This window comes from Actibacterium naphthalenivorans (assembly GCF_014196965.1).
Classification (GTDB): domain Bacteria; phylum Pseudomonadota; class Alphaproteobacteria; order Rhodobacterales; family Rhodobacteraceae; genus Actibacterium_A; species Actibacterium_A naphthalenivorans.
This window is the reverse complement of sequence record NZ_JACIEQ010000001.1, coordinates 1-56974: the sequence shown is the minus strand read 5'-3', so window position 1 is coordinate 56974 and position 56974 is coordinate 1. Positions and strand designations below refer to the sequence as shown.

Sequence of the window (56974 nt, the reverse complement as noted above, 5' to 3'; positions counted from 1 at the left end):
AGTCGACGGCCCGGTTCTGGCACGGAGGACACGAGCGCCTGCGTGTAAGGATGCCGGGGATTGGCGAAAAGATGTTCGGACGGGCCTTCCTCGACGATCCGCCCCAGATACATCACCGCGACCCGGTCACAAAGGTTGCGGACCACTTTCAGGTCATGGCTGATGAACACCATGCTCAGGCCGGTCTGTTTTTGAAGCATGCGCAAGAGGTTCACCACTTGCGCTTGAATTGACACGTCAAGTGCCGAGACTGGTTCGTCGCACACCAGCATGTCGGCCTTGGTGGCCAGCGCCCGGGCAATCACCACGCGCTGGCGCTGACCGCCGGAGAGCTCATGCGGGAAACGCTTCGCCTGATCGGGGCGCAAGCCGACCGCATGCATCAGTTCGGTCACACGCGTGGCGCGGCTCGCCTCGGTGCCGATCCTGTGAATGTCCAGCGGTTCGCGGATCTGCGCGGCGATGGTCAGCCGCCGATCGAGCGCGGCCAGAGGATCCTGAAATACCATTTGCATCCGCGCCCGCAGTGCGCGCCATTCAGTCGTGTTGCGGGCCGGCATCGGGCGTCCGTCGAACCGCACAGTGCCGCCCTGTGCCGGGTCCACGCCCAGAAGCATCCGTCCGAGGGTCGATTTCCCCGACCCGCTTTCTCCCACGATGCCCAAGGTTTCGCCGCGCCCGAGCCGCAGGCTCACACCATCGACTGCCCGCACGGGCTGGGCCTTGCCCAAAAGGCCGCCGCGTCCGGTGTAAACCCGGACCAGATCATCCGCTTCGAGAAGAAAACTCATGATGTTACTTTTTCCATCGTGGTCTTGTGTGCCCCGGCCTCGGGCAACGGATAGGCACAGGCCAGCGCCCGCCCGTCACGCTGCCGCAAAAGCTCGGGGCGTTCCTTGTGGCAAAAATCCTGCGCGTGGCTGCAGCGTGGGGAAAAGGCGCAGCCCATCGGCAGATTGTACGGATCGGGTACAGTGCCGGGAATCGGTGCGAGTAGCGTGCGCGGCCCGTCGAGACGCGGGATCGCATCGAAAAGGCCCCGCGTGTAGGGATGGCGCGGTCGGTCGAAAAGCTGCGCTACCGGTCCCTGTTCCACGATCCTCCCGGCATACATGACGCTGACCCGTTCGCAAACCTGTGCGACCGCACCAAGATCGTGGCTGATGAAAACCAGTCCCATCCGCATTTCTTCGCGCAGTCGTGCGAGCAGATCGAGGATTTGCGCCTGAATCGTCGCATCGAGCGCCGTCGTTGGTTCATCGGCGATCAAAAGATCCGGCTCGCCGGCCAAGGCCATGGCGATCATGATCCGCTGACATTGCCCCCCCGAAAACTCATGCGGGTAAAGGTTGAAACGGCCTTTCGCGTCGGGAATTCCGACGAGATCCATCAGCCGAAGCGCCTCTGTGCGGGCCGCGTTACCGCGCAGCCCGCGATGCAGTTTTAGTGCTTCCGTCATCTGACGTCCGACCTGGATCACGGGGTTCAGCGCGCTGGATGGGTCCTGAAAGATCATCGCGATCCGTCCGCCGCGCACGTTTTCCAGTGCCGGGCGGGGCGCATTAACCAACTCCGTCTGTCCCAGTGTCACAGACCCGGTGATCGTGGCTTTGGACGGCAAAAGCCCGAGGGCGGCCAGCCAAGTCACCGATTTCCCGCAGCCGCTTTCCCCGACAAGCCCCAGCGCCTCACCCTGGGCGACCTGCAAATCGACACTGTGCAACACCGGCACACCATCGAAGGAGACGCTCAGGTTTCGGATTTCGACGAGATTTCCCATTGATCATCCTTTGGTTGCCGATCTGCCGCGTTCCCGGCGATCGAACGCCACCTCCCCGCAGTTCTGCACAAGTCAACGCCCCGGCGGGCCATGGTGCGCCGGGGCGTTCACTTTTCTTCGGCTTAACCGTTCGACGGCCAGTTCGAGGCGCGGAAGTCCATCGCAAAGGCAGGAGCGGCTTTCCAGCCCAGATCCGAGCGCATGCCGGTGAAGACCGCGTTCTGATGCAGGAGCTGATAGGCCGGGTCTTCGCGTTCGGCGATTTCCAGCATCCGGGCAATGGCCTTTTTGCGCAGGCCGCGGTCAGTTGAGGTTTCCATGACCACCGAGAGATCATTGAGCTCTGCGTTGGACCAGTCTTTTTTCTGCTGGACCTCACCGTTCGGACCGAACTGTACCACCATCGGCGTGATCGGATCGTTGATAGTGTTCGACGCGGACCAGTCGCGCACGCCCTTGATGCCTGCCGGATCGTGGATCTGGCCCCAGTTCTCTTTCATTTCGATCTCGACGTTCAGGCCAACCTGTTTCCACATCTCAACCATGATCTGACCATTCGCAGTCTGGTTGGTGTAGTAGTTGTTGAGCAGGCGGTAGGGGATCGCGTCTCCCTTGTAGCCGGCCTGCTTCAGCAGATCCCGCGCCAGCGTCGGATTGTATTCAGGAACCTTCCAGCCCTCGATGAACATGTCCGAGCTCCGAAAACTCTCGAACTGAAGACCGGCGGGGACGTTGGTCATGCCACCCCAAAGCGCCTGAACGATTGCCTCGCGGTCAATCGCATGTGTCATCGCGCGACGCACCAACGGATCGGCCAGAATTTCGTTTTCAGTGTTAAAAACCGAAATGCGGTGGTTCCAGATGGTCGAGTTTTGGACCTCAAAGCCATCGACGTTCATCACGGTGCCAATCTGATCCGGGGGCAGGTCACAGGCAAAATCGTATTCGCCGGACAAAAGCCCGTTCACACGGCTGGCCACTTCGGGCACCTCTACGAAGGTGATGCTTTCAAGCGGCGGACGCCCGCCCCAGTAATCATCGAAAGCCACAAGCGTCAGGGAAACGTCGGGGCGATACTCGCCAACCATGTAGGGGCCGGTGGTGATCGGCTTGGCGGCCCAATCGGAATAGGTGGCGGCTTCGTCCCAGGCGCGCCGGTTCAGAATCTGGCTGCCGCCAGCATAAAGGCGGCCTTCGAGGGTGACGTCCGGCGTGGCGTTGTGAAACCGGACGGTGTATTTGTCGATCACTTCGACACCGGCCAGCGAGGGCCATTTGCGGCGGCCAATGCCGGGTACGTTCGCCGGGATATCCTTGGCTGTTTCGGGTTTGAAATTCTCGGCAAAGATCGTTTTCCCACCGGCCGGCTCGGTATCGCCGAACACCCGTTCCTTCGAGAACGAGAACGCCACGTCTTCGGCCGTCATCTCGTCACCGTTGTGAAACTTGACGCCCGGGCGGAGCTTCAGCTCGAGCGTCTGTTCATCAATACGTTTCCACTCGGTGGCGAGGCCCGGCACCGGCCCCTGGTCACCCATCCAGTCGCGCAAGATCAGGCCTTCCCAGAGGTTCGGATAGAGCACGCGCTCCCCGACGTTGGACTGTTCGTTCCACGGATCGAGCGTGTTGTTGTTGGTGATTTTCTGCACCGCGATCGTCACAGAGGGGCGGGTGCCCTGCGCGCGAAGATAGCCGGGCAGCAGGAGGCTGCCGGCGGTGGCGCCCATCAGGCCAAGCGCATGGCGTCGATTAAGTCTGATCATTTTTCTGTCCTTGGAATGCTGGACATCCGGGGGATGTGCCGGGGGTGAACTGCGAGTGTCGGCTTTGCGTCGCCGCCGTCAGTACCTCTTTGAAACCCGTTGGATGTGACAGTTCCGAGAAGCTTTGATTACCGTTCCAAGAAATGCGGAGTAATACTCCATTTTGATCTATAAAAATGGAGCACTGCAATCAAATCGTCATACAGCCGCCGTAGTTAAGTGGCGCCGGAAGCATCTATCTGAACCTTCCATGCGCAATCCCCCGTCGGCTTGGGTCGGCGATTCCCGAAGATACGGAGCTTTCTATGGCGTCACTTCCCTTGCTCGGAGCGGCCATGCCGCTCGATGTTCTTGAGGCCCATCGCGATTGGATTATTGCCGATCAGCGCGATCTCGAACTTCAAGACTTCATTACCGCCGACGTTCTCAATGGTGACTGGATGCCGCTCGTTCACCGTGCCCGCACATTGCTTGACGGCTACGCGGGCCGACTTGGCATTCACGGGCCATTCTGGGGTCTTTCTCTGGCCAATCCCGACCCTGACCTGCGGGCATTGGTCACCAGACGTATGGAGCAGGGGCTGGAGATTTGCGAAGCCGTCGGCGCGACGCAAATGGTCATTCACAGCCCTTATTCCACTTGGATGCACCACAATCTCGACGGTCTTCCGAACGCCAGGCAGAACGTGGTGGACCTTGTGCATGCCACGCTCGACCCGATAATCTCCCGCGCCGAGGGAGCCAACGTGACGATGGTCCTCGAAAATATCGAGGACAAGGACCCCGATGCCCGTTGCGACCTCGCCCGCAGTTTCGACAGCTCGGCGGTCAAGGTCTCGATCGACACCGGCCATGCGCATTACGCGCATGGTTCGACCGGCGCCCCGCCTGTTGACTATTTTGTCCACCGGGCGGGAGATCTGTTGGAACACATCCATATTCAGGATGCCGATGGCTATGCCGACCGTCATTGGGCGGTGGGCAAGGGCACCGTGAACTGGCACGCGATCTTCACCGCAATCGCCAAGCTGGAAAGCGAACCCCGCCTGATCATGGAGATCCGTGACAAGGCGGGCATCCTGCCGTCGGCGGAGTATCTCAGCAGCCTTCAACTCGCTCGTTGAAATCGTGGCGAGCGTGCTGCACCATGCGAAGGGAAATCAGAGGGCCGATCTGATCTGCTTCGATTGTGACGGAGTTCTCGTGGACAGCGAACTGCTGGCCGCCCAGAACACGGCCGAATGTCTTTCGGAACTCGGGATCAACTTGACGCTGCCCGAAGCCTCGGCGCTTTTCACCGGTAAAAGCGCCGCGGCTGGGCAACAGATCATACGCGATACTTACGGGGTCGATTTGCCCGCGGCCTACTTTGCACGTTTCGATCTGTTGCTGTTCCAGCGGTTCCGTCAACAGTTGAAACCCGTGCCCGGCATCGCGGATGTCCTGGCCGGGTTGCGTCTTCCTTCTTGCGTGACGTCGAATAGTGGCAAGGTGCGCCTTGCTCTGACGCTCGGCCTCACCGGGCTGGCCGGGCATTTCGGCTACCGCGTTTTCAGTGCCGAGGATGTTTCGCGGGGCAAGCCAGCCCCCGACCTGTTCTTTCTTGCCGCCAATCGCCTCGGCGCGGATGTTCGGCGCTGTCTCGTGATCGATGATAGCGTAACCGGCGTCACCGGTGCGGTGGCCGCCGGGGCGCGGGCTGTCGGGTTTACCGGCGCCGGCCATGTCGAACAGGACCATGCCGCCCGACTGAAGGATGCCGGGGCCTCATGCGTCGTGAATTCGGCGCAGGAACTGGCGGCGTTTCTGCACGCGGAGACTGCGTGAGCGCCGAAGAGCTACGACGGCGTGATGACAGCCCCTGTTTAAGTGGTAGTGTGCCGGAACGGAGCAGGGCTCGACGCTGAAGGAATACTCTTACCATGTCCGACAAGCCCATACTGATGCGTCACGTTCTTGGGGTGATCGAGGCTAGTCGGGATGACATGCCCGACGCGCTGGCACGGATCGCTGATTTCATCGTGAGGGAACCCGAGGTGGCGGTGCGCGCCTCGATGTCGGACCTGGCGGTTCTGTCGGGCAGTGGCGAGGCCAGCATCGCCCGGTTCTGTCGCAAGCTGGGGTACGACGGATTCTCGGCCTTCAAGATATCCCTGGCGTCGGATATCGCCTATCGCAGCGGTGCCGAACCCCGCGAAACAGACTTCGGCACACGGATCACCGATGCGGTGCGCGCCACTGTGGACGGAAACCCGGCAGCGGATCTGCGCGAGGTCGCAGACCGGCTTATCTCCGCCCGGCATATTGATATCTTCGGCGCGGGTGTCTCGGGCATGGTGGCTCAGCTCTACGCCTATCGGCTCTCCCGTATCGGGCTGGTGGCGCGCAGCCTTCAGGACCCGGTGGTGGCAGAAGAGATTGTCGGCGCGCTCGACGAAAGCTCGGTCTACATGACCATTTCGGAAACAGGACTCACCGCGCAGACCGAACACATGCTGTCTGCCGCGGGCGAGCAGGGGGCTTACCGGGTCGCGATCTCGGGACGCCGGATTGCCGATCTTAACCGGCTTTGCGAAAAGATGCTGATCGCAACCCCGCTGTCTCCTCTGCCGGAACGCGGCGAGATTGGCCCGACCGTCGCCAAAGTCGTGCTGTGCGAGCTGCTTGCCGAGCAAATCAAGCGCCGCAGATAGGTTGTCAATGGATGCCGTCTTTGATCGCGTGGCAACGGAACGCTTGTGGGATGTCCGTCGTCGGATGATTGGGGACACGAGCGCTTGATCTGGAACGGAGGGTCTGGCTGGTTGGGGTTTCAGTCTACGCTGCGTTCTGGCGCTGCAGTTTCGGCGTTGTGCGCGAAGTCAGGTCTTCGCCTCCGGTTTCGGCGGCTCGATCCGCGCCGCGGCGCTCGCCAGGGGCAGCGGAAGGACTCGCCGTCATCCTCGCGCGAAGGCATCACGTCCACAATCCGGCGCAGTCTGCGCCGCTGATCGGCGGTATGGGGCTGATCGCCTGGGCCTGGACGGAAGGAGCGCAGGTTCCGATCGTTGCGGGCGCCATGCTCGTCGCGGCGCCTGCTGCTCTCATTCTATAACGCGCACAGGCTTGGTGGTGAGGATCTTCCGAGGGCGTCCACCTGATGGGGGCCCTGGCGTGCCGGGCCGGTTCGCCGAGTGACCGGAACTCTACTTCATGCCCAGCCGCCTGCCCAACGCATTCGCAGTCGGTGCGCCGGAGGAGCGCGCGGTCTGCATCGCCGACGGCCTGCTGCTGTGGCTCGACCAGCAGGAATTGCAGGGCGTGCTTGCGCACGAGGTCGCGCACACCGTCCATCGCGACCTCTGAAACATGGGGCCGGCCGACGCGATGTCGCGGGCAGTGTTCGGCGTTTTCTGGCTCGGCGAGATGCTTCTGCTGCTGAACCCGCCGCTGTTTCTGGCCGGGCGTCCCGAAGTTCCGGGATTTGAGCATTATTGGTAAGCTGGAAATGGACTTGAAACCTGGAGAGGACTTTCTAATTGAAACCCTCGCAGGGGTTTCCTGCTATCTGACATCGCTGTTTTGCGCAGGAGGTTTTGCCGGGCAAGGCCATCTCGCGTTCCGGAACCATGGTCCGGCGGTTGGCAGTGATCTTGTGTCACGCTTGTCCCTGAAGATCGCCGCCAAGATCGGTGATGCGGACCGCAAGAATTGGGAGGAGATCATCGCGCCGATGATCGACGCCCATGGGGGGTGCGGACCGTTCGCGGCCTGACTGGAACTCTTCTCTACCGGGCGATGCGGTGGCTCGGATCTGGAAGCCAGCGAAATCAGCCACGACCGAGGGGAAGGCGCGCGCACAGGCATGGAAGATGAGCTTCCCGCGCCGGACCGATGCCTGGCTGGAGCCTTTGATGGATAGGGTGATTTGTATTCTAAATCAAGTACTTGATGACTTCTTTGTGCAGTATTTGCACACGAGTTTTCGTGCTTTGTTTCCTTCTTATTCGCGCGATGCGTCGCGATTCAGCCGCCGTAGCCTCGATCTTCATGCGACCTGCGCAAGCTCAATGAACTTCGTCCGAATGAGGTGTCCGTCCCGCCGTGAGACTGGACCGATCGTCATTGTCGATATGGCTTGCTGATCCATGATCCCCAACTGGGGCTGGTCTGGAAATTCCCGACCTCGGTCGCCCGGTCACCCGACCAGAACGGCCGTCATTGTCCGGACATGGGCGTCGATGCGCTCCAGGACCGCGCCGGGTACGACGGCGCGTTCGGGCAGATCCCACCAATGCGCATCGACCGCCTGAACGGTTTCGGCAACCGCCTTCAAAACGGCGGGTTCGGGGAGCTTGGCGCGGTTGGCGAAAGCCTTCCAGCGCGCTGAGGTCAGTGCTTTGAAGGCGCGCTCGCCGCCGAGCGATAGGGCCAGGTCGTCCGCAGGAAGATAAGGGATGGTCGAGAGCAGGTCGTAGACGGGCGCGAGGGCAGGGGTGTTGCCGTCTCCGGGGTAGATCAGCGACCAGTTTTTCAGGTGCATGTCGCCGTTGCCCATGATCACCGAGAGCGCGAGACGCCGGACGAACTCCAGCGCCGCCAACGGAGAAATGGCTATGCTGAGCGCTGATGCTATGTCGTGATAGGCTGCGCCCTCGTATTTGCGCGCGGGGGGAATGCCGAACACTTGGGCGAAATCCTTGATATGGATGCGCTGGCCGCCCGGCCCGCGATCGAAGCGGCGCAGCAGCAGGACCCGCCCCTCGGTCATGGTCTCGAATTCTTCCGGGATGCCGTCGAACTGGTCACGGGTAACCAGCTCGCGCTCGGGCACCTCCATGCCGATCGCTTCGGCCAGTGCGAGGTTGGCAAATTCGTTCTCCGACACCGCCGGAAAAGCCGTGGAGGGGAACTTGGCGATATATTCTCCGTCGCCGTCGCCGAGTGGCACGGTCAGCCCGCCACCTTTGCCGGTGTTCTTCATCACCGAGAGCTTCATCTGGACGCCGGCCAGCGAGAAGCGGGCTTTCGGTGCCGTCTGCGTGGGCTTCGCCGGGGCCAGGGCAGGGCCGTCTCCCGGCAGAGCGCGCACCGCGCCAGGCAGATCGGCCCCGAGCGCTGCGAGCAGGTCGAAGTCATTGCCGGGACGGACGCGCCCGGCGTGATGCTTTTCCATCGCGTCGCGCAGCTTGTCCTCGGGAAGCAGGTTGGCGAAGAAGGCCGGCAGGGCACCTGCGATTGGCCGCGGATCCTTGCGCAGCCCGCCATTCGCCGCCCGGAAGGATAGACTGAGGATGGGGTATCCACCTGTCGCGCGATAGGCCGGATCAAAGCTGAAGGCGTTGAAATCGCCCGGGGTTCGGATGATGGTACCGACCCTGTGCTCGTTCAGGAAGATATCCAGCGCCTGAACGTTGGTGGCGGTGCGTTCAGCGCTCATCGTCAGGCTCCGGCTGGGGGACGAAGGCCGGGGCATCCTCCCCGGATTCGGGGCTGAGCAGTGTGTCGACCGCCGGCACCAGGAATTGCGGGATCAACATCATCTCGAGCCCGAGCGCACGCGCGACATTCATCAGCGTGGTGGCGCGCGCGGCGGCGGCGCCTGTCTCGATGTCGCGGTAGCGCGGGCGGGAAATGCCGGCCAACTCGGCGACCTGTTCCTGGGTCAACCCGGCGGCCAGTCGCGCCCGGCGAAGCTGCGCGCCGATCGTGTGAAGAGAGGCTGTTTCGGGCACGAAGGATACCTTTGCGATTCATGTGATCGATATTGATCCGAAAACATATCATTGTTTCGCTTGAATGGCAAGAACATGATCTGTATACATATCTTTGTTTGACCTGAAGATATGTATAGATATCATTGGTGTGGGGCCAGGGAACGAGGGCAAGATGCGCAATCCGGTCGCATAGCAACAGTATCTGATGGGGGCGGCCTTCAGGCGTGGGCGACGATCTGTTGCACGACGGGATGCATCCAGGCGGGCACATCTTTGCTCTGCTTCAAGAGCAAGTTCCGGTCATTGCCATGCAGTGCTGTTGCGAGCTTGGCGATGACGTGATCGTCGATGCGATCCTTGCCCATGTAGCGCAGGGCTTGGAACACGGCACCAGTCTTCTGGCCCGCACCGACGAGAGTCTTGGCGGACGCCTTCCTGAGCTGGATCACCTGCTTGCCGATGGCCTTCGTGTGGGTCGGGCCGTCGGTCCTGTAGGTCGGCTTCGAGGGTATCTTTTTCGTCTCCCATATCCATCTTTCTATTAGTAAGCATCCGGCGTAGGCCGCGGTCAGGCGGCTTGGTGGACTTCCGAGGGCTTCCAGTTCCACGGTAGCAGTGTCGGCACCTGCGAGGCTGTCATGTCGGGCAGCCGGGCGAGGACATCGGCCAGCCAGGCCTGCGGATCGATGTCGTTCATCTTGGCCGTGACGATCAGGGAATACATGAAGGCGGCTCGGTCGCCGCCCCGCTCCGAGCCCGCGAAGAGCCATGACTTCCGGCCGAGGGCCACGCCGCGGAGCGCCCGTTCGGCGGCATTGTTCGTGATGCAGATCCGGCCATCCTCGAGGAAGCGCGTGAAGGCCTCCCAGCGGTCCGCCTTGAACACGTAAGCGATCGCCTTTGCGACGGGGTTGTGCTTCGACATCGTGTCGCGCTCGGCGCGCATCCAGTCGTGCAACTCTTCGACCAGCGGACGGGACAGTCGTTGCCGGGCCGCGAGCCGTGATGTGTCATCCAGACCGTTGATCTGACGTTCGACGTCGAAGAGGGCATCGATCCGCGTCACCGCTTCGAGTGCCACGGGCGAGATGTCATGGGCGGGCTTGCCCTTCCGGACATTTCCCTTGATGTCGGCCAGTTCGAAGAACTTGCGCCGGGCATGGCTCCAGCAGAGCGCGCTCTCCACCGGGCCGGGATCACGGTCGTCGCGGTAGAGGTCGTTGTAACCGCCATAGGCATCGGCCTGGAGAACCCCTTGCCAGTCCGCGAGATGCCGGTTGGGGTGGGCCATTTCGCGATCGCGTGAGAAGTGGAACAGCGCCGCCGGCGGCGCGCCACCCGCGAACGGGCGATCGTCACGGACATAGGTCCACAGACGAGCCGTCTTGGTCCCGCCTTTCGCCAGCAGCGGCACCGTCGTGTCGTCCCCATGTAGCCGGTCGGCTTTCAGGACATGTTCGCGGATCAGCGCATGAACGGGCGCGAGCGTGGCGGCACAGGCGCCGACCTGGTCGGCCAGGGTGGACAGGCTGAGTTCGACGCCTTCCCGCGTATAACGCTCGGCCTGCCGGTTCAGGGGCTGATGCTGGCCAAACTTCTCGAAGAGGATCGTCGCCAAAAGGTTCGGCCCGGCCCAGCCGCGTGGAGTGGGATGGAACGGTGCCGGAGCCTGCGAGATCTTCTCGCAGTGGCGGCAGGTAAACTTCTCGCGCACCGTCTGGACCACCTTCCACTGCCGCGGAATGACCTCCAGCGTATCGGTGACGTCCTCGCCCATCTTCACGATGCGGTCGGAGCCACAGCAGGTGCAAGTCGTCGGCGCCTCGATCACCACCCGTTCTCTTGGGAGATGCTCCGGGAAAGGCTTGCGGGCCGGGCGACGACGCTGGCCCCCCGCGACGGGCGTGGTCCTTGCCACCATCTCGGCGACGAGTTCGTCCTCGGTGGCGGCGGCCTCGAGTTCCTCGAGTTGCAGCTCCATCTGATCGATCAGACGCGCGCGGCGTTCAGAGCTGCGTCCGTATTGTTCGCGCCGGAGCTTGGCGATCTCGAGCCGGAGGTGCTTGATCATCGCTTCCGAGGTCGAGACCACCGCGCGGGCCTGCGCCAACTCGCTCTCGGCGGCCTCGGCACGGGCCTCCGAGGCCGCGAGCGCGGCACGCAATCCGGCGATCTCGGAGGCGGTCTCTGACATGGCGGAAACCTATCACACCGACATCGGAAAGCCCATGCAAATAGGACCGACCAGACCAATTTATCCCGCCTTTGCAGGACGTTGGGTCCAGCGCGGGTTGCGCCAGTCGATGCCTTCCAGAAGGTAGCCCAGCTGGGCCGCGGAGATCTGCACCGCCTCGCCACTTCCGCTCGCCGGCCAGATGAACTTCCCGGCCTCGAGGCGCTTTGTATAGAGCGACATGCCGACCCCGTCGTGCCAGAGCAGTTTGACCAGGTCGCCTTTGCGCCCGCGAAAGCAGAAAATCTCCCCCGCATGCGGATCGCGCCCGAGACCCTGCTGCACCGTCAGCGCCAAGGTGTTCATGCCGCGCCGCATGTCCGTCACACCGCCCGCAATCCAGACCTTCACGCCCGCCGGAAACGCGATCATGCGCGCTCCACGAGCTGGATAAGCCGGACCAACGCCTCCGAGGCCAGCTCGGCCGGCACGACAAGCCGACGGCCATTTCGTAGCGCGATCTCGACTTGGGCATCTCGCGCAGGCTCAAACGGATCAACCGGACCTGGCCGCGAGACTGGGCTGTCCTGCGTTACGCTGACCGGCGAAAAGGCTGCAGATCGGGATGCGCCAAGTTCGCCGTTCCGGTACTCACGGCGCCAGATCGTCAGCAACGAGCGGCAAACGCCATGCCGCCGTGCCGTGGCAGCACATTGCCGATGGCCGACAAAGCTCTCCTCGACAATCCGGAGCTTGTCCTCGTCCGACCAGTGCCGGCGGCGGCCACCGTCAGCGGCGGCAAGAACTTCGATCTGCGGGCGGTTATTGAAGTCGGACATAACGTCGGACTTATCATCGGATCGTAGCCGCGATCAGGAGCCGGAAACGGAGACAAAATTTGGTCTTCCCCAATGCCGGCCGAAACTCAATCCCGCACGAAGCGGGGAGTGTGTCGTCTCAGTCGGAACAGGAATCAAACTTCGATATCGATACCGGTCTGAAGCAAGGCCGCGACTTCGGACTGGATGGGCGTCATCAGATAGACATCGACCTCCGGGGTCTCGATGCCGACAACCAGCGCATAGCGGGCCTTGCTGTTCGCTCGCCCCAGGGCTCGCCTTTCGCGCCACCAGCCCGAGATCGGGTAGACATAGAGGAGATCGCGCTCCACGAGCTCGACGGCGCTGCCCTCCCAGATATCCATGTGAATGGAGCCGGCTGAGATCGACTTCGGCCCGAAGAACCAGCCGTCGTTGTCTTCGTTGATCGGGCGAGGGTCGTTTTCGCCACGGTCATCCTTGTTCACCCGGCGCAGGAAATTCCCGTCGGTTTCGCGTGCCCGCTTGAGGTCGAAGCGCAGCCCAAAAGACTGATATCGGGCAGGATCGATCGCGCTTGCAAAGCTTGGGTTCGGCTCGACAAAATACGAAAGCGTCACCTTGAGGCGCACAGGCTGGTCGCCCAAATCTTCAAGGACTTGTCGGGGCCAGGGCAAGCGATAGACATGAGCATCCGAGAAGCGCACGCTGCCATTCTCGACCCGGAACGGTTGGATATAATGCTCGGCAACCAACGCAAGATCATCGCGGGCCGAAGCAAGGGCGCGCCGAAGATCCGGTACGCCGTATCCGTATTTTCTCGCGAGCGCTTTTCTGTCCGACTTTGACGCGGTCGCGTTGAATTCCGCAAGCATATGCGGCGTCCACCGGGCGCTGTGCACGGTCAGGGCGCGGATGGTTTCAGGCCAATACTCCGGGTGCTCAGCCATGATCCGCGTCGTAAGCCGTGCCGCTTGCGCTGTCGCTGCACTGGTTGCCCAGAACGGTGTCACCGGATGCGGAGCGACCGATTTCGCTGTGGTGAGCACCGAGAGGGAAGGGAGGCCCGACAGTGCTTCGAGCCCCGATCTGCTCAGCGCGCGGTTTCCAGCTTCAAAGACGATCTCCGGCTTGATCGGCGACTGCCCCGCGCGCCAAAGCGCGCTCGTCCGACTGTAGGGGCTGCGGTCCCCGGGAGGTGATCATCCGCGCCAGTCTCGGTAACCGGCTTCTGCGATTTCTGATTTCAGAGTTGTGCCGCCGACTGTCAGGACATTCAATGCCTGTGCAGGATCTTCTCCCGGAAACGCGTCGCCATCGGCGATGTCCTGGGCGCGCGAGCTGTCCGCGATGTTGCAGATTGCCTGGACGAAAAGGCGCCGAATATGGTCCGGGCCCTCCTCGATTGCGTCCACACCCGCCGAGATCTGGTCGAGAGCAGAGCTCCAGGCCGTCGGCTCCGCTCCCGACCGGTTTTCATTCGTTACGGCCATGCAAAAGACCCTCGGCCGCTCGGCAGCCGATATCTCCGGAAGCGAGCTGGCGGAGGTTGTGATCGCACCATAGGAGCCGGGATCATTCTGCTCGAAGCCGTCCGGCGGAAGGATTTTGACGGACTCGAGGCGATGTGCAAGCATTGGACGCGACGCATCTCCCAACGGCATTGTCAGGTCGCCGTGGAGCGCCAGCCCGGCCATTCCGGATCCATGCCCGCTGGGACTATCATCATCCACACCCCAATCTGCATGCACAGCGTGCATGTCACCCGGAGCCAGGGCAGGTTCAATCAGCGGATGGCCGCGGTTCACACCCGTATCAAGGAGGCAAACCGCGGGCACGTCGCGGCCTGGCCAGGTGATCCTTTCGGCCAGATCATCCACGAACGCGTTCGCCATCTCCTCGAGTTCATCCGTGAACACCGTCGGCGTATCGCTCGCTCGCCGGATTTCGGAAATGCCTCCCGTTGAAAACAGCAGCATCTCGATCGCTGCTCTGCGCCCATGCACCGGAAGAACCACGACTTCGGGGAAGTGCAGCCAGCTGTCTTCACCCCCGACGGTCAGGCCGAGCCGCTGAGCGCTGGTCTCGACACGTTCGAGGCGGTCGGCAAAACACCATAAGGCCCACCACATTTCCGCCTGCGGATCATCGGGCAGAGCCAGAGGATCGTCGCGCCAGAACGTTCGCAAGCGCGCGGCGCGGATATGCTCGACAGGCTCGACGCGGGACTTCTTCGGGGCCTCGGCACCTTCGTCAACTTCCGTAAAGGCGTAATCCCGGAAAACCGCCTCAAAGACATCTCTGGTCTCGTCGGGGACGAAGAGGGCGATGCGACGCGCACCGGTTTCGGAAAGTGTGACAGCGCCCTGGCGTGTCCCCTCGCGTTTCTTCTCCAGCGTGGTCGGTCCCACAGAGGGTGCGAGCTCCACCTCAAGGTAGACGCCGTCGGATGGTGGAGCTCCCTCTGGTGTCCCCAAATCCGCTCGTCCGAGATCAGAAGCCTCGAAGGCGGCTTCCAGTTTGCCGACAATGCGCTGGCCATGTTCCTCGCGGATGCGCTGGAGCGGCCGTTGTCGGGCGTTACTGCCTGGGGACTTGTAGTCACGGGTTGTCGAAAGACCGCTCAGGTCGATATGTCGGTGCTCGTACTCAGCCAATGTGTCCCTGTTCTTCAGAGAACACCGTTCTCATGGCCTGGCGTTTGCGAAGTTCGCGCGTCAGATCGGCGGTGGAAATCTGATTTCGTTCTGAAAGGATCGCCGCTTTCACGGCCTCTTCTGCCGCATGGACAATCTCCGCCTGACTGAGGCAGGTGGCCGCGGCAACAATGGTTTTCCAATTGATCTTGGGATATTTCATCGGCGACAGATGTGCCTTGATAATGGCGCGCACTTCATCTGCTGATGGCATCTCGAACTGCAGAACTTCATCGAAGCGTCGTAATAGCGCGCGGTCGAGAAGAGAGGGATGGTTCGTGGCGGCCACCAGAACACTGTCGGTCGCAGAGGGCTCTTCCATGAACTGCAGGAAGCTGTTCAGTACCCGCCGCATTTCTGCGACATCATTCGTCGCCAACCTGTTGCTGCCCACGGCATCGAATTCATCAAAGAGATAAACACCTCTGCGCTTCTGCGCTTCGTCGAAAACAAGACGCAGTTTGGCGGCCGTTTCTCCCATAAAGCGCGTGATCAGGGTTTCGAGACGGATCACGAACAGAGGCAGATGGAGTTCGCCCGCGAGTGCCTCGGCGGTCATCGTCTTCCCCGATCCGGGAGGTCCGGCAAAGAGGAGGCGACGGCTCGGTGTCTTTCCATGTGCCCGGAGCCAATCCCGACGCTGTTGCTGAAGCACAACCGCTTCGAGATGACCTTTCACGTCTGCATTCAGCACCACATCGGCAAGATGGATCTGCGGGTCCCGCAGATCGAGAAGGCTGTCGAGGTCTCCACGCGGCCGAGAAAAGGCGATCGGGACAGACGCCCGCGTCCCGCGCTGTGAACGTGCGGCATCCACTGCCGCGCGGATATCCTCTGCGGTCGCACGGTGTCCTTGGCGGGCCTCGCCAGCCGCAACCTGAAGCGCGATGGAGAAGAACTGTTCTTCATCGCCTTCCGCCTGGCTTCTGAGCATCGCCAGTATCTGCTTCGCATTCGACACTGCGCCGCCCCAGTCATCTATCTTTTCGTCGAATCCTAATTGACTCTCGCGGTTTTGGAAAGCTCAGCGTGATCAAAACAAGCCGCACATGGGCGTATTTGTTCTGCCCGCAGGTGCGCGTTGCGGGGCTTTTCCCGGCGGATTGCCCTGTATTCACATCATTCGAGCGCTGTGACTTGGCCTCCCTAACCACTGTCGCACCACCGCCCATCAAGCGGTCAGGCCGCATGACCGTCATGCCGTGTGCAGACGTCGGAGGGTCATGGAGCGGCTCCAGTTCCAACTTCACCATGTCCCCATCATCCCATCAAGGCACGTGCCATGGGTTGGTTCCGTCTCCGGCCTGTAACGCGGTTCCTCTGTTGATGCCGCGGCAGGGTGGGCACGGCAAAACATCTGCAAGGGGGGATCCGGCGCCTGTCAGATGCAAGACACCACCCCCGCTTCCATTCGCTAACCTTGGTCTGATCCGTCTCTTTGACAATTAACCCATGAAGGGTCGGCTTACGCATGCGTGCCGCCCTCGGGACTTCGGAGCCAGTCCGAACGCCCGAGGGTGAGTGCAGATCCGGTCAGACACGTCGGCTGGCTTGCCATCGTGCTGGACGGAGGCGATCCCTATGCCTGATATTATCGAAACCACCGTCTATCGCCTCAACGAGTTGTCCGGGGACGCGAAGGACAAGGCCCGCGCCTGGTATCGTGAGGGCGACTTCGACCATGACTGGTACGATGCCGTCTATGAGGATTTCCAGCGTATTGCCGAAATCCTAGGGCTGAACCTCAAGACCCGAACCGTCCGGTTAAGGGGCGGCGGCACACGGCAGGAACCCTGCATCTGGTTCCGGGGCTTCTGGAGCCAGGGGGACGGCGCGTGCTTCGAAACCTTCTATGCCTACCGCAAGGACACGCCGCGGCGGATCAGGGAATACGCGCCGCAGGATACCGAGGTGCACCGCATCGCCGATGCCCTGCAGGCGGTCCAGCGGCGCAATTTCTACCAGCTTCGCGCCGAAGCCACCCATCGCGGCCATTATTACCATGAGTATTGCATGGCGATCTCGGTAGAGCGTGACAGTCCGAGTTGGCAGGACTTGACCGCCGACGCCGAGGAGGTGGTTATCGAGGCGTTGCGCGATCTGGCTCGCTGGCTCTATCGCCAGCTCGAGCGCGAGTTTGGCTATCTGTCGTCGGCCGACGTCGTCGATGAGACCATCATCGCCAACGGCTACACCTTCACCGAGGCCGGACGCAGGTTCGGTTGATCAGGTGGGTTCAGAGGTCCTTCTGCAACTGCGCATAGATGGCCTCGATCCGGCCTGTCTCCTCTTCGGTCAAAGCCCCAAACTCCCTGGCTCTGGCCCGTTCGGACAGCCTCCCGTCATTCTGGTGCAGAAAGCGGAAGAGCAGGTCGAGGGTTCGGTCGGGCATATCGATCAGGCCCGAGACGCGGGACTTGAACCCGTCATAGACGCGCAGGAACCGGGTCTCTGCTGGAAGGTCGCTGTCGATGGTCTGTGCCACGCAGGCGAAGAGGAATTCGGCATGGGGCGTGGCATCGAAGAAGCGGTAGAAATCGCCGGTGTCGTTCAGCACCTCGACGTTTCCGCGATCGGTTGGGCGCCAGCTGACATGGGGCAGCAGTCGACGCGAATAGCTCTCGAGCACCTGCCGATAGGCCTCGATCCGTTCGAGGATCACCGCCGACACCGGGAAGACCAGCCCGGGCGGATTGAAGCCGCGTGCAGCAAGCACGTGGTGGATCAGGTAGCGATGAAGGCGCCCATTGCCGTCCTCGAACGGGTGGATATAGACGAAGCCGAAGGCGAGGCCGGCAGCCGCCAGAACAGGGTCGAGCCCCGGGGCGACGTCGCGGTCGAACGCTTCGAGCCCGGCGATCAGCGCAGGCAGGTCTTCATGCCGGGCGCTGACGTGATCGGGCAGGGGGGCGCCGGTCGTGCGGTCATGCTCGCCAATGAAGCCGCCCTCCTGCCGCAGGCCCAGATGGACGAAGCGGGCATCGCCGATGACGATGCGTTGCAGGCGTTCGAGTTCTGCCCGGTCGATTGGATGCCGTCCGGCTTCGCCGATGATCTGGCCCCAGCGCCGGATGCGATCCTGGGGCGGGTTCTCGCCTTCGATCTGGAAACTCGACCGTGAATCCTTGAGCAGCAGGAAGGCCGCAGTGCGCGCGAGCAGATCGGCGGGCACCTCGGCCAGCACCGCGCGGGCCTCGGCTGCCAGATCGCGGGCGATGAAGGCCTCGATTGCCGGAGTGCGGAAGATCATCGGGCAGAAATCCGGGGTGCCGGGCAGGTTGTTGCGGACCCGGTGGCGCGGCGAGGGGGCGCCCTCTGCATCCCATTGGAGCTTGGCATCGACCACGGGCGCGTAATTTCCGCGCGTTGCGTCGGGCAGATCCAATTCTGCGCCGAGGAGCCACTCATAGAGGAACCAGATCCTGCGCGCGTAGCTGCCCGTCGGGGCGGCCTCGACAATGGCCTGGATCGGCTCCGGGCCGGTTGCCTTGAACAGCCGCTTGAGAACTGCCAGATCCAGCCCCTCGTAACGCAGCGCGAAGGTCAGATGGCCGATGAGGCTCGCCTCGGGTTCATGGCGGGGCGTGTAGAGGCGCCAGCCGTCGGCCGCGTAGACCTTGTGACGTGGGCCGATGGCGGAAAGTGTCCGGGGCAGGGGCGCTGCGAGCGCGTAGGCATCGATCAGCGCAGCATAGCCCGCAGGTGTGGCCTTCTCGGGAAGCCAGCGTTCGTGAAAAACAGTTACGGCACCTGAAAATGGATTCCTTCGCGCGTGCTCCATGAATTTCAGTTCTCGGCTCCGATGATTGATTTCAAATCGATGTATCTCATGAATATCGATTACAATCAATGATATTCTGCGAAATCGGATGGCGGGCGCGCTGTCGCCCTCGAGCGGGCGGGGCGATGGGGCCTGTGGTGCAGAGGCAGAGAGGTGCAGGGACGGGGTGAGTCCGGGTGGTCGAGAGAGAGCGCCGTCCGGGTCTTCTCGTTCCTGCTCTCCGAGGTTCCCCGATATGAACATTTCGTCTCCCGTGACAGATCCGGTCACGCCGCTCGGCGCCGCACCCGCGATCCTGGCCGCCGCCAATCTCCTCCTTCCCCATCTCGAACGCGGCCAGCGCGTCGATACCGCGGCCCTGCGAAGCGCCATGGAGACCGCTTTCGGCGCGTCCGATGCCAACGGCGCCTGGGACTGGAAGCTCGCCTATGAGGCCTGCGAGGTCGCCACGGTGCTGTTCCTGCGCAAATACGGAAAGGCGCTGTTCCGCAAAGCCGCCTCTCCGGCGTCCCGGCTCGGTCCTCTGGCGAAGATCGCGGGGTTACTACCGACGCAGACCCGCCGCTCCGAAGAAAGTCAGAGCTTCCAGCAGTTCAGCACGCCTCTGCCACTCGGCCTTGCCGCGTTGGCGGCGGCCGCGATCACGCCGGACGATGTGGTACTGGAGCCCTCGGCCGGCACCGGCCTGATGGCGATCCTGGCACAGGCTGCCGGCGGCTCGCTGATCCTCAACGAGCTTGCCGAGACCCGCGCAGATCTTCTCTCGTCCCTCTTTCCGGCCTTTCCCGTCACCCGGTTCGACGCCACCCAGATCGACGACTATCTGACCACGGACGCCATGCCGTCCGTGGTTCTGATGAACCCACCTTTCTCGGTCATGGCCAATGTCGAGGGACGGATGGCGGATGCTGCATATCGTCATGTCGTCTCGGCGCTGGCCCGTCTCACCCCCGGTGGACGGCTGGTCACGATCACCGGCGCGAATTTCGGACCGGAAGCCAAGGCTTGGCGCGACGCCTTCATACGCCTGCAGGACCGCGGCCGCGTGGTCTTCACCGCGGCCATCGATGGCGCGGTCTTTGCGAAGCATGGCACCAGCATCGACACGCGGCTGACAGTGATCGACAAGTTGCCTGCCGACGATCCGTCGGTCTTCCAGGCCTCGCCGGGGATCGCACCCGACGTCGCCACGCTGCTCGGCTGGATCGAAAGCCAGCTTCCGCCGCGCTTGCCGGTCTCGCAGCTGAAGGTCGTTTCTCCTGTTCGGACGGCCGCCCCGAAGACCGTGCGCGGTTCTCTCGCCCGCGCTGCCTCTTCTCGGCCGGCTGTTGCTCCTGCTTTCGATCCCGAGGGTGTGGAACTGACCTATGAGACCGTGGACTGGACGCCGCCCGAGGGCGCGCGCCTGTCGGACGCGATCTATGAGGAATATGCGCTGCAATCGCTGCGCATTCCCGGTGCCGAGCCGCATCCGACCAGGCTGGTGCAATCGGCGGCCATGGCCTCGGTTGCACCGCCAAAACCGTCCTACCGGCCGATGTTGCCCGCCGACATCCGTACTCGGCTCTCCAACGCCCAGCTTGAAACGGTGATCTATGCGGGGGAAGCTCATGCCGATCATCTCGCCGGTGTCTGGACCGTGGTCGCCTATTCTCCGCACCCCGGAGTAGAGTGGCAGCTTTCATGGCAGGAGACCAGTAAGCGCTCCCTTGATAGGGCGTTCGGCGAAGTGATCCGCAAGCTTGAAGGCTCGGTCGAAGAATTGAAGGCTCTCATGGACGCGGCCGATGACGAGGCTGCCCGGAAGAAAAGGGAACAGGAGCTTCAATGGGAGCGGTGGCGGAGGGAAGAGGATAAGCGCAGTGAGGCGAAGGCCCGCTCCGAGAGCCTTCAACAGCTTTCGGATATCATGGCGGATTGGACCAAGGCGCTCTCCGTCGAGATGTTCTTCGTCGAGGCCGAAAAGCGTATGCAGATGGTGGACGGAGAGCGGCGCGTGCATCTGGAGTCCCGGCTGCGTTTGGCGCGTTCGATGCTGGGCGATCTCGATCCGCTATCATTCATCGAGCAGTGGGTTTCGCCAGAGGAACGCTACCAGCGAAAGTTCATGGATGAATAGGGTGCCAATAGGATGGACGGCATATCGCTAACTTGCCTCTATCTCAGCATTCAGCGGCTATGAAAGTTGATGTCTGTACTTGGCAAAACCTAGGGTGATGCGCGGGTCCTTTCGATGAGATTGACGTACTGGCGCATCACGTGTTGCCGATCGCGAACTGCATTCCACGCCAGTTTGCATATTTGTCGCCTGTTTCCCGGATGTGCGTATAGCGTTTCAGGCTAACCCAAGACCTGTGTCCGCTGACGGCCGCGACATGGGGAATGTTCCAACCCATCTCGAACAGCCGAGAAATGCCTTCGTGGCGCAGATCGTGGAAGTGCAGATCTTCGATCCCGAGCAGCTTGCAAGCGCGGGTGAAGTTGGCCGTGATTGCGTCCGGTGAGTAGGGGAAGATCTCAGCTTTATGCTCGGGCATGCTGTCGATGATCCGAATGGCCTCGTCGGGTAGATCGACCCAGGTATCGTTTCCGCGCTTTTCGCCGGGATGCTTCATGTCACGGACCAGAATGCGCTTGTGCTCCTTCTGGAAGTCATCCCAGGTGAGGCGGGTGATCTCTGCCTGGCGGCGCGTCGAGAAGAGAGCGAAAATGATCACCTTGTGCATGGGCATGGCCTGAGGTGTTCTCTGGCGCCGATCAATGAAATGGGTCAGCAGCCGGTCGAGTTCATCGAGGGTGGGCCTGCGGTTCCGCTGCGCGGAACGGGAGATGATCCCCATGCGGCGCGCGACGGTGATCGCGTCTCTCATCTCCCGGTCATCCAGCCGGAAGTCCCACATCGGTCGAGCTATCGCGAATATGGAGGCGAGATGGCTCGCGTAGTTCCCGACTGTTTGCGGTTGTCCGGGCAGAGACTGAAGGAACTCGATGATATCCTTCGACTTGATGGTGGAGCAGGGCAGATCGGCGATCGGGTAGGTGGCGATGGTCCTGAGGACCTGCGCCTTTGTGCGACCGATGTCCTGCACCGTTTCTTCGGTGTAGCGCTCGATCGCTTTCGAGAGCGGAGGGTCAGATACGTTCAGCTCCTCCAAGGCACCAGGTTTTGCTAGCTCTTTCTCGCGCTTCTTTATCCAGGCGGTTGCGGCAGGGCGTCTGTCAAAGGTCTTCGTCTCATGATAGGAGGTTCCTTCTCGCGTCACTCGCACGCGCGCAAGGTAGCTACTGCTGCCATCCTTTCGTTTGCGTGTACTGATCGAGCCCATGATGACCTCCTGACTTGGTACATGGGAATCTTGTTTGGTACATTGTGCCAAGTCCAGCGTCGAAATCGGCGTATTTGGTACAGAACGGGCTGGAACGAGACGAAGGCGAGGAGAGCATAAGTGGATGATAATAATATAAAAAAAGACTTGTCAACGGCCTCCCGCCTGTCCGTTGCACCCATGATGGACTGGACAGACAATTCGAAAAGTCTGTGATTTTTCAATTTTCTAAGGTCGTGTTGTAACCCGTGTTGTACATCATGTTGTAAGTCCGTCCCGGTCGTGCGCACAAAAAAGTAGGCAGAAAATCTGATAGGCCATCGTCGAGCGGCCCCGTTTTCGAATTTAATTTCAGAGGGTTGGGGTCGGTCTGGAAAGTTTTTGCCCAGTTTTTCACCGACGAAGCTTTGGCCAGCTGGATTGGACGGATCGAGGTGGTCACAAAACCCCTCGGCGGGTTGCTCCCAGCGGGTGCTCTGAGCCACAAGACGAGCCTTCTCTGAAGAGCCAAAGATGATGCTGTCCCGTGGAGTGGTGTAGCTGGCGCTGATCGTCACCGTGATGCTCGGCGCGGGCCTGCTTGATCAGGATGCCGCGGCGGGCAGGCTGATGACGGCATCATCGCCCATCGGTGCGATGGTTTCCAGCGTCATGTATCTGGCGCGCTGGACGGCCCATTCGTCATTCTGTTCCAGCAGCAAGGCCCCGACCAGGCGGATGATGGCCTCGTCGTTGGGGAAGATGCCGACGACATCCGTGCGACGCTTGATCTCGCCGTTCAGACGCTCGATCGGGTTCGTCGAGTGTAGCTTGGCCCTGTGCTCCTTGGGGAAGGACATGTAGGCCAGCACGTCGTGCTCGGCGTCATCCATCAGCGTGGCCAGCTTCGGCACTTTGGGCCGGATCTGATCGGCCACGGTGCGCCACTGGGTACTGGCGGCCTCGGCGGTGTCTTGGGCGAAGGCTGTGGCGATGAAGGCAGACACGACCCGCCGCCCGCTTTTCCCGGCATGGGCAAGGGCGTTGCGCTGGAAGTGAACCCGGCACCGCTGCCAGGTGGCGCAGAGAACCTTCGAGACGGCAGCCTTGATGCCCTCGTGCGCATCGCTGATGACCAGCTTCACGCCCCGAAGGCCGCGGCGGGTCAGCTTACGCAGGAACTCGGTCCAGATCGGCTCGGCCTCGGAAGTGCCGATGTCCAAACCCAAAACCTCGCGCCTGCCATCGGTGTTAACCCCGATGGCGATGATGACGGCGACCGACACGATCCGCCCGCCGCGCCGGACCTTGAGGTAGGTGGCGTCAATCCAGAGGTAGGGCCAGTCGTCTTCGATCGGCCGGTTCAGAAAGGCCTTCACCTTTCCGTCAATCTCTTCGCAGAGCCGCGAGACCTGGCTCTTGCTGATCCCCGACATGCCCATCGCCTTGACGAGGTCATCGACGGACCGCGTCGAGATGCCTTGAACATAGGCCTCCTGGATCACCGCCGTCAGGGCCTTCTCGGCCATGCGCCGCGGTTCGAGAAAACCCGGAAAGTAGCTGCCTTTCCGCAGCTTCGGGATCCGCAGCTCGACCGTCCCGGCACGCGTCTCCCAGTCACGGTCGCGATACCCGTTGCGCTGCGCACGCCGCGTGGGGTCCTTCTCGCCATAGGCCGCGCCCGTCACAGCGCCTACCTCCAGCTCCATCAGCCGCTCGGCGGCAAAGCCGATCATCTCGCGCAGCAGATCAGCGTCGGGGGCCTTCTCCACGAGGTCGCGGAAATTCATCATGTCGGTGGTCATCGGTGGTCATCGGTGGTCCTCTTGGTCTTGGGGTGGCGTTAGCAACCAGACCCTAACCGAACATCGCCGGTGACCACCTCAGCCAGAACCTACACCACGCCCCGGGACAGCATCCCAAAGATCACTACTTGAAGGCGTCCCGCTCGTACAGCGCGACCTCGCGACGCTTGTCGAGATAGGTGGCGAGATCCGAGAGGTGGACGCCCTTCGCGCTTTTCTGACTGCGCTCCGATCGCACCAGCGGCAGATCGATTTCGCCGGAACTGACCTTCCTGAGGAACTTGGGCAAGGTCAGATGGGAAAAGTAGTCTTTGCAGACCGCATCGACCGGTACGACCGCGCGGCCATCATACTGAGCCATAAGGAGAAAAAGCGTGTTCATCGGTCAGTCTCGGTGGTTTCTCTGCTCCGCATCCTGACCTCAACCAAGTTGTCCATCAATGCGAGCGGGGGGCGGCGTTTGGCGGGATCAGGGTCCTTGATCGTGCAAAGGGCGGCAAGCGGCGGCGAAAAGTGGCGAACAAATGGGACAGAATGCGATCAAATCGGCGGACTTCCTGCGGACGTTCACCCGGTTTCAGAGAGCAAGAGGCGGGCAGGGGAGCCGTGACGGGTTAGTGGCTGGAGGAGAGGCCTCCGGCGCCCGTCGCGGGAGAAAACCCATGAATACCGAGATTATCGATGCCGGGCGTGACATGAGCGGCGGCTACAAGGTGGATGTGTCGCGCGGCACGAACGTGGACCGTGTGTCGTCCGAGTGGTTCTCGCGGCCGGATGACGAGCGGTATCTGTCGCTCGACGATCTTTTCGCATCGGTCAAGGGCCGGGTGGAGCGGAGCCGGACGCGCACTGTGGAGAGTGCGGCGATCCGGGTCGAGGCGCATCGCGACAACCCGGAGAAGCTGGGCCTTGTCCTGCCGGGCACCGATGAACCCATCGCGCCGACGCATTGGTCCTTCGGCCAGCTCTCGAGCCTCGTCGGTGCGCCCGCGGCCTATCTGCGGCAACTTCCCGCGCCGCTGGCCGGGATCAACCTGCAATACGGGCTGACCAACCACCGGGCCGAGCAGATCAAGACCATGGAGGTCGCAAACGGCCGCACCGAACTGCGCGCCGTGACCGGCCCCGACTATGGCCGCATCTACGACCACGAACTGGTCTCCGCCGTCCAGCGCATCGCGGGCAACGGCACGGGCGACACGCGCTGGAAGGTGCCGGGCGTACTCGACTGGTCGACCGGCATGTACAACCCGCGCGTGGACGTGACGAAGGACACGACGACGCTCTACGCCTCCGACCGCGACGTGTTCCTGTTCCTCGTCGATGACCTGAATCCCATCGAGGCGGGGCTGCTGCCCGATGGCTCGCCCGACCTCTATTTCCGAGGGTTCTACTGCTGGAATTCCGAAGTGGGGGCCAAAACGTTGGGCATCGCCAGCTTCTACCTGCGCGCGGTCTGCCAGAACCGCAACCTCTGGGGCGTCGAGGACTTCCAGGAGATCACGATCCGGCATTCTAAACACGCCGCCTCCCGTTTCGCGCATGAGGCCGCCCCGGCGCTCAGCCGCTTCGCCGAGTCCTCGCCCGCACCTTTCATCGACGGCATCCGCGCGGCGCGCGAGAAGATCGTCGCGCGGTCCGACGAGGACCGTCAGGACTTCCTGCGCAAACGCGGGTTCTCGAAGGCGGAGACGGGGCGGATCGTCGAGACGGTGCTGACCGAGGAAGGCCGCCCGCCCGAGAGCGTGTTCGATTTTGTGCAAGGGATCACGGCGGTCGCGCGGTCGAAGCCGCAGCAGGATGCGCGACTTGTGATGGAGGGGAAGGCGAAGGTGTTGTTGGAGAAGGTCGTTTAAGAACATTCGGGTGGCGGCTTTCGAACAGCGTCGCCGCCCGTTAAGGACACGATAGATCGCCGCCTTGCACGAAAGCCTCAATCTCGCCAAGTTGTTGATGAAGGTAAGTTTGAATTGCGACCGCGTCACCGCAGGCCTCTTTGGTCAATGTAAGGCGTTCGGTCGAAATAGGGGCCAGTTCACTCGGGAGAGCTAGTTGTCTTACATTATTGCGCATGTGGCATTCGATAAGTCAGGGAAGACCTATCCAGTTAATTGCCTCCGAACCGACATCGAAGTTGGAGACGAGGTTGTCGTGAAAATGAACAATCGCCCGCTTAAATGGGCGCGAGTTGATGATATCAACTACCTAAACTGGGATTGCCAAAATACTATCGAATGCCTCGCGAGCGAAGCCAAGTTTACTGCAGAAGGAATAGCTCTTCCACCTGGAGAATCCCTGAGCATTAAGGGTTTAGCACGCCCATACGAACTAGCCGTCCAGCTATTCAAGATGGGATGGCTACCCCGCAGAGCCGCCAGTAAGATGTACCGAAAAGCCTATTCTGCTGTAAACCAAACACAAACTGCCCTCATCTTGATTCGAAAAAATGGCATTGATGTTCAGATAATTGATGGTTTCCCTTCTGAAGAGGTGAAGCCGAATTCCGTGTTATCGATCAGCCGTACGGACGGTCCGTTTATTGGACAACCGTTTCATGGGAGCCGCCATAACATCTTAAAGCGCACTGCTTCATTTGCAGAAGCTTTCTTACGCGACGCCACGGGTCTAGAAGAGATGATAACTCCCTTGAAGACAACAAAAGTCCTGCCATCGCCGCCCCCTCGAACCCGCTCAGGAGAAGACGATCTCTATTCTGCCCTTGGTGGTTCAGGGGAGCCAATCTACTTGTCGGATGGTGTATGGCTAACATCGGGTGGAGGCGCACACGACTGGGGAAGGTAGCACTTGGCGCGCACATTCAACACATCAGAACATTAACACGACGGAGTCTATCCATGGCAATCATTACGAAATCAGACAAACTTGAAACGACCGGCGAGTTTAACCAGACAAAGATGGTGTCTGAGCAATATGTCTTGCTTCGCATTATCCACGAAACGAACAGCTACACGTTGATGACGGCCACGGCAAAGGAAGACGACGGCTCTTACATTGCATTTCCTGACCTAAACAAATTGGTTGCCGCCGCAGAAAATGTGCTGGGTCGAGGTGAGCGTTGCACCGACAATTGGGGTCGCCCGTATTTCATCTGCAAAGAAATTGATCACCCGAGAGGGATCCGGGATCTCGCTAATAGGATCGCTGAGTTACTCGATCTTCCCCCAGTCAATGCACCTTGGGCTGACGAAGAAATGCGAGATATATATGACGAATTCTCAGTTAGCGAAGACGGTGAGCCTGCTTATCTTTCGGATGGCGTTTACGTTAGCTCGCGTGGCCGACTGGAGGACTAGTACTGACCAATCTAGCAGAGATGTCCAGCCGACAGGTTTTTCCCCAATGCGCCTAGAGTAAGAGGGGTGCCGGGTTTTCCGTGACGGGTTTGGAGGTCGGGAGAGAGGCTCCCGGCTGGCCCGTCGCGGAGATATCCCGATGACCAAGCAACAGAAAATCACCCTCAGCGCCTCGCGCGACATTCCCTTCAACAGGCTGATGCTCAGCCAGTCGAACGTGCGCCACGTCAAGGCGGGCGTGTCGATCGAGGAACTGGCCGAGGACATCGCACGGCGGACGCTGCTCAGTTCCATCACCGTGCGGCCCGTGCTGGACGACAACGGTGCCGAGACCGGCATGTTCACGATCCCCGCCGGCGGGCGGCGGTTCAGGGCGCTGGAACTGCTGGTGAAGCAAAAACGCATGAACAAGACCGCGCTGGTGCCCTGCATCGTGCGCACGGACGGGCTCGCCGAGGAGGACAGCCTGGCCGAGAACGTCCAGCGGGCACCCCTGCACCCGCTCGACCAGTTCCGCGCCTTCCAGGCGATGCGCGAGAAGGGCCGCACCGAGGAAGAGATCGCCGCGGCCTTCTTCGTCTCGGCCAGCGTGGTCAAGCAGCGGCTGAAGCTTGCCGCCGTGGCACCCTCGCTGCTCGACACCTATGCCGAGGAGGAGATGACGCTCGACCAGCTCATGGCCTTCACGGTCAACCCCGATCATGCGCGGCAGGAGCAGGTCTGGGAGGCCCTGCAGCGGCACTATTCCCGGCAGCCCTACGAAATCCGCCGCATGCTGACCGAGGGTGCGGTGCGCGCCTCGGACAAGCGGGCGCAGTTCGTCGGGCTCGACGATTACGTCGAGGCAGGGGGCGAGATCCTGCGCGACCTGTTCCAACAGGACGACGGCGGATGGCTGCAGGATGCCGCCCTGCTCGACGTCATGGTGCGCGAGAAGCTCGCCGAGGAGGCCGAGGCGGCCCGCGCTGAGGGCTGGAAATGGGTCGAAGTCGATACCGAATTCCCCTATGGCCACAGTTTCGGGATGCGCCGGGTCCATGGCGAGGCGGTGCCCATGAGCGACGAGGAGGAGGCCCGCTACCAGGCGCTGAAGGCCGAGTACGATGCGCTCGAGGCCGAGCACGCAGAAGCCGACGAGTTGCCCGACGACATCGATACCCGGTTGGGCGAGATCGAGGAGGCGATGGAGGCACTCGAGGCGCGTCCGATCCAGTACGAGGCCGACGATCTCGCTCTGGCCGGGGCCTTCGTCAGCATCGACAGCTCCGGGCGACTGCGGGTCGAGCGCGGCTACGTGCGGCCCGAGGATGAACCGGTCGAGGAGGTGGAGGACACCGGCGAGGTCGCACCGCACGCGGCACCGGACGAGGATATCGATGACACCGTCGCGTCTACCATGGACGAGGAGGAAGAGGACGACGGCCTCAAGCCGCTTTCCGACCGCCTCGTCATGGAACTGACGGCCCATCGGACCCTGGCACTGCGCAATGCGCTGGCCCAGGACCCGCAGGTCGCCTTCCTCGCGGCCCTGCACGCGATGGTCCTGCGGCTCTTCTACCGCTACGCCGTCGACAGCTGCGTCGAGATCGAACCACGCAACGCCGCCTTCGGATCGCAGGTGCCGGGCCTCGGCGACACGGCCTATGCGCAGGCCATCGAGCAGCGCCACGAGACCTGGGCGCGGAACCTGCCGAAGGCATCCGAGGACCTCTGGGATGTGCTCACCGAGTTCGACAGCTGCAGCCGCGAGGCGCTTTTCGCCCATTGCGTCGCGATGAGCGTGAATGCCGTCCACGATCCCTACCAGCGCCGGCCGCGCGCCATCGCGCATGCGGATGTGCTGGCCGGAACCGTCGGGCTCGACATGGCCAAGGCGGGCTGGACGGTGACAGGCGACAGCTACCTTGGCCGCGTGACCAAGGCGCGCATCATCGAGGCCGTATCCGAGGCGAAGGGTGAGGACGCCGCTGACCGCATCGCGGGGCTGAAGAAGGCCGAGATGGTGACCGCCGCCGAGGACCTGCTCGTGGGCACGGGCTGGCTGCCCGACCCGCTGCGCACGCCGCTGCTGCCGGAAGAGGACGCGCCTGAGATCGAATTGATCGACGACGCCGACACCGGCGAAGCGCAATCGGCGGAAGACGGCGGCGAACCGGCTATCGGAGATTCCGACCCCTCGGGAGAAGATGATCCCGTCGCCGGTGACGCCTTTGTCCGGACCGCCGCTGAGTGACCTTCGAGCAGCACGGGACCTTCCACCTAGGTTCCTAACACAGGGGTCCGTCAGTCATGGCGGGCCCCTGATTTCGTCCAAGCCTGATGGAGGTCGACATGACAAGCTCCGCCGCCGATCTCTCGCGCCAGCTTGCCGAAAATGCCGAGGCGGTGTGCCGGCATTATCTCTCGAACGGACGGAAGCAGGGCCATTACTGGCTGGTTGGTGATGTTCAGAACACCACTGGGCGGTCCATGTTCGTTCGCTTGTCCGGGCCAGCCACCGGCACCCGTGCTGCCGGAAAATGGACAGATGCGGCCACGGGGCAGCATGGCGACTTGCTCGATGTCATCCGCGAAACCTGCGGCTTGGTCGACTTCAAGGACGTTGCCGTTGAGGCCCGACGTTTCTTGAGCCTGCCTTTGCCCGACCCGGATCGACAGCATTCTCCACGGTCACAGACACCGGCTGCCACAGGATCTCAGGAAGCGGCGCGGCGTCTGTTCGCAATGGGTGCGCCGATCCGCGAAACTCCAGTGGAAACCTATCTCCGCGGGCGTGGCATCGGAGCGATTGACCAAACGCCAGGCCTGCGGTTCCATCCCGCCTGCTACTACCGGCCGGAGGGCGGCGGGCCAGTTGCGCGGCTTCCGGCCATGCTCGCTGCCATCACCGATCTTGAAGGCCGGCAGACCGGGACCCACCGCACCTGGCTACGCCCGGACGGGAGCGCAAAGGCAGATGTCGACACGCCGCGGCGCGCGATGGGCGCCTTGCTCGGAAACGGAGTGCGGTTCGGCGCGCCCGGTGACGTGCTCGTCGCGGGTGAGGGGATCGAGACGGCTCTTTCCGTGCGCTCGGCCTTGCCAGACATGCCGGCCCTCGCGGCTCTGTCATCGGGGCACCTGGCCGCCATCCAGTTTCCCGCTGGCTTGCGGCGGCTCTACGTGTTGCGCGACCGTGATCCCGCAGGCGCGGCGGCGAGGGATCGACTTGAGGCACGCGCAGCCGAGGCCGGAATCGAAGCTCTGACCCTCACGCCGCGATTGGCCGACTTCAACGATGATCTCCGGCGCTATGGTCTGGTAGCCTTGCAATCGCGGCTGCGGCTTCAACTGCACGCCGAGGACGCCGCGCGGTTCGTGCCGGTGTGACAGGTCGGCAATCTCTCTGGCGCTGGACGGCTCACGGCGTCGCTTTCGGAGGGTTTTCCCGCGCCGGGTCCCGTCAACGGGAAACGCCGGCGCGCACGGCCTTCTCAGAGGGCAGGAGGCCCACAATCGGGACGGCCCGGCAATGGCCGCGCTCCGGCTATTTTCCGCCACGCCCCGGCGGGGCGCTTTGCATCGCGAGGCAAAATAGCCGGGTTTGGCCATCAAGGCCCTCGCGAAAGGCTCGGGCTGCCAGGCCGTCCCGCCCGTGGGCGCGTTCCTGCCACGAAGGCCGCGTGTGGCGCGCGGCTCCCCCGAGGAAGGAACCCGCAGATGACCCTTGATCCCGAAACCGATGCCCATGAGCCGCAGCACAGCACGTCCTCGACCGCCCATGTCCTGACCGAACTCCAGCTCTACGGCTGGCGCCCCTACGAGGATGAACCCGATCCGCGCCCCTTGCCCGAGGGCGACCAGATCGCCGGTGCCGTCGCCGATATCCTCGACGCCCTTGTCGCGACGCTTGGTGACACGCGGCTCGAGCCCGATCTCGACGAACTGCTCTGGGGCGCCGTCAACCTCTTTCACCGCGCGCTGGTCCGCGCCGAGCGGCAGCTCGACGACAACGAACAGGCGCAGCGGCGGCTGCAGCGGGAGCAGGACGGCTCCGAGGTGAAATCCCTCGAACTCGAACGCCTCGTGGCCGAGGGGCAGAGCATGGTCGAACGGCGCACAGCGCTGGAACTCTTCCGTGACCTCGCCGCCGAAGGCTTCGAACATCACCTCGGCAAGCCCTGGCACCCCCGGACCGGCTCGCGCGTCAGCCATCGCAACCTGACCGCCGCGATGATCGATAGCAGGGATTTCATCGCCGCCCGTCGCCGGGCCGAGACGCAACTGCTTCTGCCCGAAGGTCCCAAGGTGGCCGTGACCGGCGGGGCGGATTTCAACGATCACCGGTTGATCTGGGCGCGGCTGGACCGCGTCCATGCCAAGCACCCGGATATGGTGCTGCTGCACGGCGGGTCACCCAAGGGCGCGGAACTCATCGCCTCCCGATGGGCCGATCACCGCAAGGTGCCGCAGGTTGCCTTCCGGCCCGACTGGACCAAGCACGGCCGCTCGGCCCCATTCAAGCGCAACGACGCGATGTTGGACGTCCTGCCAATTGGGGTCCTGGTCTTCCCGGGCACAGGGATCCAGGAGAACCTCGCCGACAAGGCGCGCAAGCTGGGCATTCCGGTCCTGAAGCATGAGGGCGGCGCGTGAGCGCTGCTTTCTTCTCGACATGCACATCATGCGGCTACCGCGTCAGACCGGACGTTCATGCCCATCGCAGCAAACTGCCGGTTCGAGCCCAAACCTACTGAATGCTGCAGGATGCACGGATGTCTGCAATCACGGAGAAACCAAAGACATTAGACCGTTTCGTGGGGTTTGAACTGGGTTTGTTTTTTGAGCTCTAGCACTGGACTATTCACAAGGACTTTTAGCCTCAATACTTCACATCGATGGTTCCAACCAGATCATAAAGAGCTGTTAAGCTTGCGTCTGAAAGCGGGGTGTCGTTCGCACGCATCATGTCGATTTCCGTTTTCTGGTTGCGGATATCGAGCTTCTTAAGTGATCGCATCCGAGAGATGTCAGGCGTGACATGAGTCAGCCTATTTCCGCTCAGGTCGATCGCATTTACATCCGCGAGCCTATGAATTCCATCTTCCACCCGGCTGATTTGATTGTCCTCAAGGTCAAGCCTCTGCAGCGATACGCAATGGTATAGTTCGGTCGGAATGGCGGTAATCTTGTTGTTTGTGATGCAGATGCCTTGGAGCAAGGGAAGTTTTGCAATTTCGGCCGGGATCTCCGTGATCCCATGGCCTTCGGTCACCAACAAGAAACGCAAATTGTTGAGATCACGAACATTCCGGGGCACTCCAGCCTGCTTGTAGAAAGTTGCATCAAAGCGCTGAAGTTGAGGCAGGTTGTGGTCATTTGCCCACTCAATGATGCGGCTGAAGTTGCGAGACGTATCTACGGCACGTTCGTTGAGGGCGCTGCTGCTACGATGCAGCTTGTTATTGATTGCTGTATAGTCGCCGCTCTTGGCAGCATCGACAAGCGCCGATGAACTCACCCCCGCCATAGAGGTGATCGTATATGACAGGTTGATGGCTTCTTGGACTTCGAATGCGACATCAAGGGGAAGCCCCATATTCCAACCGCCAGCTACATTTTCAAACCACTCCAGACATTTGGCATTCTCCATTAGTGCGCTGAACTGTTTGATCAGGGGATGTATTTCACTGTTGGATTTCGTTTTTGAAAAGGGCCACATACTTTTTTCTCACAGTAATTTTTTGAACGGGCCGAGTGGCCTGTCTCTTTTGGTTACACTTGCACAGCTGAACCCAAGGGATCGATCCGTTTGCGCTAGCTCTCTTGGCTCAAAAAATCCGCTGCCGATTGAACGACCTCTGGCTGCGGATTTGTCATCGACCAAAGTTGGTCACCGTAATCACGGCGCAAAAGGTATTCATGGATGTCGTAAAGCATCAAGCGCCGCAGCTGGCGCATGTCAGGTTCGTCGTAGGAACATAGAAACATGTTGAGCAAGGCTTCCGAGTGGGAGTATGCTGCGAAATCAACAGGGCCATTCACCTTTTGAGCGATGAATCTCGCAGGGTAGAGCGCAAGAAACTCTTTGGCTTCCGGGTAGACATCGGGGTCTTCAAATCGCGCGACATTGTCCAATTCGTTGAAGAAATGGTATTCTGAAAGTGGGTGGCGATATGGCTCATACTCGCTTCCAGCGCCCCTGAAAGTTACCCCCCAAATGCGTTGTGCGACATACCGCAAGTCGGAGAATGATTCATTGTGGGCACGGAAATCTTCAACCAGTTTTTCCCTTGTCCCGTTCCGATAGTTTTCCACGTAGGGGGATACTTCTTTGATATCGGCCTCTATCTCGCTGATCATCTCTTGATTTTGTTCTTGATCTAAGCGCAGCGCCTGCCAGAGATCGTCAAGCGCTTCTTTGTGGCGAATCTTTTTTACCAAAACTCTTGCGCGATTGAGATAAGGGGCGGGATTTGGGCAGGCCTCAATCGAAGCTGAGTAGAGCAGAAACGCATCGTGAAAATGTTCTTGGGCCGCTGCGGCAACGCCAAGGTCAAAAAGACGTTGGCCCTCGGCGTAGCCTTCCGGTGTCTGAGGAGAGGTCTTTCGAAATTTTTTAAACAACCGAGTTCTCCTGAGGAATCTACGAGTGATTTCCGTCTGTTGAAGTTACAGGGATCCAGTCAAGTGAGCTACGATCAAAATCAAGAACCGTCATCCTGCCTCCACCTGCAGGTGTAACTTCTACCCGGATACGCCCTTCTGTTTCTTTGTGAGATATCGCCTTCGCAAGCGCGTCATCAAGGCTTATGCAGCGAATGAAATCCTCGTTTTCGAAGGTAAGCAAAACGAGGTCGTGCATAGTTGTTTAGTCCTTATTGCTTATTCGTTACCGGCACTTCCGAAGCAAAACACCGATAAGAGAGCCTTACCGCTATCTTGTCATTGAACGCGGTTCCGGAGCACCCTACGCTGCTGCTCTTGTATCTGACAAGACCGTCGAACCGGCTAGCCTTAACTGCACGCCCTTCTATCTGCGCTTTCGCAAACCCTAAGAATATAACGGTTCGTTGAACGGCTTTCATTGAAGCCTACATGGGCGCAGCCGCAGCGAAAGTTCACTTTGTCCCGCACTGCCGTCCTTGGCTGGATCATGCGCGAAGGTCCGCTTCTGTATGATGCTCGGCTTGGGCAGCACATGGAATTGGGGCATAATCCAAACAGCAGAACCGGCGAAGCAGCATAGTCGCAGGCGGTGCGCACATTCGGGCAGCCTGTCGTGAACCCCACAGTCACCGACCCCTGGAGGCGTCCATGTCGCTTGTTCTTCTGGCTATTTCTCTGTCCATCGCTCTTGGCCTGCTGGCCTTTCGCTTCGCGATCTTCGCACTGCCGGTCATGGCCGGGACCGCCGCGTTCCTGCAGGTTCATGGTGGCGGTGCCGGTTTCGGCCTGTCCTTCCTTGCCGGCCTGGCGGGGGCTGCTGCATCCGTCGCGCTTGTGATCGCCATTCTCGGCTTCGCCCGAAACCCCTTCCTCCGCCTCGGGGCGCTTGGTCTCTTTGCGGTGCCCGCCGCCGTGGCGGGCTATGCGCTGGCTCATGGCGTCGCGAAACATGCGCTCGAGCCGGGTGTGATGCTGACGCTGATCTGCGGCGGCTGCGGCGCAGTCGTGGCGGTTGCGGCGATGATTAACCTCAATGCCTTGGGGCAGGGGCTTCTCGACCCGTAGACCTTGGTTGCCGTCGAACCTCTTCGTGTCGTCGCAGGGGCGGTTCCGACCCGTGCTGCGGCGGTCCTTGGGTGCGCGCAGGCCGGGGCCCAGAAACATCCCTCTCTCGTGACAGGGCCTCTGACCTGTCGACCCCTTGCATCAGGTGATGCTGCGAACGGTGCCGGATGCGCTTGGGTCTGCCCGCGGTCTCTGGCCTTCGGATACGCACAATGGTGGCAGGTATCAGGGTAGGTGAGAGGTTCATCGCCTTTGGGTGCGTGATCTGGGGTCTCTGGTTGCCATTCGCGAGGAAGATTGTTCGGTACTGCGTCCCCGTTGGCGCTCCCCCGAGAAGACCTGTCCCTCCTCCTGATTGATCCCCTAAGCCCGTCCGTCCGAGGCCAGCAACCCCGCGCGGCGGGACCCGTGTTGGCGTGTGCCACGCCTGCCCGCGCCACCGTCCCGCCTTGGGGGTCGAGCGGACGCCGGGGGCGTCCGTGCAGGCCACGTCCCGCGGTCTTTGACGGGCCTCATCGGAGGGACGGTCCCTCCGGATGAAGCAACGGAGACATACCATGCAGAACATCGTCATCCTCGCCGGCAACATCGGCCAGTCCCCCGAGACCCGCACCACCCAGGGCGGCACCTCGATCACCTCCTTCACCCTTGCCACCTCCCGCCCGCGCTATTCCGAAGGCCGGGTCGTCCGCGACGAGAACGGCTACCGCGTCCAGGACACCGAATGGCACCGCATCACCTGCTTCAACGGCCTCGGCAAAACGGTCCAGCAGTATTGCGAGAAGGGGATGAAGCTCCTGGTCCGGGGTCGCATCCACTACACCAAGTGGACCGATGCCGCCGGGGTCGACCGCTACGGCTGCGAGATCATCGCCGAGACGGTCGACTTCCTGACCAAGGCCAAGCAGACCGAGGACGAGGAGCCCTCCTTAATCGACGATGAGGAAGACCAGTCCTGACCCCGCAGTGAAACCCGGCGGCGCGAGCCGCCGGGTTTCTCCGATGGTCCTGTCCGCCCCCGATCACAATTCGTATCATTCGGCGACATCCCGCCGCGCGCCGCGGCCGGATTGGCAGTGAGTCGCGCTTCGGTCGGCTCCCACGCGATCCGGTGCCCGATACGCCCGCTGACCGCGATGATCACTGGCAAGCCCCGGGGAATGCGACTAAAATAGTCGCAGTTCTGGCATGTGTGAATGGCCGGGTGGGAGGTGATCATCATGATCACCGCCCGACAATCACGGGCCGCGCGCGCATTGCTGGGATGGACGCAGCAGGAGCTAGCCGATAAGGCCCTGGTATCACTGACCGCACTGAAAAGGCTCGAGTCCGAGAAGGATCTTCGTGTCTACGAGTCGACCGAAGATCAGGTGCGCCGGGTGTTCGAGGATGCAGGCATCACCTTTCTGCGTTCGGACAAGGGTGAAGGCGTCTTGATCGACTTGAACAAGGCGGAAAAGGCCAAGTGATCGTAGCCGGTTGACGTGGGTTTCGGTGGCGCGCCTGTACGAAAAGGCAACTTCGGGAGGGGGGTCGTTTCTGCGATCCTGTAGGGACATGGCACAGGGCGAGACGACATTTCTGGATGCGCCACCGGACAGCGACACGCTGACCGAGTATGACCGATCACACATGGTCCTATACCTCCGCCTGTTCGATGCTGCCGAGGAAGGTGCTGATTGGCGGGAAGTAGTCGAAGTCCTGTTCGGCCTTGATCCGAAAGCGGAACCCCAGCGCTGCAGGGGCGTCTATGATAGTCATCTTGCCCGAGCGCGCTGGATGACCGAACACGGCTATCGTGAACTGCTCAAGAGCGGTGGTGACGGCCCGACCGGCTGAGTCACGCCGAAACCCGCCGATACCGGCTGGCCCAGACTCCTGAAAATCAATCAGTACGTGTATAGTTTCCGGCGTTTCAGAGAAGTTGGCGAACGGGATTTGTCATGCCGTCGGATCAGTCCGGCTGGCGTTCCACGGCCGATTACGACTACGTCGAGCGCCTTGGCGCATCTGATCTGGCATGGGAATGGCTGCGCCGCAACAAGCACTACGCAAAAGACTACGCGACCCTCTCCAAGGCCGCACCGGACGACGCGTCTCTGAGGCAAGCGCTCCTCGACAAATGGGGGTTACGATTTCGCGGCCAATCCAAAGCTCCCGGCTCCAAAAGCCTGCGCGCTCTGGCATCCTCGCATCGATCCCTCGGTGGTCGTGCTGCAGAAGGTTCCGGAGGTCCTGGACAACGCGGCCTCACCGACGATCCTGCCCACAGGGACAACCAGACACGCCCAAGAAGGACTCCACCATCTTCTTGATGCCGGTGAACTGCATCGCCTGCAGCTTCTGCAAGAAGATCCTGATGCCAAGGCGCTCGTGGCGATCGTGCCGCTCGATCAAGACTCCTTTGCACGTCTCGACGCTATCTACAGGTTGCTCGCGCAGTTTCACGGCAGAGCGTTTCCTGCCGACAAGCGCCTTACCCGCCAGAAACGACTGCGCGCCAAGCGCATGTTGCAGGCATTTGACGGGCGCGTGGCCGGCGCGTCGCAGCGCGAGATCGCCGAGGTGGTCTTTCGGCTATCTCGGGTCAGCCGGGACGAGTGGCAAAGCGCGCCGGAGCGCTTCGCGGTCATGGCGTTGCTGCGCGACGCGCGGAAATTGGTTGACGGCGGGTATCGAGTGCTGCTGCGTTCGAGGAGCGTGCGTCGATGACAACCCGACAAGGGCTCCGTGGCCTCCCTCTGCGCCACGACGAAAGGTCTTTCGATAGTTTTTGTGGAACTAGCACTGATGCCACTTCTCTCTTTTGCGCCGTCAGGAAGCCCTTGCGGGCGCAATTGAGCGATACATGCGCATCGCCATGAAGGTTGGTATTTGCTGGCTAAGACGCTGTAGAGCGTCACTATGACACTGCCGGAGCCTTCTTCCGCTTCCGCAGGGACAAAGCACGTGTCCCTTTATTTTCTGCCGCGACAGCAACTGCAAGTAGTTTGAGATAGTCTTTTCGTCTGGGGGAACTCCGAGAAGATCCCCATATGCTTCTAGCACACCGAGCTTTCCATGTGATCTTTCACCGAAGGGCCACACGCCGTGGGTCTCGTAGTACGTCTGGCTGACAAAATAGTCGTGCATCGGCCCATTGAGAAAAGTCGCGAACCGGTGATTTGGAGCTTTCATAAGCCATTCAATCCAAACACCGAGGCAGCAGTCCCCATCTTTCGGGAAGATATGGCGATCCACTATCTTTGGGATGCGCCCTCCAATCTCAAATACCACCGGCTCCTGCGCTGGAAATAGCTCGGTCACTTCGGCTCTGATTGCGTAGGAATCAAAGACCCCGTTAGACGAGTCTATCGGGCCATCGCTGCCATAGACTAGGAACCGCCCCTCGAGGATGATTGAGCTATCCGTCCTCGACACGGACAGCTCCGGCTGATGCTTGGCGACTGCTTGCTGGACCTCAGAATAGAAATCGTCCGAAATTGTCACTTCGACCAAGGTTTGCCGCCACTCCCGCTTTCTTTCCGGGCGCTCACTGCCGCCTCCATCCGCGAATGCTTGTCGCTGTCCGAGAGGGCAGCCGCTGCCTGTGAGGCCAAAAACGGCGCGGCCAGTCCCGCTGCCCCGAGCGCGCTCTTCTTCTCCAAGGGGGCAGAAGCACTGTTTGCCGCTTCCTTGGTCTCTTCTTCGAAGAAGCTGTGGCGGAAGACACTCTTCCAGACTTTATTGGCATCAGTGTCCGTCGCGTCGTCGGCGTCGAGCTTGTCGAGCTCCTTGACCGACTCTTCCGCCTGATCGATCAGACGCCCGATCCGGTCGGTGTCCTTGTCATCGGAGACCTGGATTCCATTGGCGTAAACCGGGGAATACCTGGACCGGTTGGACAGCGCCCGCAGCGTCTCCCGGAAGGCCTCGTCGTCGCGGCCATCCACGGAGGTGTAGGCTTCGATGAAGAGGGCAGTGGCTACAAGGCCGCCGGGGAATTTCCGGTTCAGCCGACTTGAATGAGTCTTCGAAAAGAACTTGCCCAACCGGATGATCCGACGAAGCTGATAGCTTCCCGACGTCTCCGGGCTCTTCGCCGACACCGTCGTCTCGATCCACTTGTTCATCGCGGCAGGATCAGAACTGACCCATTCGTCGCCCGACGACAGTTCATACTTCCAACCCACTTCGGACCATTTACGGCGGAAGACAGGGAAGTCGCACTGATACCCGTCCGCGTATACGACGCGGACGCACTTCTTCTTAGTTTCTGGTTCGTTCTTCAGATTGGTCGCTTTGCGGGCGATGGCGTCCCTGACCCAGTTACGGGTCGTCCTCGGTCCGGCGGCATCGTCCTCTTCGAACACCACACCAAGATCAATGTCGTAGCGGCTCTCCTCGTCGTTCTCCGGAGGCTGCGTCATCGTCTTCTGCGCGTAACCACCCTGATTGATAGTCTCGGCAAGGGACGGTTTGTTGGTCTCTTCCAGCCCTTTCTCGATCCGCTCAAGGTTGGTTTCGCGCCGACGCCGCATATCTGCCCGCTGGCCGTTCGTCAGCCTAACTTGGTCTTGATGGAACTTGGAAATTCGCTTCGAGAAATCATACATCTTGCGCCCTCACTCTGCCGTGGGGTTAGATGTGGGGTATCCGGCCCAGCCGTTCAAGGGCCAAGACAAAGTTTCGAATCGGAGAACGAATCGTGTATCCGCTGCTACCTTGGAAATGGATTGGGGGAGGCCTCACCCTGGTCACGATGTTCGCCGTCTACGCCGACGAAGTGCAGCGATTGACCGGGGTGCCGATACCGGATCGATATGTCGTTCGCTACCTGCCTCTCGGGGTGCTGCTCATCCTCGGCGGCTTCTTCGGTCCGACCGGCTATTGGGCACCCTGGCGCATTCTTTGGCGCTTGATCCCGAAGCTGAACAACTGGTTCCCAGATCTGAATGGCGTTTGGGTGGGTAGCACGAGTTCCAACTGGCCGACCATCAAGAGGTTGGTCGAGGCGGCGCAATCCGAGGACAGGACGACGGAGCAGGAACTCCACGACCTTCCGGAGCAACAGGACGCAATGGCGGTCAGGTTCACTAACTCGCTCTTCAAATTTCAGGTTCGAGCTGGCTTGAGTTCCACCAACGGAGAGTCCTTTTCGATCACGGCAAAGCCGTGGAGGAACCAGCATACGGGTCGGATACATCTCTCATATGTTTACCGGCAGCAGACACCAAACCACGCGATCACCGATGAGGAGGCACACCTCGGGGCCGCAGACCTGGAGTTGGTCGCCGAGGACTATCGCCGTGCAGAGGGGACCTACTGGACGAAGCGCGCATGGCGGACAGGACGCAACACGGCTGGCATCTTAGAGCTCGCTATGCTCACTACGAAAGGCGACGAACACAAGTCTCTCCAGCAATACGCGCAGGAACACAGCGAAAATTTGACCAAGTAACTGGCATAGCATGCGCCGCCAGATGACAGCATTTCGGCCAATGCCGCTATCAATGTAAGCCGTATGCATGATTTGTCTGTCACGAAGGGCGGTTTTGGGCTGTTCATACTGAGCCCTGGAGCGCGCTGTTTGCAGAAGGCTGTTTGATGTGCATCGTTGCCCCCTCGGAGGAGGTGGCGAACGGCAGCTATCCTGGATTTCTACGAATGCGATGCCGCAGCGTCACAAGCAGCTATCCGCCCGACTTGCAGGGTTCTCGCGTCAGCGAACTGGCACCATAGGCATCTGAACAAGCGCAGCACGAGGACTGCCGCCGTTCAAGTCTCATGTATCGTTGCCCTCCAGAACATCTGCCATCATGTCTAGAATAGATCGTGGTGTGCGTTTTCCGCACCTCCATCTTCGCACTCCATCCCACCCGTCGCACTTCGCCATCGTGGCCCTAATCAGCCGCCAATGACCGGCGGCCTCACGGACCCCACGGAGGCCTTCCATGCGACCCGATCACGCTCCCCTGCCGCCGCGCTATCTGCGCACCAAGGAGGCCGCGCAATTTCTCAGCCTGTCGGCCCGCACTCTCGAGAAGCACCGCACCTATGGCACTGGTCCGGCGTATCACAAGCTCGGTGGGCGCGTCGTTTATTCGATCGAGGACCTCGAAGCCTGGGTCCAGCGCGGTGCCGTGACCTCGACGTCCGATCCGCGCGGAGGCCGTGTGCTGCCCGCAAAGCGCCACGTGCTGAGCGCGACCCCGCCTGCGGGTCGAGCCTTCCGCTGATAAGGTCGAGGCAGCTCCAATGTCCCGCAACGCATCAGAACGCGGCCAACTCGATCTGTTCCATGCCCTCCCGGGCGAATTCGCCGTGCGGGACGCGCAGGATCTCATGTCCTTTCCCTTCTTTTCCTTGTCCAAGAGCCATCGCACCCGGCCCATCGAGTTCGCGGCGGGCGGTGTTGAAATCCGCGTCGAGGCCGTGGCCGATCATGGGATGGCCACGATCTGGGACGCCGATATCCTGATCTGGGCGGCCAGTCAGATCGTCGAGGCGCGCGACGCCGGGCTTCGCACATCGCGGCTCATGGCGGCGACGCCTTACCAAATTCTCACCTTCATCGGTCGGGGCACTTCGGCCCGCGATTATCATCGGTTGAAGGCCGCGCTGGACCGGCTGCAATCAACGACGGTCTGCACCTCGATCCGCCAGCCCGCCGAAGGACGTCGTCACCGGTTCTCCTGGATCAACGAGTGGCAGGAACGGACCGATGCCAGCGGCCGCCCCGACGGGATCGAGCTGATCGTGCCGGACTGGTTCTACCGGGCGGTCCTCGATGACGCGCTGATCCTGACCATCGACCGCGCCTACTTCGACCTGACCGGTGGCCTCGATCGTTGGCTATACCGGCTGGTGCGCAAGCATGGCGGCCGCCAAAGGGCAGGGTGGCGGTTCGAACTCCGGCACCTTCACGTCAAATCCGGCAGCCTGTCACCCTTCAAACGGTTCGCGTTCGAACTGCGGCAGATCATCCGCCGCCAGCCCCTGCCGGGCTATCGCCTGGCGCTCGAGATCGAGGCGCGGGGGCGACGACTGCTCGCCTTCGAGCCCTGTGGACACGCTGTGGACGGGCTCGTGCCATCGGGAACCCCCGGTATCGTGCCATCGGGAACCGGACCCTCGTGCTATTGGGAACCCGGTTCAGGTTCATCCATCTCAAAAGAAGACAGAATTCGGGGCCGTAACTTAGACTCTAACTCAGAATCTAACTCTTGTTGCGCTGCCCTCGCTGGGGACAAGCCCGCACGCGGACGTACTCAATCCCTCGACACGGGCCCTCGGAATGACAGGCCCGAGCGACCTCTCGGCACGTCGAGGAGGACGACGACATGAGCCCGATCCGCTCCGAACCGCGCCACGTTGATGCACAGAGTATCGGTAGCGCAGGCGACCTGACCTTCGTCGAGCTGACCTGGAAAGAGGGCCAGATCGAACAGTGGGTCCGCTTCGGTCATCCAGTCTGCGAAGAGCGCATTGATCATCACCGGCGCCGCTTCGGCTTCGCGCCAGGCGCCGTCTTCGGGGTCAATCGTTGGGCGGCCAACGCCTATGGCACGGTCCTCTCGCGCTTCGACATCCTGAGGGCCGCACGGCCCGGAACCCCCATGCAAACGCTGCCCTATATGTGGCCGGGAGGGACCTTGCTGCTCTCCACCCATGGCTGGCCCAAGGTTGAGCGCGTGTTGCAGGCTGTCGACGCCATCAAGGCGCTCGGCATCGATCCGGCGGATGTGTCACCGGACTACTGGCGGCACCTGCACAATCGCCTGGCCGCCGCGCAACCGGGCCATGCCTATACGCGTTTCCAGCACCGGGCCTGGCTCAAGCGGCGGAGCCTCGGGCCATGAAAGCGCGGCACATCCCCGTCTGGGCGACGACCCTGTCGGTCACCCTGATCGTCCTGCCCGCCTTTGCTACCTGGTCGCCGCGCGTGCTGTGGAATGCCAGCGCGAGTATTCCCATCGGGCTCTATCGCGCTCTGCCCGCCGATGCCGTGACCATCGGCGATCTGGTGGCCGTTCAGCCGCCTCCGGCGCTTTCGGACTATCTCGAAGCGCGGGATTACCTGCCGCGCGGCGTGCCGCTGCTCAAGCATGTCGTTGCGCTTGAAGGAGCGTTAGTCTGCCGCTCGGGTGACCGGATCATCGTCGACTACGTCCTTCTTGGCCATGCCTTCGCGCAGGACCGGAACCGCCGCGACCTGCCTATCTGGCAAGGCTGTCATCGGCTAGGCGCTGGCGAAGTCTTCCTCATGAACCCGGATGCGCCGGATAGCCTCGACGGGCGGTATTTCGGCCCCTTGCCCCGTACCGCGATCACCGCCCGGCTAACGCCGCTTTGGACCGTCGACGGTGCCATCGCAGGGTCGGCGCATCCGGATCCCACACCGCACAACAACAGAAAGGAGGCACGCCATGCCCCAGATCGGTGAATTCACCCGCACGAAATCCGGTTTTGCCGGCTACGTCCGAACACTCACACTCGACCTCGAGATCACTCTGAGCAAGGCCGAGCCGACCGAAGTCGAGAACGCACCCGACTACCGCCTGTTTCACGGTGACGGCGACCTCGCCCGTGAAATCGGCGCGGCCTGGGCGCGCACCGGGGAGAAGGCCGGGGAGTATTTCTCGGTGCTGATCGACGATCCGATGCTGGCGCAACCGATCCGCGCGAACCTTTTCCGCAACGGCGAGAGCTCGGTCTGGTCGCTGCAATGGACCCGTGCGCCGAAGCGCAACGGGGCGGCGTGAGCGATGTCGCCGATCAGCCAAAAGCGCAGCAATCGGAGAACGGTTGAGCGACCCCGCATCGTTCATGTCTTCGCTGCGTTTCTTCTTTCCGGCCTTGCCGCGACGGGGCCGGTCAGCGGTCAGGCTCTCGCGGAAGCACCGACCGTTCTACGCGATCCGATGCGCGATCCCTATACGGCCGCCATTGCCGAAGCCTCTGCGCGCTTCGCGATCCCGGAGCACTGGATCCGTGCCGTAATGCAGGTCGAAAGCGCAGGCGATCCGGGCGTCGTCAGCCGGGCCGGGGCCATGGGGCTGATGCAGGTCATGCCCGGAACATGGGCCGTCTTACGGCAGGACCACGGTCTCGGCGCGGACCCGTTCGGTCCGCGCGACAACATCCTCGCGGGCACAGCCTATCTGCGCGCCATGCTTGATCGCTATGGCACCGTCGGCGGCATGCTTGCCGCCTACAATGCGGGGCCAGGGCGGTACGATGCATACCTCTCGGAGGGCCGTCCGCTGCCCGCCGAAACCCGCGCCTATGTCGCGATGCTGGCCCCGCGCATGGACGGAACGGCGCCGCTGCCGAACCGCGCAACCGTCGCCGATTGGCGAGAGGCGGCGCTGTTCACCGACAGATCGGCGGATCATCCACAACAAAATGGCGGCAGCCCGGATGCAGATCGACCGCCCCGCGAAACGGGTCCGGTCGGCCCCAATTCCGGCATTTTCGTTGTCCGGCCCGGCGTGGAGACACTGCCATGAGCGTGATCGCGGTTTTGCGGGCTCTGGCGGGCCGTGTCGTAGAGTCGGCGGCAGGGCGTGCTCGGACAGCGGGCGGGAAGGGAGATGCGCAAGATAAAAGGGCATGCCACGAATGCCGCAAGTCCCTGACAGGACTGGCGTTTTCGCGTGCATGGCGGTCGGTCGTGTGCAGGTTTCCGAGATTTTTCCTGCGATTTCAATGCTCCGGCATGCACAGGGGCGTTCCGAACAACGGGAGGGTCTTCGAATGACCGAACCCGAGCGCGAATTCCGGATCAGGCCGGGTAAGCCGCGCAGCACGCGCGCCCCGCGTCCGAAAGCCTTCGTCGACCAGGTGCTGAGGGCGGCCCACAAGGCTGGCCACGTTTCAACGCGGCCAAGCGGCAAACAGCGAAGCCATTCGAGCTTCGGGCGCGGGCAAGGCCGATTTGGTAGATCGCGGCTTTTCTCATCATCGCGCCGGGTCATGGTTGCTGCGCGCATTGCCCGCCACAAGGGCCGGGCCTTTCGCGCGGCACCGCTCTCGACCCATCTCGCCTACCTGCGTCGCGACGGGGTCAGCCGGTACGGGGAGAGGGGGCTGCTCTTCGATGCCGAAACCGACGGTCTAAACGGATCCGACTTCGCGGCTCGATGTGAGGACGACCGGCACCATTTCCGTTTCATCATCTCGCCCGAGGATGCGGCAGAGATGGAGGACGTGCGCGGCTTCACCCGCGACCTTGCGCGCCGGATGGAGGTCGATCTCGGAACGCGGCTCGACTGGGTCGCTGTCGACCACTGGAACACCGACAATCCGCATGTGCATCTGATCGTTCGCGGCGTGGATGATCGTGGCGGCGATCTCGTCATCGCGCGCGACTACATCAGCAGCGGGCTGCGGTCCCGTGCTGAGGATCTGGTCGCGCTGGAACTCGGGCCCAAGCCGGAGCACGAAATCCGGCAGGCCCTCGAACGGGAGGTCACGGCTGAACGCTGGACGCGCCTCGACCGAGAGCTGCGCCAGCATGCCGACGATCTCGGCTTCATTGATTTGCGGCCCTCAGCACCCGGACCCGAGGATTCGCAAATCCGCCGGTTGATGATCGGTCGACTTCAGCACCTTCGGAAACTCGGTCTCGCGTCGGAAGGCCGAACCGGTGAATGGATGCTGGGGCTCGAGGCGGAGCGCACGCTCCGCGATCTGGGTGAACGCGGCGACATCATCAAGACGATGCACCGGGCCTTTGCCGAGCGCGGGCAGGACCGCGGCTTCTCGGACTTCGCCATCGACGGGGGCGGGGCAAGGGACCCGATCATCGGGCGGCTGGTCACAACCGGATTGCATGACGAGCAGTCCGGCACCGCCTATGCCGTGATCGACGGCACGGACGGACGCGCGCATCATGTCCGCTTTCGCGGTCTCGACGCCTTCGATCACGCGCCTGCGCCGGGCGGCATCGTCGAGGTACGCCGCTTCGGCGGTCCGGACGATCCGCGCCCGACGCTTGTCCTGGCCAACCGCTCCGATCTCGACCTGCAAGGCCAGGTCACCGCGCCCGGCGCGACCTGGCTCGATCACCGGCTCGTCGAACGATCCCGGATGCCGCTCGCGATGGGCGGGTTCGGCGCGGAGGTGCGGGACGCGCTCGATGCCCGCGCCGTGCATCTGGCAGACGAGGGGCTGGCTCAAAGGCAGGGACAGCGGATCATCCTTCAACGAAATCTTCTCGCCACCCTGCGGCGCCGTGAACTCGATGCCGTGGGCCAGACGCTTGAGGCCGAAACAGGCCTCCAGCATCGCCCTTCGAAGACTGGCGAGCATGTGTCCGGCACCTACACCCGCCAGCTGCGCCTGTCCTCGGGCCGATACGCGATGATCGAAGGCATCGGCCCTGACGGCGGGCGCAGTTTCCAGCTCGTCCCTTGGTCCGGCGAAATCGAGCCCCGCCTCGGCCAGCACATCACAGGGATCGCGCGCAACGGAGGCGGGATCGATTGGAGCCTCGGGCGCAAGCGCGGGCTCGGCATCTGACGAAAGGACCCTGACCATGACCGCTACGAAAATCCTCTGGGGCCAGATCCTCGCCGTCTTCCTGATCGTGCTCACGACAACCTGGGGCGCGACGCAATGGGTGGCCTGGCGGCTGGGGTTTCAGGCGCAGCTGGGCAGCCCGTGGTTCGAGGCCTTCGGCATGCCGATCTACCCGCCGCCCGCCTTCTTCTGGTGGTGGTATTTCTACGACGCCTATGCGCGAACGGTGTTCTGGGAGGGCGGCGCGATCGCGGCCTCGGGTGGGTTCATCTCCATCGCCGTGGCCATCACCATGTCCGTCATCCGCGCCCGCGAGGCCGCCGATGTCGACACTTATGGCTCAGCCCGCTGGGCGAACAGGTCCGAGGTTGAGGCTGCCGGGCTGCTCGGCTCCGATGGTGTCGTGCTGGGCAAGTTGGATCACGATTACCTGCGACATGATGGGCCAGAGCATGTGCTCTGCTTCGCGCCGACCCGGTCAGGCAAGGGGGTGGGGCTCGTGGTTCCGTCGCTCCTGACCTGGCCAGGCTCCGCCATCGTCCACGACATCAAGGGCGAGAACTGGGACCTGACGGCCGGGTTCCGCGCACGCCATGGACGGGTGCTGCGCTTCGATCCGACCAGCATGACCTCTGCGGCCTACAACCCGCTGCTCAAAGTCCGCCGGGGTGAGTGGGAGGTCCGAGACGTACAGAACGTGGCCGACGTGCTGGTCGACCCCGAAGGCTCGCTGGAAAAGCGCAACCATTGGGAAAAGACCTCGCACTCACTGCTGGTTGGCGCGATCCTGCATGTGCTCTATGCCGAACGCGACAAGACCCTCGCGGGCGTCGCGGCCTTCCTGTCCGACCCGCGCCGCCCGATCGAGCAGACCCTCGAGGCCATGATGGCAGCGCACCACCTGGGCGAGGCGGGGCCGCATCCCGTGATCGCCTCCACGGCGCGGGAGCTTCTGAACAAGTCCGACAACGAACGCTCGGGCGTTCTGTCGACGGCCATGTCCTTCCTCGGCCTCTACCGTGACCCCGTCGTCGCCCATGTGACCCGGCGCTGCGACTGGCGCATTGACGATCTCATTGGCGCGGACCAACCGACGACCCTCTACCTCGTCGTGCCGCCATCGGACATATCCCGTACCAAGCCGCTGATCCGATTGGTCCTGAACCAGATCGGTCGCCGCCTGACCGAGGACCTGAAGGACACGCGTCGCCGCCATCGCGTGCTGATGATGCTGGATGAATTCCCGGCGCTCGGGCGGCTCGACTTTTTTGAAAGCGCACTGGCCTTCATGGCCGGCTACGGGATCAAGAGCTTTCTGATCGCCCAATCCTTGAACCAGATCGAGAAAGCTTACGGACAGAACAACGCCATTCTCGACAACTGCCATGTCCGGGTGAGCTTCGCGACCAATGACGAACGGACCGCCAAGCGCGTGTCGGATGCGCTCGGCACGGCAACCGAGATGAAGGCGATGCGCAATTATGCCGGGCACCGGCTGGCGCCCTGGCTGGGTCACCTCATGGTCTCGCGCTCCGAGACCGCGCGCCAGTTGCTGACCCCGGGCGAGATCATGCAGCTGCCGCCCGACGACGAGATCGTCATGGTCGCGGGGTCGCCGCCGATCCGGGCGAAGAAGGCGCGGTATTTCAAGGACCAGAGGTTTGTTGATCGCGTGGTGCCTACACCAGAACCACAGCAAGGCGATCCGGCGATACAGGATGATCCATGGTCATCACTCCCGATAATCGGAGCCGATACACCGACGGGCGCGTCGGCGCCGTCAGCCAATGCCGATGAAGCGAACGCAGGCCTGCGTCGGGAACCGGACTTGGCTGAGCATGTGGCCGTAGCCTCGGAAAAGACGGCTGAACCGGCGCGAGAATTCGAGATGATGCTCGATGACGAACCGGAAGAGGCCGCGCGGCAAAGGCAAGCCCTGCGCAAGCAGATGGGGCAGGTGGCCCGACAGGCCTCAATGGACCGAAACGATGGCATCGATCTTTGAGGACTGACCCATGCGCGACCGCCTCAACCTGTCCCTGCCAGCCGAACTCATCGGCCGGATCAACGACATCGCCGACCGTAAACGGGTGACCCGTTCCGCCATCGTGGAGGCCGCGGTCGAATCCTTCCTGTCTCCCGATCATGCCGACATGCAGGAGGCCGCCCTGACGCGCCGCCTCGACCGCCTCTCACGGCATGTCGCCCGTCTCGAACGTGATCAGCGGATCACGACCGAGACCCTCGCGCTCTTCGTCCGCTTCTGGCTCACCATCACGCCGCCGGTCGCGCCGGAGCAGCAGGCTGCTGCACAGGCCAAAGGGCGCGAACGGTTTGATGGCTTCGTCGAGACGCTGGGCAAGCGGGTGCAGAAGGGAAGGTGGTTTGCAGATGAGCTCACTGGGGATCATGATCTGAATGGTGGAACCCAACCAACGGACTGATGCACAAACCCGGTGCCCATACGCTCAGAAAAATCGCAGTAACGAAAATACTGCAAGCATACTTTGACTTCGCGAGATCTCGTTGCTATCTCTGTACGTATGATACAGAGCTTTCAAGAATCAAGGCTTGGCAGGGTTTGCGACCTGAGTACGGGCTATACAGCCAGAGGGCGCATGGATGTTGCTGAAGCTGGCGGCACTCTCGCCATTCAGATGCGCGACGTTCATGCCGATGTCGATCTCACGGCCGATAAGCTCCTGAGGTATGTGCTCGATGACTTGCCAGAGCGCTACATGGTACGCGGCGGCGAAGTCATCTTCAGATCACGTGGTGCACCCAACGCAGCTGCCGTCGTGAGTCACAAGCTTACTGAGCCAGTGGCGATCACCTTGCCGCTCGTCATCCTGCGTCCCAAAGTCGAATTTGTGCTGCCGGATTACCTCGCTTGGGTGATCAACCAGCCTCAAGCGCAGCGGTACTTCGATTCAGAGGCGCAGGGCACAAACATGCGCATGATTCCGAAAGCCGTGCTCGAGCAACTGGAGGTTCCATTGCCGGACCTCCAAACCCAATCCCTTATCGTTTCGGTCCACAAGCTGGCGAAGCGCGAGGGATCACTGCTTCGCGATCTGGCCGACCGCCGCGAACAATTGTCCTCCATCATTCTTGCTGAGCGCGCGCGCGATGCTCGTCAAAAGGAACTCGTCCAATGACTGATCAGGTTACCCAGCAGCAAATCAACCAGACCGCCTGGGCGGCTTGCGACACCTTCCGGGGCGCCGTCGATGCCGGTCAGTACAAGGACTACATCCTCGTGATGTTGTTCCTGAAGTACATTTCGGACCTCTGGAATGATCATATCGAGACCTACCGCAAGCAATACGGGGACGATGATGCGCGCATCCGTCGGCGGTTGGAACGTGAACGCTTCATCCTGCCCGAGGGTGCCAGCTTCTACGATCTCTATGCGCAGCGAAACGAGCCCAACATCGGCGAGCTGATCAATATCGCGCTTGAAAAGATCGAAGACGCGAACCGCGCGAAGCTCGAGGGCGTCTTCCGCAATATCGACTTCAATTCCGAGGCCAATCTCGGCCGCCCGAAGGATCGCAACCGCCGCCTCAAGAACATGCTTGAGGACTTTGCCAAGCCCGCCCTCGACCTGCGCCCGTCGCGGGTGACCGAGGACATCATCGGCGAGTGCTACATCTACCTGATTTCCCGCTTCGCCTCGGACGCCGGTAAGAAGGCGGGCGAATTCTATACCCCGACCGCTGTTTCCGGTCTGCTGGCCAAGCTGGCCGCGCCTCAGCCCGGCGATACCATTTGCGATCCGGCATGTGGGTCGGGCTCTCTGCTTATTCAGGCATCACAGGAAGTCGGGTCCGAAAACTTCGCCCTCTACGGGCAGGAGGTGAACGGCGCGACTTGGGCACTGGCCCGCATGAACATGTTCTTGCACGCCAAGGACGCGGCCCGCATCGAATGGTGCGACACGCTGAACAGCCCGACGCTGGTTGAGGGCGATCACCTCATGCGTTTCGATGTGGTGCTCGCGAATCCGCCTTTCTCGCTCGACAAGTGGGGTGCGGAGGATGCGGACAGCGATCAGTACAAGCGCTTCTGGCGCGGTGTGCCGCCCAAGTCCAAGGGCGACTACGCCTTCATCACCCACATGATCGAGATCGCCAAGCGGCAGTCCGGACGCGTCGCGGTGATCGTCCCGCATGGCGTGCTGTTCCGGGGCGGGGCCGAGGGGCGCATCCGCCAGCAGCTGATCGAGGAGAACCTGCTCGACGCCGTCGTCGGCCTGCCCGCCAACCTGTTCACCACCACGGGGATCCCGGTTGCCATCCTGATCTTCGACCGCTCGCGCGAGGAAGACGGCGCGAACGCGGACCGGCGCGATGTGCTGTTCATCGACGCCAGCAAGGAGTTCACGCCGGGCAAGACCCAGAACGTGATGGACGAGGCACACGTGGCCAAGGTGCTGGAGACCTACGCCACCCGCGCCGAGGTCGAGCGGTATTCGCATCGGGCGAGCCCAGAGGAGATCGCCGAGAACGGCTACAACCTCAACATCCCCCGCTATGTCGACACCTTCGAGCCCGAGGAGGAGATCGACGTCGTCGCCGTGCAGAAGGACATCCTGCGGATCGAGGCCGAACTGGCGGATGTGCGGGCGAAGATGGCCGGGTACCTGAAGGAGCTCGGCGTTGATGCTTGAGGGATGGCAACACCTTTCCCTGATAGAGCTGACCAAAGAAAAGGGCCTACAAATCGGTCCGTTCGGCAGCCAGCTCAAAGCAGAGGAATACACTGAAGACCCTGATGGGGTTCCTGTGGTTATGCCTCGCGATATCTTGGCAGGAAGAATTGTTTCGACGCAGATAAATCGTGTTCCGAAGACCAAGGCTGAAAAGCTGAAGAAGCACAAACTTGAAACGGGCGACATCTTGTTCCCACGCCGAGGTGACTTGAGCCGCATTGCACTGGTTGACGATGAGCAAGGTGGATGGTTGTGCGGTACAGGTTGCTTGAGAGCCCGCCTGACATCCGGAACTGACCCGAAATTTCTAATCACGTATTTGAATCAAAAGGCTGTAATTGACTGGCTAGAGGCCAATGCCGTTGGCCAAACGATGCTCAATTTGAATACTGAGATCATTTCTGACCTTCCGGTTCTGGCACCACCACTTCCCGAACAGCGCAAGATCGCCGAGATCCTGCAGACCTGGGACGAGGCGCTCGAAAAGCTCACCGCCCTCCGCGCTGCAAAGGACAAGCGCCTGGGTGCCCTTCGCTACGCGATGCTTTTCGGCGAACTGCGCCTCGACGACCAGCGCCGCAATTGGGTGCCGACACGCCTTGCATCTATCACCCATGAGTTGACCGCCCGAAATGGGGCAAAGGGGCTTGGACGCGACTACGTGATGGGCGTCACCAAGGCCCAAGGTGTCGTGCCCATGCGTGAGCAGACCATCGCCGGTGACATCAGCCGCTACAAACGCCTTCCCCCGCGCGCTTTCGCCTACAACCCGATGCGCATCAACGTCGGCTCCATCGCGATGAACGTGCGCGACGAGGAAGTCCTTGTCAGCCCTGACTACGTCGTCTTCGCCTGTAATGCCGACGGCCTCGATCCCGATTACCTCGATCATCTGCGCAAGACGTCCTGGTGGACCCATTACATCAACAGCGGCGGCTCCGGCAGTGTGCGACAGCGGACCTACTACGACGACCTCGCCGCGCTGAAGCTGCCCCTGCCGGAACTGGACGAGCAGAAGGCTATCGCCACCGTCCTGAACACAGCGCGAGACGACCTCGCCGCAACTGAGCGCGAAATCGACGCGGTCACCCGCCAGAAGCGCGGCCTGATGCAGAAGCTGCTGACAGGCGAATGGCGCGTTCCGCTCGACCACACCGAAATCTCAGCAACCACCGAGGAGGCCGAACATGCCGGATAAGAAGAACTATTGGACCCAGCAGCGCCCGGACGGGAAGTGGGAATCCAAACGCGAAGGCGCGACGCGCGCCAGTAAGGTCACCGATACCCAGTCCGATGCCTGGGCCCATTCGCGCGAGAAGGCGACTGAGACCAAAGGAGAAGCCTTCCTGAAGGGCCGTGACGGGAAAATCCGTGAGAGGAACACCTATGGCAAGGACCCGTATCCGCCGAAGGGCTGACGCCAGCCGCTAGGAATTTGAAGAAGCAATTTGCCGAAGGAGGGCATAGACGATGGACGAGCCGAAACGGACGGCACTGATTTACGATTTCGACGGAACGCTCGCCCGCGGCAATTTGCAGGAGACGAGCTTCATTCCGAACATCGGCATGACCAAGGAAGATTTCTGGGCAGAGGTGAAGGCGCGCACGCGGGATCACGATGCCGATGAAATCCTCGTCTATATGCATCTGATGCTCGACAAGGCGCGCGAGCAAGGCGTTCAAGTTACGGTTGAAGACCTGAGACGAAATGGTGAGGAAGCCCCGCTGTTCCCCGGGCTCGCGGACAAATCGTGGTTTGACCGTATCAACGCGCATGCTAGCGAGCGCGGGCTGGTTCTCGAGCATTTCATTGTCTCGTCCGGCATCCACGAGATGATTGAGGGCTGCGCGATCCGCGATGCTTTCCGTCAGGTATTCGCTTCAAAGTTCATCTACGTCGACGGCGTGGCGGCGTGGCCGGGGGTCGGCATCAATTACACCACCAAGACCCAGTACCTGTTCCGGATCAACAAGGGCATCGACAACCACTGGGACAATGTCTCCATCAACAGCTACATGCCCGAAGACGAACGCCCGATACCATTCGAGCGGATGATCTTCCTAGGAGACGGCGACACCGACATTCCGACAATGAAAATGCTTACCCACAAGGGTGGGCATTCGGTCGCCGTATACGATCCGGACAGGACGGATCGCGATCTCAAGAAGATTCACAAGCTGATCTCGGACGGTCGCGTCGAATTCGTAGCTCCAGCTGACTACGAGGAAAATTCGCAAATCGACATCATCGTGAAGGGCATTCTCGGTCGGATTGCGCGAGAGCACGGATACAGGCCGAAATCATGACCTTCGACGCCGCCGAGAAACATCAGTCCCAGGTTCCGGCGCTGCAGCTTCTGGTGGCGCTCGGATTCACTCCGCTCTCGCAGGAAGAGGCGCTTCGTCTGCGCGGCGGTCGGCTGCGGAACGTGGTTCTGGACGATATCCTTGCCGAGCAGCTTATGCGCATCAACCGCTTCACGCATCGGGGCCGTGAGTACGGATTTGACCTCGAGGACGCGCACGAGGCGATGCGGCGGCTCAAACCCACGCCGGACCGTCTCAAGGGGCTTCGTGGGACGAACCAGGACATCTACGACACGCTCGTCCTCGGGACGACGATCACGAAGTCCATCGACGGCGATTCAAAGAGCTACTCATTTCGGTACATCGACTGGGACCAGCCTGAGAACAACGTCTTCCACGTGACTGCCGAGTTTTCGGTGGAGAGGACCGCGTCCAGCCAGACCAAGCGTTGCGACATCGTTGCCTTCGTGAATGGTGTTCCAATCCTGGTGATCGAAAACAAGCGGCCGACCGAAAGCCTGAAGAAGGCGGACAGCCAACTGATTGGCTACCAGAACGAAGACAATATCCCGCAGCTCTTCCACTTCGCCCAGCTGCTAGTCTCTATGAACCGCAACAGCGCGCGCTATGCGACGGTCGGGACCAAATCGAAATTCTGGGCCGAGTGGCGCGACGAGGAAGACGCCGACGAGGCCATCGCGCCTTTCGTCAACCGCGTCCTTGCGGCGGCGGAAAAAGACTCGATTTTTTCTGGCGACTTCGTCGACGCGCGCGTCTACTTCGACTCAATGGAGGCAGAGGGCGACCGCGCGGTCACGGTTCAAGACCGGACGGTGTACGCGCTGTGCCGACCCGCGCGGCTGCTTGATCTCATCCGCCGCTTCACGGTATTCGATGGCGGCGTTCGCAAGGTCGCGCGCCACCAGCAGTTCTTCGGAATCCGCCGCGCGGTCGAGACGGTCAAGCAGCACGACGTCAGCGGCGCCCGCAAAGGCGGCGTGATATGGCATACACAGGGCTCAGGCAAGTCGCTGACGATGGTGATGCTGGGGCGTTCACTCGCGCTCGAGCGCAGCATCGAGAACCCGCGCATTATCATCGTCACGGACCGAGATGATCTCGACAAGCAGATCAAGGACACCTTCAAGTCCTGCGATCTTGAGCCGGCCCGCGCAACGAGTGGGTCGCACCTTCTCGAGCTCGTCCAAAACAAGACTCCGCTGATCACCACGATCATCAACAAGTTCGACACGGCGCTGAAGAACAGCAAGCTGGCGGACGATGATCCCAACATCTTCGTGCTGGTGGACGAGAGCCACAGGACGCAGACGGGGCGCTACGGCGGCCACAGCCAGTTCGCCGCCAAAATGCGCCGCCTCCTGCCCAAAGCCTGCTACCTCGGTTTCACCGGCACGCCCCTGCTGAAGAAGGAGAAGAACACGCTGTCGACCTTCGGACGGCTGATCCACCGCTACGCCATCGACGAGGCAGTTGCCGACGGTGCCGTCGTGCCGCTGCTATACGAAGGACGGCTTGTCGAGCAGCAGGTTTCGGGCGCCGTAATCGACCGCTGGTTCGAGAAGATCAGCGAGGGCCTCACCGAAAACCAGAAGCGCGATCTGAAGCGGAAGTTCTCTCGGATGGACGCTTTGGCCAAGACCGACCAGGCCATTCGAGCCAAGGCTTTCGACATCTCCGAGCACTATCGCCAGCACTGGCAGGGCACTGGCTTCAAGGCACAACTCGTTGCCCCCTCGAAGGCGGCCGCCGTCCGCTTCAAGGAAGTACTCGACGAGATCGGCCACGTCTCGAGTGCGATCGTCATCTCGCCGCCGGATGAGAACGAGGGCAACGAGGAGGTCGACCAAGAGTCCAAGGACCTCGTGCGCCGCTTCTGGTCGCAGATGATGGCACGGCACAAGACCGAAGAGGACTACAACCGCCAGATCATCGATGCATTCAAAGGTTCCGGCGATCCGGAGATCCTGATCGTCGTTTCCAAGCTGCTCACCGGCTTCGACGCGCCCCGTAACACGGTCCTTTACGTCTGCAAGTCCCTGAAGGAACATAACCTCCTGCAGGCGATTGCGCGCGTAAACCGCCTCTACGAGTACGGTGGCACGGAGAAGCAGTTCGGCTTCATCATCGAGTACGAAGGGCTGCTAGGCGAGCTCGACAGCGCCCTGACGACCTATAGCGCATTCGAGGGGTACGAGGCGGCGGACCTCGCCGAGACGGTGCATGACGTTCGCGAGGAGATCCGCAAGCTGCCCCAGCTGCACGATCAGCTCTGGGACCTGTTCAAGCCGGTCAGGAACAAGAAGGACATGGAGCAGTTCGAGCAGCACCTTGCCGACGAGTCGCTTCGCCATGAGTTCTACGCGCGCCTCAAGGCTTTCAGCCGATGCCTGCACATATCGCTCTCGTCGGACAAGCTGTTCGATGTCTTCGACGAGGCCAAGATCGATGCTCTGAAACGCGACTGGAAACAGTTCTCCGAACTCAAGCGCTCGGTCCAGCTCCGCTACCAGGAGACGGTCGATGTCCGCGAGTTCGAGCCGAAGATCCAGAAGCTGCTTGATGACCATGTCGTGGCGATGCCTGCCGAGACCATCATCGAGGTGGTGAACATCAACGATCCTGATGCGCTGAAGGCGGTCGTCGAGGAGACGGGCGTCTCAGAAGCCTCGAGGGCGGACCGCATCGCCAGCGCCACCCGGCGGGCAATCACCGAGAAGATGGATGAGGACCCGACGTTCTACAAACAGTTCTCCGAGCTGCTCGAAGAGACCATTCGCGCCTATCGCGAGAAGCGGCTCTCCGAGCGCGAGTACCTGAACAGCGTCGTGGACCTCGCGAGCAAGGTGGCACGCAAGGATCGGGGCCGAGATGTTCCCGAAAGCATCCGGGGCGATGAGGATGCACAGGCGTTCTTCGGCGTCCTGGAAGGTCAGCTCAAGATCAAGGACGATGAGCCGGTGTCCGGCGACGAAGCAGCATCCATCGCCCTGGAGATCATCGACATCATCAAGTCCCAACTGATCGTCGACATCTGGTCGAACGAAGTGGCCCAGAACAAACTGCGCAATGCTATCGATGACTACTTCTTCGACGTTCTGCGTGACGAGAGGGGCGTCGACCTGCCCGTGCAGGTGCTCGACGATCTCGAACTCAAGATCATGGATCTTGCTCGGGCCCGGTTCGCGGTATGACGCGGGAACTGCACTGCCTGCAGTACGGCGAGCAGGAGATCCGGTACGAGATCGTCCGCCGTCCGAGGAAGACGCTAGAGATCGCTGTCGAGCCGGATGCTTCGGTGGTGATCGCGGCCCCGGAGGACGCGACGCTCGACGCCATAGAAGCCAAGCTGCGGAAGCGCGCGGCATGGGTGACGCGGCAGCAGCGGTACTTCGCCCAGTTCCTTCCAAGAACACCGGAGCGCAGGTTTGTCGCCGGTGAGACCCATCTCTACCTCGGGCGCCAGTATCGGCTGAAAGTCGTCCCGCATGGTAAGCATCCGCCGAGGGCCGTCTGACCGACCCACCCGGCTGCCTGTAAGAGCATGAAGCTATGACAGATCATAGCTTCATATCCCAAGTAGAGG

At 61.6% G+C, this 56974-nt stretch carries 55 protein-coding genes and 1 pseudogene (1 of these 56 cut by a window edge); 36 read left to right on the top strand and 20 right to left on the bottom strand.

Annotated features, from left to right (window positions below; genetic code table 11):
- The 3 genes from GGR17_RS00275 to GGR17_RS00265 form a co-directional block, all read right to left on the bottom strand.
- Positions 1-791, bottom strand: the 5' portion of a protein-coding gene (locus GGR17_RS00275) for an ABC transporter ATP-binding protein (protein ID WP_054538566.1). The gene continues 193 nt to the left of window position 1, outside the view; 791 of the gene's 984 nt are visible here — the first part of the coding sequence; it begins with the start codon at positions 789-791; the stop codon falls past the left edge of the window.
- Positions 788-1780: an ABC transporter ATP-binding protein gene (locus GGR17_RS00270; protein ID WP_054538567.1), complete on the bottom strand. Its 993-nt coding sequence runs from the start codon at positions 1778-1780 to the stop codon at positions 788-790. The genes GGR17_RS00275 and GGR17_RS00270 overlap by 4 nt, the downstream gene beginning before the upstream one ends.
- A gap of 122 nt (positions 1781-1902) precedes the next feature.
- Entirely contained in the window at positions 1903-3543 is a 1641-nt protein-coding gene (locus GGR17_RS00265; protein WP_054538568.1) for an ABC transporter substrate-binding protein, read from the bottom strand.
- A 305-nt stretch (positions 3544-3848) separates the two neighbouring features.
- On the opposite strand from GGR17_RS00265, the gene GGR17_RS00260 reads away from it, so the two are divergent.
- The 5 genes from GGR17_RS00260 to GGR17_RS00240 all read left to right on the top strand — a co-directional run bounded on the left by GGR17_RS00260 (position 3849) and on the right by GGR17_RS00240 (position 7297).
- A complete protein-coding gene (locus GGR17_RS00260) occupies positions 3849-4667 on the top strand; it encodes a sugar phosphate isomerase/epimerase family protein (RefSeq protein ID WP_054538569.1) in 819 nt (272 codons plus the stop codon).
- Entirely contained in the window at positions 4606-5370 is a 765-nt protein-coding gene (locus tag GGR17_RS00255) for an HAD family hydrolase (RefSeq protein WP_082386563.1), read from the top strand. Before GGR17_RS00260 ends, GGR17_RS00255 begins: the two co-directional genes overlap by 62 nt.
- A gap of 95 nt (positions 5371-5465) precedes the next feature.
- Positions 5466-6236 carry a MurR/RpiR family transcriptional regulator gene (locus GGR17_RS00250; RefSeq protein ID WP_054538571.1) on the top strand — a complete coding sequence of 257 codons (771 nt, stop codon included), beginning with the start codon at positions 5466-5468 and terminating at the stop codon, positions 6234-6236.
- 499 nt (positions 6237-6735) lie between these two features.
- Entirely contained in the window at positions 6736-6888 is a 153-nt protein-coding gene (locus tag GGR17_RS00245; protein ID WP_082386564.1) for a M48 family metalloprotease, read from the top strand.
- A gap of 118 nt (positions 6889-7006) precedes the next feature.
- Positions 7007-7297, top strand: coding sequence for a hypothetical protein (locus GGR17_RS00240; RefSeq protein WP_157445537.1), 291 nt, complete (start codon positions 7007-7009; stop codon positions 7295-7297).
- 423 nt (positions 7298-7720) lie between these two features.
- Here the strand turns inward: GGR17_RS00240 and GGR17_RS00235 are convergent, their stop codons facing one another.
- The 8 genes and pseudogenes from GGR17_RS00235 to GGR17_RS00200 form a co-directional block, all read right to left on the bottom strand.
- Entirely contained in the window at positions 7721-8962 is a 1242-nt protein-coding gene (locus GGR17_RS00235; RefSeq protein ID WP_054538572.1) for a type II toxin-antitoxin system HipA family toxin, read from the bottom strand.
- Positions 8952-9257: a helix-turn-helix domain-containing protein gene (locus GGR17_RS00230; protein WP_054538573.1), complete on the bottom strand. Its 306-nt coding sequence runs from the start codon at positions 9255-9257 to the stop codon at positions 8952-8954. Before GGR17_RS00230 ends, GGR17_RS00235 begins: the two co-directional genes overlap by 11 nt.
- Positions 9258-9457: 200 nt before the next feature.
- Positions 9458-9847: a DUF6088 family protein gene (locus GGR17_RS00225; RefSeq protein WP_054538574.1), complete on the bottom strand. Its 390-nt coding sequence runs from the start codon at positions 9845-9847 to the stop codon at positions 9458-9460.
- Complete coding sequence (gene tnpC, locus GGR17_RS00220; protein WP_054538575.1) at positions 9808-11433, bottom strand: IS66 family transposase; 1626 nt, start codon at positions 11431-11433, stop codon at positions 9808-9810. The genes GGR17_RS00225 and tnpC overlap by 40 nt, the downstream gene beginning before the upstream one ends.
- Positions 11434-11493: 60 nt before the next feature.
- Positions 11494-11844, bottom strand: coding sequence for an IS66 family insertion sequence element accessory protein TnpB (gene tnpB / locus GGR17_RS00215; protein WP_054538576.1), 351 nt, complete (start codon positions 11842-11844; stop codon positions 11494-11496).
- Positions 11841-12251, bottom strand: a complete 411-nt coding sequence (tnpA, locus tag GGR17_RS00210) for an IS66-like element accessory protein TnpA (RefSeq protein ID WP_054538577.1) — start codon at positions 12249-12251, stop codon at positions 11841-11843. The genes tnpB and tnpA overlap by 4 nt, the downstream gene beginning before the upstream one ends.
- A 134-nt stretch (positions 12252-12385) precedes the next feature.
- Positions 12386-14362: pseudogene (locus tag GGR17_RS20280) on the bottom strand (S8 family peptidase).
- 517 nt (positions 14363-14879) lie between these two features.
- A complete protein-coding gene (locus GGR17_RS00200) occupies positions 14880-15887 on the bottom strand; it encodes an AAA family ATPase (protein WP_054538578.1) in 1008 nt (335 codons plus the stop codon).
- Positions 15888-16507: 620 nt separating this feature from the next.
- Here GGR17_RS00200 and GGR17_RS00195 point away from each other — a divergent pair.
- Positions 16508-17152: a hypothetical protein gene (locus GGR17_RS00195; protein ID WP_054538579.1), complete on the top strand. Its 645-nt coding sequence runs from the start codon at positions 16508-16510 to the stop codon at positions 17150-17152.
- Between the two features lie 10 nt (positions 17153-17162).
- Here the strand turns inward: GGR17_RS00195 and GGR17_RS00190 are convergent, their stop codons facing one another.
- Positions 17163-18776 (bottom strand): Fic family protein, encoded by a 1614-nt coding sequence (locus GGR17_RS00190; protein WP_235974389.1) that lies wholly within the window; start codon positions 18774-18776, stop codon positions 17163-17165.
- 166 nt (positions 18777-18942) lie between these two features.
- Between GGR17_RS00190 and GGR17_RS00185 the strand changes: the two genes are divergently transcribed.
- On the top strand, positions 18943-20826 hold the full coding sequence (locus GGR17_RS00185; RefSeq protein ID WP_255353406.1) for a strawberry notch-like NTP hydrolase domain-containing protein: 1884 nt from the start codon (positions 18943-18945) through the stop codon (positions 20824-20826).
- Between the two features lie 136 nt (positions 20827-20962).
- Here the strand turns inward: GGR17_RS00185 and GGR17_RS00180 are convergent, their stop codons facing one another.
- From GGR17_RS00180 to GGR17_RS00165, 4 genes are all read right to left on the bottom strand, one after another.
- Positions 20963-22033, bottom strand: a complete 1071-nt coding sequence (locus GGR17_RS00180) for a site-specific integrase (protein WP_054538580.1) — start codon at positions 22031-22033, stop codon at positions 20963-20965.
- A gap of 220 nt (positions 22034-22253) precedes the next feature.
- Positions 22254-22475: a hypothetical protein gene (locus GGR17_RS00175; protein WP_162231816.1), complete on the bottom strand. Its 222-nt coding sequence runs from the start codon at positions 22473-22475 to the stop codon at positions 22254-22256.
- Between the two features lie 142 nt (positions 22476-22617).
- Positions 22618-23817 carry an IS256 family transposase gene (locus tag GGR17_RS00170; protein ID WP_054538581.1) on the bottom strand — a complete coding sequence of 400 codons (1200 nt, stop codon included), beginning with the start codon at positions 23815-23817 and terminating at the stop codon, positions 22618-22620.
- Between the two features lie 124 nt (positions 23818-23941).
- Positions 23942-24199, bottom strand: a complete 258-nt coding sequence (locus GGR17_RS00165; RefSeq protein WP_054538582.1) for a pyocin activator PrtN family protein — start codon at positions 24197-24199, stop codon at positions 23942-23944.
- A 280-nt stretch (positions 24200-24479) separates the two neighbouring features.
- Here GGR17_RS00165 and GGR17_RS00160 point away from each other — a divergent pair, with 280 nt between their 5' ends.
- The 6 genes from GGR17_RS00160 (at position 24480) to GGR17_RS00135 (ending at position 31766) form a co-directional block, all read left to right on the top strand.
- Entirely contained in the window at positions 24480-25673 is a 1194-nt protein-coding gene (locus GGR17_RS00160; RefSeq protein WP_054538583.1) for a hypothetical protein, read from the top strand.
- A 196-nt stretch (positions 25674-25869) separates the two neighbouring features.
- Complete coding sequence (locus tag GGR17_RS00155) at positions 25870-26619, top strand: hypothetical protein (protein WP_157445538.1); 750 nt, start codon at positions 25870-25872, stop codon at positions 26617-26619.
- Between the two features lie 53 nt (positions 26620-26672).
- On the top strand, positions 26673-27131 hold the full coding sequence (locus GGR17_RS00150) for a hypothetical protein (protein ID WP_054538584.1): 459 nt from the start codon (positions 26673-26675) through the stop codon (positions 27129-27131).
- Between the two features lie 139 nt (positions 27132-27270).
- Positions 27271-29364: a ParB/RepB/Spo0J family partition protein gene (locus GGR17_RS00145; RefSeq protein ID WP_054538585.1), complete on the top strand. Its 2094-nt coding sequence runs from the start codon at positions 27271-27273 to the stop codon at positions 29362-29364.
- Positions 29365-29462: 98 nt separating this feature from the next.
- A complete protein-coding gene (locus tag GGR17_RS00140; RefSeq protein WP_054540356.1) occupies positions 29463-30500 on the top strand; it encodes a DUF7146 domain-containing protein in 1038 nt (345 codons plus the stop codon).
- 330 nt (positions 30501-30830) lie between these two features.
- A complete protein-coding gene (locus GGR17_RS00135; RefSeq protein WP_054538586.1) occupies positions 30831-31766 on the top strand; it encodes a DUF2493 domain-containing protein in 936 nt (311 codons plus the stop codon).
- Positions 31767-31992: 226 nt separating this feature from the next.
- Here GGR17_RS00135 and GGR17_RS00130 read toward each other — a convergent pair whose 3' ends face one another.
- Complete coding sequence (locus GGR17_RS00130) at positions 31993-32832, bottom strand: leucine-rich repeat domain-containing protein (protein WP_054538587.1); 840 nt, start codon at positions 32830-32832, stop codon at positions 31993-31995.
- Between the two features lie 95 nt (positions 32833-32927).
- Positions 32928-33737, bottom strand: coding sequence for a tetratricopeptide repeat protein (locus GGR17_RS00125; protein ID WP_157445539.1), 810 nt, complete (start codon positions 33735-33737; stop codon positions 32928-32930).
- 690 nt (positions 33738-34427) lie between these two features.
- Here GGR17_RS00125 and GGR17_RS00120 point away from each other — a divergent pair.
- From GGR17_RS00120 to GGR17_RS00100, 6 genes are all read left to right on the top strand, one after another.
- Positions 34428-34844, top strand: coding sequence for a hypothetical protein (locus GGR17_RS00120; protein WP_054538589.1), 417 nt, complete (start codon positions 34428-34430; stop codon positions 34842-34844).
- 557 nt (positions 34845-35401) lie between these two features.
- Positions 35402-35803 (top strand): single-stranded DNA-binding protein, encoded by a 402-nt coding sequence (locus GGR17_RS00115; RefSeq protein WP_054538590.1) that lies wholly within the window; start codon positions 35402-35404, stop codon positions 35801-35803.
- Between the two features lie 261 nt (positions 35804-36064).
- Positions 36065-36313, top strand: coding sequence for a helix-turn-helix domain-containing protein (locus tag GGR17_RS00110; protein WP_054540357.1), 249 nt, complete (start codon positions 36065-36067; stop codon positions 36311-36313).
- An 88-nt stretch (positions 36314-36401) separates the two neighbouring features.
- Complete coding sequence (locus GGR17_RS00105) at positions 36402-36683, top strand: DNA -binding domain-containing protein (RefSeq protein ID WP_054538591.1); 282 nt, start codon at positions 36402-36404, stop codon at positions 36681-36683.
- A gap of 104 nt (positions 36684-36787) precedes the next feature.
- The gene (locus GGR17_RS20610) at positions 36788-37159 is read left to right on the top strand and encodes a transcriptional regulator domain-containing protein (protein WP_369817377.1); all 372 of its coding nucleotides are present in this window, start codon (positions 36788-36790) and stop codon (positions 37157-37159) included.
- Positions 37050-37556, top strand: a complete 507-nt coding sequence (locus tag GGR17_RS00100) for a DUF2285 domain-containing protein (RefSeq protein ID WP_162231817.1) — start codon at positions 37050-37052, stop codon at positions 37554-37556. The genes GGR17_RS20610 and GGR17_RS00100 overlap by 110 nt, the downstream gene beginning before the upstream one ends.
- Before the next feature lie 102 nt (positions 37557-37658).
- Here the strand turns inward: GGR17_RS00100 and GGR17_RS00095 are convergent, their stop codons facing one another.
- Positions 37659-38333 (bottom strand): SEC-C metal-binding domain-containing protein, encoded by a 675-nt coding sequence (locus GGR17_RS00095; RefSeq protein ID WP_054538592.1) that lies wholly within the window; start codon positions 38331-38333, stop codon positions 37659-37661.
- On the bottom strand, positions 38330-39439 hold the full coding sequence (locus GGR17_RS00090) for a cyclic GMP-AMP synthase DncV-like nucleotidyltransferase (protein ID WP_054538593.1): 1110 nt from the start codon (positions 39437-39439) through the stop codon (positions 38330-38332). Before GGR17_RS00090 ends, GGR17_RS00095 begins: the two co-directional genes overlap by 4 nt.
- 92 nt (positions 39440-39531) lie before the next feature.
- Here GGR17_RS00090 and GGR17_RS00085 point away from each other — a divergent pair, with 92 nt between their 5' ends.
- The 17 genes from GGR17_RS00085 to GGR17_RS00005 all read left to right on the top strand — a co-directional run bounded on the left by GGR17_RS00085 (position 39532) and on the right by GGR17_RS00005 (position 56905).
- Entirely contained in the window at positions 39532-40284 is a 753-nt protein-coding gene (locus tag GGR17_RS00085; protein ID WP_054538594.1) for a Cap15 family cyclic dinucleotide receptor domain-containing protein, read from the top strand.
- Positions 40285-40777: 493 nt separating this feature from the next.
- Positions 40778-41062, top strand: coding sequence for a helix-turn-helix transcriptional regulator (locus GGR17_RS00080; RefSeq protein WP_054538595.1), 285 nt, complete (start codon positions 40778-40780; stop codon positions 41060-41062).
- A 19-nt stretch (positions 41063-41081) separates the two neighbouring features.
- Positions 41082-42170 carry a replication initiator protein A gene (locus GGR17_RS00075; protein WP_082386566.1) on the top strand — a complete coding sequence of 363 codons (1089 nt, stop codon included), beginning with the start codon at positions 41082-41084 and terminating at the stop codon, positions 42168-42170.
- On the top strand, positions 42167-42685 hold the full coding sequence (locus GGR17_RS00070; protein WP_082386567.1) for a DUF2840 domain-containing protein: 519 nt from the start codon (positions 42167-42169) through the stop codon (positions 42683-42685). The genes GGR17_RS00075 and GGR17_RS00070 overlap by 4 nt, the downstream gene beginning before the upstream one ends.
- The gene (locus tag GGR17_RS00065; protein ID WP_082386568.1) at positions 42682-43269 is read left to right on the top strand and encodes a S26 family signal peptidase; all 588 of its coding nucleotides are present in this window, start codon (positions 42682-42684) and stop codon (positions 43267-43269) included. Before GGR17_RS00070 ends, GGR17_RS00065 begins: the two co-directional genes overlap by 4 nt.
- Entirely contained in the window at positions 43253-43588 is a 336-nt protein-coding gene (locus tag GGR17_RS00060) for a DUF736 domain-containing protein (RefSeq protein ID WP_054538596.1), read from the top strand. Before GGR17_RS00065 ends, GGR17_RS00060 begins: the two co-directional genes overlap by 17 nt.
- Positions 43589-43747: 159 nt before the next feature.
- Positions 43748-44335: a lytic transglycosylase domain-containing protein gene (locus tag GGR17_RS00055; protein ID WP_235974388.1), complete on the top strand. Its 588-nt coding sequence runs from the start codon at positions 43748-43750 to the stop codon at positions 44333-44335.
- Positions 44336-44582: 247 nt separating this feature from the next.
- Positions 44583-46349, top strand: coding sequence for a relaxase/mobilization nuclease domain-containing protein (locus GGR17_RS00050; protein WP_054538598.1), 1767 nt, complete (start codon positions 44583-44585; stop codon positions 46347-46349).
- A gap of 16 nt (positions 46350-46365) precedes the next feature.
- Complete coding sequence (locus GGR17_RS00045; protein WP_054538599.1) at positions 46366-48354, top strand: conjugal transfer protein TraG; 1989 nt, start codon at positions 46366-46368, stop codon at positions 48352-48354.
- A gap of 10 nt (positions 48355-48364) precedes the next feature.
- The gene (locus GGR17_RS00040) at positions 48365-48793 is read left to right on the top strand and encodes a ribbon-helix-helix protein, CopG family (protein WP_054538600.1); all 429 of its coding nucleotides are present in this window, start codon (positions 48365-48367) and stop codon (positions 48791-48793) included.
- A gap of 174 nt (positions 48794-48967) precedes the next feature.
- Positions 48968-49507, top strand: a complete 540-nt coding sequence (locus GGR17_RS00035; protein ID WP_235974387.1) for a restriction endonuclease subunit S domain-containing protein — start codon at positions 48968-48970, stop codon at positions 49505-49507.
- The gene (locus GGR17_RS00030) at positions 49504-51021 is read left to right on the top strand and encodes a type I restriction-modification system subunit M (RefSeq protein WP_054538602.1); all 1518 of its coding nucleotides are present in this window, start codon (positions 49504-49506) and stop codon (positions 51019-51021) included. Before GGR17_RS00035 ends, GGR17_RS00030 begins: the two co-directional genes overlap by 4 nt.
- The gene (locus tag GGR17_RS00025; protein ID WP_082386569.1) at positions 51014-52261 is read left to right on the top strand and encodes a restriction endonuclease subunit S; all 1248 of its coding nucleotides are present in this window, start codon (positions 51014-51016) and stop codon (positions 52259-52261) included. Before GGR17_RS00030 ends, GGR17_RS00025 begins: the two co-directional genes overlap by 8 nt.
- The gene (locus GGR17_RS00020; protein ID WP_054538604.1) at positions 52251-52481 is read left to right on the top strand and encodes a DUF2188 domain-containing protein; all 231 of its coding nucleotides are present in this window, start codon (positions 52251-52253) and stop codon (positions 52479-52481) included. Before GGR17_RS00025 ends, GGR17_RS00020 begins: the two co-directional genes overlap by 11 nt.
- A 52-nt stretch (positions 52482-52533) precedes the next feature.
- Complete coding sequence (locus GGR17_RS00015; RefSeq protein ID WP_054538605.1) at positions 52534-53370, top strand: HAD family hydrolase; 837 nt, start codon at positions 52534-52536, stop codon at positions 53368-53370.
- On the top strand, positions 53367-56582 hold the full coding sequence (locus tag GGR17_RS00010; RefSeq protein ID WP_054538606.1) for a type I restriction endonuclease subunit R: 3216 nt from the start codon (positions 53367-53369) through the stop codon (positions 56580-56582). Before GGR17_RS00015 ends, GGR17_RS00010 begins: the two co-directional genes overlap by 4 nt.
- A complete protein-coding gene (locus GGR17_RS00005; protein ID WP_235974386.1) occupies positions 56579-56905 on the top strand; it encodes a YgjP-like metallopeptidase domain-containing protein in 327 nt (108 codons plus the stop codon). The genes GGR17_RS00010 and GGR17_RS00005 overlap by 4 nt, the downstream gene beginning before the upstream one ends.
- The last annotated feature ends 69 nt before the right edge of the window (positions 56906-56974 follow it).

Bases quoted from the DNA above. Each gene is read 5' to 3' on its own strand.
- GGR17_RS00270 (WP_054538567.1), bottom strand. From the start codon at position 1,780: ATGGGAAATCTCGTCGAAATCCGAAACCTGAGCGTCTCCTTCGATGGT.
- GGR17_RS00265 (WP_054538568.1), bottom strand. From the start codon at position 3,543: ATGATCAGACTTAATCGACGCCATGCGCTTGGCCTGATGGGCGCCACC.
- GGR17_RS00260 (WP_054538569.1), top strand. From the start codon at position 3,849: ATGGCGTCACTTCCCTTGCTCGGAGCGGCCATGCCGCTCGATGTTCTT.
- GGR17_RS00250 (WP_054538571.1), top strand. From the start codon at position 5,466: ATGTCCGACAAGCCCATACTGATGCGTCACGTTCTTGGGGTGATCGAG.
- GGR17_RS00245 (WP_082386564.1), top strand. From the start codon at position 6,736: ATGCCCAGCCGCCTGCCCAACGCATTCGCAGTCGGTGCGCCGGAGGAG.
- GGR17_RS00235 (WP_054538572.1), bottom strand. From the start codon at position 8,962: ATGAGCGCTGAACGCACCGCCACCAACGTTCAGGCGCTGGATATCTTC.
- tnpC (WP_054538575.1), bottom strand. From the start codon at position 11,433: ATGTCAGAGACCGCCTCCGAGATCGCCGGATTGCGTGCCGCGCTCGCG.
- tnpB (WP_054538576.1), bottom strand. From the start codon at position 11,844: ATGATCGCGTTTCCGGCGGGCGTGAAGGTCTGGATTGCGGGCGGTGTG.
- tnpA (WP_054538577.1), bottom strand. From the start codon at position 12,251: ATGTCCGACTTCAATAACCGCCCGCAGATCGAAGTTCTTGCCGCCGCT.
- GGR17_RS00195 (WP_054538579.1), top strand. From the start codon at position 16,508: ATGCCTGATATTATCGAAACCACCGTCTATCGCCTCAACGAGTTGTCC.
- GGR17_RS00185 (WP_255353406.1), top strand. From the start codon at position 18,943: ATGAACATTTCGTCTCCCGTGACAGATCCGGTCACGCCGCTCGGCGCC.
- GGR17_RS00180 (WP_054538580.1), bottom strand. From the start codon at position 22,033: ATGGGCTCGATCAGTACACGCAAACGAAAGGATGGCAGCAGTAGCTAC.
- GGR17_RS00170 (WP_054538581.1), bottom strand. From the start codon at position 23,817: ATGACCACCGACATGATGAATTTCCGCGACCTCGTGGAGAAGGCCCCC.
- GGR17_RS00165 (WP_054538582.1), bottom strand. From the start codon at position 24,199: ATGAACACGCTTTTTCTCCTTATGGCTCAGTATGATGGCCGCGCGGTC.
- GGR17_RS00160 (WP_054538583.1), top strand. From the start codon at position 24,480: ATGAATACCGAGATTATCGATGCCGGGCGTGACATGAGCGGCGGCTAC.
- GGR17_RS00150 (WP_054538584.1), top strand. From the start codon at position 26,673: ATGGCAATCATTACGAAATCAGACAAACTTGAAACGACCGGCGAGTTT.
- GGR17_RS00145 (WP_054538585.1), top strand. From the start codon at position 27,271: ATGACCAAGCAACAGAAAATCACCCTCAGCGCCTCGCGCGACATTCCC.
- GGR17_RS00140 (WP_054540356.1), top strand. From the start codon at position 29,463: ATGACAAGCTCCGCCGCCGATCTCTCGCGCCAGCTTGCCGAAAATGCC.
- GGR17_RS00135 (WP_054538586.1), top strand. From the start codon at position 30,831: ATGACCCTTGATCCCGAAACCGATGCCCATGAGCCGCAGCACAGCACG.
- GGR17_RS00130 (WP_054538587.1), bottom strand. From the start codon at position 32,832: ATGTGGCCCTTTTCAAAAACGAAATCCAACAGTGAAATACATCCCCTG.
- GGR17_RS00120 (WP_054538589.1), top strand. From the start codon at position 34,428: ATGTCGCTTGTTCTTCTGGCTATTTCTCTGTCCATCGCTCTTGGCCTG.
- GGR17_RS00115 (WP_054538590.1), top strand. From the start codon at position 35,402: ATGCAGAACATCGTCATCCTCGCCGGCAACATCGGCCAGTCCCCCGAG.
- GGR17_RS00110 (WP_054540357.1), top strand. From the start codon at position 36,065: ATGATCACCGCCCGACAATCACGGGCCGCGCGCGCATTGCTGGGATGG.
- GGR17_RS00105 (WP_054538591.1), top strand. From the start codon at position 36,402: ATGGCACAGGGCGAGACGACATTTCTGGATGCGCCACCGGACAGCGAC.
- GGR17_RS20610 (WP_369817377.1), top strand. From the start codon at position 36,788: ATGCCGTCGGATCAGTCCGGCTGGCGTTCCACGGCCGATTACGACTAC.
- GGR17_RS00090 (WP_054538593.1), bottom strand. From the start codon at position 39,439: ATGTATGATTTCTCGAAGCGAATTTCCAAGTTCCATCAAGACCAAGTT.
- GGR17_RS00080 (WP_054538595.1), top strand. From the start codon at position 40,778: ATGCGACCCGATCACGCTCCCCTGCCGCCGCGCTATCTGCGCACCAAG.
- GGR17_RS00075 (WP_082386566.1), top strand. From the start codon at position 41,082: ATGTCCCGCAACGCATCAGAACGCGGCCAACTCGATCTGTTCCATGCC.
- GGR17_RS00070 (WP_082386567.1), top strand. From the start codon at position 42,167: ATGAGCCCGATCCGCTCCGAACCGCGCCACGTTGATGCACAGAGTATC.
- GGR17_RS00065 (WP_082386568.1), top strand. From the start codon at position 42,682: ATGAAAGCGCGGCACATCCCCGTCTGGGCGACGACCCTGTCGGTCACC.
- GGR17_RS00060 (WP_054538596.1), top strand. From the start codon at position 43,253: ATGCCCCAGATCGGTGAATTCACCCGCACGAAATCCGGTTTTGCCGGC.
- GGR17_RS00055 (WP_235974388.1), top strand. From the start codon at position 43,748: ATGCGCGATCCCTATACGGCCGCCATTGCCGAAGCCTCTGCGCGCTTC.
- GGR17_RS00050 (WP_054538598.1), top strand. From the start codon at position 44,583: ATGACCGAACCCGAGCGCGAATTCCGGATCAGGCCGGGTAAGCCGCGC.
- GGR17_RS00045 (WP_054538599.1), top strand. From the start codon at position 46,366: ATGACCGCTACGAAAATCCTCTGGGGCCAGATCCTCGCCGTCTTCCTG.
- GGR17_RS00040 (WP_054538600.1), top strand. From the start codon at position 48,365: ATGCGCGACCGCCTCAACCTGTCCCTGCCAGCCGAACTCATCGGCCGG.
- GGR17_RS00035 (WP_235974387.1), top strand. From the start codon at position 48,968: ATGGATGTTGCTGAAGCTGGCGGCACTCTCGCCATTCAGATGCGCGAC.
- GGR17_RS00030 (WP_054538602.1), top strand. From the start codon at position 49,504: ATGACTGATCAGGTTACCCAGCAGCAAATCAACCAGACCGCCTGGGCG.
- GGR17_RS00025 (WP_082386569.1), top strand. From the start codon at position 51,014: ATGCTTGAGGGATGGCAACACCTTTCCCTGATAGAGCTGACCAAAGAA.
- GGR17_RS00020 (WP_054538604.1), top strand. From the start codon at position 52,251: ATGCCGGATAAGAAGAACTATTGGACCCAGCAGCGCCCGGACGGGAAG.
- GGR17_RS00015 (WP_054538605.1), top strand. From the start codon at position 52,534: ATGGACGAGCCGAAACGGACGGCACTGATTTACGATTTCGACGGAACG.
- GGR17_RS00010 (WP_054538606.1), top strand. From the start codon at position 53,367: ATGACCTTCGACGCCGCCGAGAAACATCAGTCCCAGGTTCCGGCGCTG.
- GGR17_RS00005 (WP_235974386.1), top strand. From the start codon at position 56,579: ATGACGCGGGAACTGCACTGCCTGCAGTACGGCGAGCAGGAGATCCGG.